56 protein-coding genes and 1 pseudogene (1 of these 57 running past the window's edge) are annotated in these 57005 nt (G+C 69.6%); 9 read left to right on the top strand and 48 right to left on the bottom strand.

What is annotated here, in order from left to right; translation table 11 throughout:
- Positions 1-190: 190 nt before the first annotated feature.
- From tal to pgl, 5 genes and pseudogenes are all read left to right on the top strand, one after another.
- A pseudogene (gene tal / locus O2L52_RS12665) lies at positions 191-1042 on the top strand (transaldolase); the annotation flags it as partial.
- Positions 1039-2655, top strand: a complete 1617-nt coding sequence (locus O2L52_RS12670; protein WP_270115848.1) for a glucose-6-phosphate isomerase — start codon at positions 1039-1041, stop codon at positions 2653-2655. The pseudogene tal and the gene O2L52_RS12670, both read left to right, overlap by 4 nt.
- Positions 2656-4194 (top strand): glucose-6-phosphate dehydrogenase, encoded by a 1539-nt coding sequence (gene zwf / locus O2L52_RS12675; RefSeq protein WP_270115849.1) that lies wholly within the window; start codon positions 2656-2658, stop codon positions 4192-4194.
- A gap of 15 nt (positions 4195-4209) precedes the next feature.
- On the top strand, positions 4210-5151 hold the full coding sequence (locus O2L52_RS12680; protein ID WP_270115850.1) for a glucose-6-phosphate dehydrogenase assembly protein OpcA: 942 nt from the start codon (positions 4210-4212) through the stop codon (positions 5149-5151).
- Complete coding sequence (pgl, locus tag O2L52_RS12685; RefSeq protein WP_270115851.1) at positions 5148-5915, top strand: 6-phosphogluconolactonase; 768 nt, start codon at positions 5148-5150, stop codon at positions 5913-5915. The genes O2L52_RS12680 and pgl overlap by 4 nt, the downstream gene beginning before the upstream one ends.
- Before the next feature lie 95 nt (positions 5916-6010).
- Here pgl and O2L52_RS12690 read toward each other — a convergent pair whose 3' ends face one another.
- The 34 genes from O2L52_RS12690 to O2L52_RS12855 form a co-directional block, all read right to left on the bottom strand.
- Positions 6011-6364, bottom strand: coding sequence for an RNA polymerase-binding protein RbpA (locus tag O2L52_RS12690; RefSeq protein ID WP_270115853.1), 354 nt, complete (start codon positions 6362-6364; stop codon positions 6011-6013).
- Between the two features lie 452 nt (positions 6365-6816).
- A complete protein-coding gene (gene secG / locus O2L52_RS12695) occupies positions 6817-7065 on the bottom strand; it encodes a preprotein translocase subunit SecG (protein ID WP_344472935.1) in 249 nt (82 codons plus the stop codon).
- Between the two features lie 265 nt (positions 7066-7330).
- A complete protein-coding gene (gene tpiA, locus O2L52_RS12700) occupies positions 7331-8116 on the bottom strand; it encodes a triose-phosphate isomerase (protein ID WP_270115856.1) in 786 nt (261 codons plus the stop codon).
- A 2-nt stretch (positions 8117-8118) separates the two neighbouring features.
- Positions 8119-9315, bottom strand: coding sequence for a phosphoglycerate kinase (locus O2L52_RS12705; RefSeq protein WP_270115857.1), 1197 nt, complete (start codon positions 9313-9315; stop codon positions 8119-8121).
- Between the two features lie 7 nt (positions 9316-9322).
- Positions 9323-10318, bottom strand: a complete 996-nt coding sequence (gene gap, locus O2L52_RS12710; RefSeq protein ID WP_270115859.1) for a type I glyceraldehyde-3-phosphate dehydrogenase — start codon at positions 10316-10318, stop codon at positions 9323-9325.
- A 283-nt stretch (positions 10319-10601) separates the two neighbouring features.
- Positions 10602-11588 carry a DNA-binding protein WhiA gene (gene whiA / locus O2L52_RS12715; RefSeq protein ID WP_270115861.1) on the bottom strand — a complete coding sequence of 329 codons (987 nt, stop codon included), beginning with the start codon at positions 11586-11588 and terminating at the stop codon, positions 10602-10604.
- Between the two features lie 3 nt (positions 11589-11591).
- A complete protein-coding gene (locus O2L52_RS12720; protein WP_270115862.1) occupies positions 11592-12509 on the bottom strand; it encodes a gluconeogenesis factor YvcK family protein in 918 nt (305 codons plus the stop codon).
- 112 nt (positions 12510-12621) lie between these two features.
- A complete protein-coding gene (rapZ, locus tag O2L52_RS12725) occupies positions 12622-13521 on the bottom strand; it encodes an RNase adapter RapZ (RefSeq protein WP_373897025.1) in 900 nt (299 codons plus the stop codon).
- Between the two features lie 93 nt (positions 13522-13614).
- On the bottom strand, positions 13615-15516 hold the full coding sequence (gene uvrC, locus O2L52_RS12730; RefSeq protein ID WP_270115865.1) for an excinuclease ABC subunit UvrC: 1902 nt from the start codon (positions 15514-15516) through the stop codon (positions 13615-13617).
- A 37-nt stretch (positions 15517-15553) separates the two neighbouring features.
- Positions 15554-16480, bottom strand: a complete 927-nt coding sequence (locus O2L52_RS12735) for a serine protein kinase RIO (protein WP_270115866.1) — start codon at positions 16478-16480, stop codon at positions 15554-15556.
- Between the two features lie 221 nt (positions 16481-16701).
- Positions 16702-17487, bottom strand: a complete 786-nt coding sequence (locus O2L52_RS12740) for an ABC transporter permease (protein WP_270115867.1) — start codon at positions 17485-17487, stop codon at positions 16702-16704.
- A gap of 1 nt (position 17488) precedes the next feature.
- Positions 17489-18307 (bottom strand): ABC transporter permease, encoded by an 819-nt coding sequence (locus O2L52_RS12745; protein ID WP_270115868.1) that lies wholly within the window; start codon positions 18305-18307, stop codon positions 17489-17491.
- Between the two features lie 129 nt (positions 18308-18436).
- Positions 18437-18847, bottom strand: coding sequence for a type II toxin-antitoxin system VapC family toxin (locus tag O2L52_RS12750; RefSeq protein ID WP_270115869.1), 411 nt, complete (start codon positions 18845-18847; stop codon positions 18437-18439).
- Positions 18844-19104: a hypothetical protein gene (locus O2L52_RS12755; protein WP_270115871.1), complete on the bottom strand. Its 261-nt coding sequence runs from the start codon at positions 19102-19104 to the stop codon at positions 18844-18846. Before O2L52_RS12755 ends, O2L52_RS12750 begins: the two co-directional genes overlap by 4 nt.
- Positions 19105-19140: 36 nt before the next feature.
- Positions 19141-19947 (bottom strand): ABC transporter permease, encoded by an 807-nt coding sequence (locus tag O2L52_RS12760; RefSeq protein WP_270115873.1) that lies wholly within the window; start codon positions 19945-19947, stop codon positions 19141-19143.
- Positions 19937-20725 (bottom strand): ABC transporter permease, encoded by a 789-nt coding sequence (locus tag O2L52_RS12765; RefSeq protein ID WP_270115875.1) that lies wholly within the window; start codon positions 20723-20725, stop codon positions 19937-19939. Before O2L52_RS12765 ends, O2L52_RS12760 begins: the two co-directional genes overlap by 11 nt.
- 1 nt (position 20726) lies before the next feature.
- On the bottom strand, positions 20727-21548 hold the full coding sequence (locus O2L52_RS12770) for an ABC transporter permease (RefSeq protein ID WP_270115876.1): 822 nt from the start codon (positions 21546-21548) through the stop codon (positions 20727-20729).
- A complete protein-coding gene (locus O2L52_RS12775; protein ID WP_270115877.1) occupies positions 21541-22338 on the bottom strand; it encodes an ABC transporter permease in 798 nt (265 codons plus the stop codon). Before O2L52_RS12775 ends, O2L52_RS12770 begins: the two co-directional genes overlap by 8 nt.
- Positions 22335-23333: an ABC transporter ATP-binding protein gene (locus O2L52_RS12780; protein ID WP_270115880.1), complete on the bottom strand. Its 999-nt coding sequence runs from the start codon at positions 23331-23333 to the stop codon at positions 22335-22337. Before O2L52_RS12780 ends, O2L52_RS12775 begins: the two co-directional genes overlap by 4 nt.
- A 51-nt stretch (positions 23334-23384) precedes the next feature.
- The gene (locus O2L52_RS12785; protein WP_270115881.1) at positions 23385-24338 is read right to left on the bottom strand and encodes a hypothetical protein; all 954 of its coding nucleotides are present in this window, start codon (positions 24336-24338) and stop codon (positions 23385-23387) included.
- Positions 24335-24796 (bottom strand): hypothetical protein, encoded by a 462-nt coding sequence (locus O2L52_RS12790; protein WP_270115882.1) that lies wholly within the window; start codon positions 24794-24796, stop codon positions 24335-24337. Before O2L52_RS12790 ends, O2L52_RS12785 begins: the two co-directional genes overlap by 4 nt.
- Before the next feature lie 43 nt (positions 24797-24839).
- Entirely contained in the window at positions 24840-25757 is a 918-nt protein-coding gene (locus O2L52_RS12795; protein ID WP_270115883.1) for a hypothetical protein, read from the bottom strand.
- Positions 25754-26218: a hypothetical protein gene (locus O2L52_RS12800; protein WP_270115885.1), complete on the bottom strand. Its 465-nt coding sequence runs from the start codon at positions 26216-26218 to the stop codon at positions 25754-25756. The genes O2L52_RS12795 and O2L52_RS12800 overlap by 4 nt, the downstream gene beginning before the upstream one ends.
- Positions 26219-26263: 45 nt before the next feature.
- The gene (locus O2L52_RS12805) at positions 26264-26653 is read right to left on the bottom strand and encodes a thiol-disulfide oxidoreductase DCC family protein (protein ID WP_270115886.1); all 390 of its coding nucleotides are present in this window, start codon (positions 26651-26653) and stop codon (positions 26264-26266) included.
- 38 nt (positions 26654-26691) lie between these two features.
- The gene (locus tag O2L52_RS12810) at positions 26692-27510 is read right to left on the bottom strand and encodes a shikimate dehydrogenase (RefSeq protein ID WP_270115888.1); all 819 of its coding nucleotides are present in this window, start codon (positions 27508-27510) and stop codon (positions 26692-26694) included.
- Complete coding sequence (locus O2L52_RS12815) at positions 27510-28811, bottom strand: endolytic transglycosylase MltG (RefSeq protein WP_270115890.1); 1302 nt, start codon at positions 28809-28811, stop codon at positions 27510-27512. Before O2L52_RS12815 ends, O2L52_RS12810 begins: the two co-directional genes overlap by 1 nt.
- Positions 28787-29266, bottom strand: coding sequence for a Holliday junction resolvase RuvX (ruvX, locus tag O2L52_RS12820; protein ID WP_270115892.1), 480 nt, complete (start codon positions 29264-29266; stop codon positions 28787-28789). Before ruvX ends, O2L52_RS12815 begins: the two co-directional genes overlap by 25 nt.
- On the bottom strand, positions 29267-31948 hold the full coding sequence (alaS, locus tag O2L52_RS12825; protein ID WP_270115893.1) for an alanine--tRNA ligase: 2682 nt from the start codon (positions 31946-31948) through the stop codon (positions 29267-29269).
- Positions 31949-31968: 20 nt separating this feature from the next.
- A complete protein-coding gene (locus O2L52_RS12830; protein ID WP_270115894.1) occupies positions 31969-32259 on the bottom strand; it encodes a hypothetical protein in 291 nt (96 codons plus the stop codon).
- A gap of 34 nt (positions 32260-32293) precedes the next feature.
- On the bottom strand, positions 32294-32785 hold the full coding sequence (locus O2L52_RS12835) for a DUF948 domain-containing protein (protein ID WP_270115895.1): 492 nt from the start codon (positions 32783-32785) through the stop codon (positions 32294-32296).
- Between the two features lie 247 nt (positions 32786-33032).
- Positions 33033-33587 carry a hypothetical protein gene (locus tag O2L52_RS12840; protein WP_270115896.1) on the bottom strand — a complete coding sequence of 185 codons (555 nt, stop codon included), beginning with the start codon at positions 33585-33587 and terminating at the stop codon, positions 33033-33035.
- Complete coding sequence (locus tag O2L52_RS12845; RefSeq protein ID WP_270115897.1) at positions 33577-34974, bottom strand: replication-associated recombination protein A; 1398 nt, start codon at positions 34972-34974, stop codon at positions 33577-33579. Before O2L52_RS12845 ends, O2L52_RS12840 begins: the two co-directional genes overlap by 11 nt.
- 143 nt (positions 34975-35117) lie before the next feature.
- Complete coding sequence (locus O2L52_RS12850) at positions 35118-36002, bottom strand: hypothetical protein (protein WP_270115898.1); 885 nt, start codon at positions 36000-36002, stop codon at positions 35118-35120.
- Positions 36003-36113: 111 nt separating this feature from the next.
- Complete coding sequence (locus O2L52_RS12855) at positions 36114-38303, bottom strand: immunoglobulin-like domain-containing protein (RefSeq protein ID WP_270115899.1); 2190 nt, start codon at positions 38301-38303, stop codon at positions 36114-36116.
- 257 nt (positions 38304-38560) lie between these two features.
- Between O2L52_RS12855 and O2L52_RS12860 the strand changes: the two genes are divergently transcribed.
- Positions 38561-39631 carry a PQQ-dependent sugar dehydrogenase gene (locus tag O2L52_RS12860; protein WP_270115901.1) on the top strand — a complete coding sequence of 357 codons (1071 nt, stop codon included), beginning with the start codon at positions 38561-38563 and terminating at the stop codon, positions 39629-39631.
- Between the two features lie 56 nt (positions 39632-39687).
- On the opposite strand, the gene O2L52_RS12865 is transcribed toward O2L52_RS12860, so the two are convergent.
- The 6 genes from O2L52_RS12865 to metF form a co-directional block, all read right to left on the bottom strand.
- The gene (locus O2L52_RS12865; RefSeq protein ID WP_309299874.1) at positions 39688-41061 is read right to left on the bottom strand and encodes a serine/threonine-protein kinase; all 1374 of its coding nucleotides are present in this window, start codon (positions 41059-41061) and stop codon (positions 39688-39690) included.
- Positions 41062-41245: 184 nt separating this feature from the next.
- On the bottom strand, positions 41246-43033 hold the full coding sequence (aspS, locus tag O2L52_RS12870; protein WP_270115903.1) for an aspartate--tRNA ligase: 1788 nt from the start codon (positions 43031-43033) through the stop codon (positions 41246-41248).
- A 406-nt stretch (positions 43034-43439) separates the two neighbouring features.
- Entirely contained in the window at positions 43440-43958 is a 519-nt protein-coding gene (locus O2L52_RS12875; protein WP_243901420.1) for an SAV_6107 family HEPN domain-containing protein, read from the bottom strand.
- A gap of 257 nt (positions 43959-44215) precedes the next feature.
- Positions 44216-44596 carry a tetratricopeptide repeat protein gene (locus O2L52_RS12880; RefSeq protein WP_270115905.1) on the bottom strand — a complete coding sequence of 127 codons (381 nt, stop codon included), beginning with the start codon at positions 44594-44596 and terminating at the stop codon, positions 44216-44218.
- Between the two features lie 241 nt (positions 44597-44837).
- Complete coding sequence (locus O2L52_RS12885) at positions 44838-45446, bottom strand: hypothetical protein (RefSeq protein ID WP_270115908.1); 609 nt, start codon at positions 45444-45446, stop codon at positions 44838-44840.
- A 121-nt stretch (positions 45447-45567) separates the two neighbouring features.
- On the bottom strand, positions 45568-46473 hold the full coding sequence (gene metF, locus O2L52_RS12890) for a methylenetetrahydrofolate reductase [NAD(P)H] (protein ID WP_270115909.1): 906 nt from the start codon (positions 46471-46473) through the stop codon (positions 45568-45570).
- Between the two features lie 66 nt (positions 46474-46539).
- Between metF and O2L52_RS12895 the strand changes: the two genes are divergently transcribed.
- Both O2L52_RS12895 and O2L52_RS12900 read left to right on the top strand, forming a co-directional pair.
- Positions 46540-47622: a polyprenyl synthetase family protein gene (locus O2L52_RS12895; RefSeq protein ID WP_344472960.1), complete on the top strand. Its 1083-nt coding sequence runs from the start codon at positions 46540-46542 to the stop codon at positions 47620-47622.
- Positions 47623-47769: 147 nt separating this feature from the next.
- Positions 47770-48459: a hypothetical protein gene (locus tag O2L52_RS12900; protein WP_270115912.1), complete on the top strand. Its 690-nt coding sequence runs from the start codon at positions 47770-47772 to the stop codon at positions 48457-48459.
- 23 nt (positions 48460-48482) lie between these two features.
- Here the strand turns inward: O2L52_RS12900 and O2L52_RS12905 are convergent, their stop codons facing one another.
- From O2L52_RS12905 to O2L52_RS12940, 8 genes are all read right to left on the bottom strand, one after another.
- Positions 48483-49685: a PrsW family intramembrane metalloprotease gene (locus tag O2L52_RS12905; RefSeq protein ID WP_270115914.1), complete on the bottom strand. Its 1203-nt coding sequence runs from the start codon at positions 49683-49685 to the stop codon at positions 48483-48485.
- Positions 49682-50275 (bottom strand): hypothetical protein, encoded by a 594-nt coding sequence (locus tag O2L52_RS12910; RefSeq protein WP_270115915.1) that lies wholly within the window; start codon positions 50273-50275, stop codon positions 49682-49684. Before O2L52_RS12910 ends, O2L52_RS12905 begins: the two co-directional genes overlap by 4 nt.
- A 118-nt stretch (positions 50276-50393) precedes the next feature.
- On the bottom strand, positions 50394-51491 hold the full coding sequence (locus tag O2L52_RS12915; RefSeq protein ID WP_270115916.1) for a branched-chain amino acid aminotransferase: 1098 nt from the start codon (positions 51489-51491) through the stop codon (positions 50394-50396).
- A gap of 180 nt (positions 51492-51671) precedes the next feature.
- A complete protein-coding gene (locus O2L52_RS12920) occupies positions 51672-52709 on the bottom strand; it encodes a 3-isopropylmalate dehydrogenase (RefSeq protein WP_270115918.1) in 1038 nt (345 codons plus the stop codon).
- Between the two features lie 218 nt (positions 52710-52927).
- Positions 52928-54526, bottom strand: coding sequence for a phosphoglycerate dehydrogenase (gene serA, locus O2L52_RS12925; protein WP_270115920.1), 1599 nt, complete (start codon positions 54524-54526; stop codon positions 52928-52930).
- Positions 54527-54912: 386 nt separating this feature from the next.
- On the bottom strand, positions 54913-55449 hold the full coding sequence (locus O2L52_RS12930) for a regulatory protein RecX (RefSeq protein ID WP_270115924.1): 537 nt from the start codon (positions 55447-55449) through the stop codon (positions 54913-54915).
- A complete protein-coding gene (recA, locus tag O2L52_RS12935; RefSeq protein WP_344473136.1) occupies positions 55424-56476 on the bottom strand; it encodes a recombinase RecA in 1053 nt (350 codons plus the stop codon). Before recA ends, O2L52_RS12930 begins: the two co-directional genes overlap by 26 nt.
- A gap of 164 nt (positions 56477-56640) precedes the next feature.
- On the bottom strand, positions 56641-56844 hold the full coding sequence (locus tag O2L52_RS12940; RefSeq protein WP_270115928.1) for a DUF3046 domain-containing protein: 204 nt from the start codon (positions 56842-56844) through the stop codon (positions 56641-56643).
- 112 nt (positions 56845-56956) lie between these two features.
- On the opposite strand from O2L52_RS12940, the gene O2L52_RS12945 reads away from it, so the two are divergent.
- Positions 56957-57005, top strand: the 5' end (the start) of a protein-coding gene (locus O2L52_RS12945) for a TetR/AcrR family transcriptional regulator (protein WP_270115931.1). Its footprint extends 524 nt past the window's final position; the window shows 49 of its 573 coding nt (coding positions 1-49); its start codon is at positions 56957-56959; its stop codon lies off the right edge, out of view.

A 57005-nucleotide genomic window follows, 5' to 3' on the forward strand; every position in this document is an offset into this window, starting at 1 on the left:
TACCGAGACGTCGTACCCGTCTGGGAGGGTGTCCTTTTCACTGGTAGTGGTGAAGGTGGGATCGGGAGGGTACCCGGGACCGCCCGTACGGCCTCGCGCCGCGCCGCGGCGCGGCGCCGGGGCGGGGCGGGGGGGGGGGCGCCGCCCCCCCCCCCCCCCCCCCCCCGGCGGGCGGGCCCCCGCCGGGCCCCCGGTCTCCCCCCCCCCGGGGGCCCCGCACGGCCGCGTGTCCATCGAGGTCGACCCGCGCCTCGCCCACGAGACGCAGGCGACCATCGCCGAGGCGAAGGCCCTGTGGTGGGCCGTCGACCGGCCGAACACCATGATCAAGATCCCCGCCACCCGGGAAGGGCTCCCCGCCATCACGGCCGCGATCGCGGCGGGCATCAGCGTCAACGTGACGCTGATCTTCTCGCTGCAGCGCTACCGCGAGGTCATGGACGCGTACATGGCGGGCCTGGAGTCCGCCAAGGCCGCCGGGCACGACCTGTCGCAGATCCGCTCCGTCGCCTCCTTCTTCGTGTCCCGCGTGGACTCGGAGATCGACAAGCGGCTCGACGGCATCGGCACCGACGCGGCCCTCGCCCTCAAGGGCAAGGCCGCGATCGCCAACGCGCGCCTGGCGTACCAGGAGTTCGAGAACGCCTTCGCGTCCGCGCGCTGGGAGTCGCTCGCCGCCGCCGGGGCCGTCCCGCAGCGCCCGCTGTGGGCGTCCACTTCGGTCAAGAGCCCGGACTACCGCGACGTCATGTACGTCGAGGACCTCATCGCCCCCGGCACCGTCAACACGATGCCCGAGGGCACCATGCAGGACTTCGCCGACCACGGCGAGGTCGAACAGGACACCATCCGCCCGTCCTATGCGGACGCGGCCACCGTCATGCTCGAGCTCGAGCGCGCCGGCGTCGAGTACGACGACGTCGTACAGGTGCTCGAGGACGAGGGCGTCGAGAAGTTCATCGTCAGCTGGAAGCAGCTCCTGGGGCAGATCGAATCGAAGCTCGGCGAGAGCACGGTTGTAGAAAGCGGAGCACAGAAGTGAGCGATGTGATGGGCAAGATGGAAGCCGCCGGAGGCCTGGCCGTAACGACCGGCGTCGACGTGAACGCGGCCGTCGAGCGGCTCCGGACCGAGGGCGTCCCCGCCAAGGTCGCCGCCAAGGACGCCACCCTGTGGGGCCCCGAGGCCGCTGAAGAGGCCGCGATCCGGCTCGGCTGGGTCGACACCTTCGTCAAGTCGAAAGAGCTCCTCGCGCCGCTCGCGAAGCTGCGCGCCGAACTGAACGAGCAGGGCATCGACCACATCGCCCTCGCGGGCATGGGCGGCTCCTCGCTCGCCCCCGAGGTCATCTCCCGCACCCTGGACCTGGGGATCAGCATCCTCGACACCACCGACCCCGGCCAGATCCTGGCCGAGCTCGGCGAGGCCTCGCTGCGGCGCACCGCCGTCGTCGTCTCCTCCAAGTCCGGGTCCACCGTGGAGACCGACTCCCAGCGCCGCGCCTTCGAGAAGGCCTTCGAGGCCATCGGGATCACCGACCACGCGGGCCGCTTCGTGTTCGTCACCGACCCCGGCTCCGCCCTCGAGGAGCTCGCGACGAAGCAGGGCTCGCACCTGTTCCTCGCCGACGCCACCGTGGGCGGGCGCTACTCGGCGCTCACCGCGTTCGGGCTCGTCCCGACCGCGCTCGCGGGCGCCGACGCCGCCGAGCTCATCGAGCAGGCCGAGACCTTCGCCGCCACCATCGGCAGCGAGGACGACGACCCGGCGGTCGTGCTCGGCGCGGTCATCGCGGCCAAGCCGACGATCACCATCGCCGACGACGGCACCGGCGTCGTGGGCCTGGGCGACTGGGCCGAGCAGCTCATCGCCGAGTCCCTCGGCAAGGACGGCAAGGGCACGCTCCCGGTCGTCCTCGAAGGACCCGCCGCGGCGGGCGCGCGCGGCTCCGACCGCGTGTACGCCACCGTCGGGGGCTCCTCGACGGGCCTGCCGTCCTCCGGTTCCTCGCTGGCGATGCCCGACGTGGTCGTCAACGGCCCCCTGGGCGCGCAGTTCCTCGCGTGGGAGCTCGCGACCGCCTACGCCGGCTACCTGATCGGCATCGACCCGTTCAACCAGCCGAACGTCACCGAGTCGAAGAACAACACCAACCGCATCCTCGCCGACGGCCTCCCGGACGAGCGTCCGCACGCCGTCGACGGCGCGGTGGAGATCTACGGCTCGCACTCGACCACGGTCGCGGGCGCGCTCGGCGAGCTCCTCACCGACGCCGACAGCGAGACCGCCTACATCGCCGTCCTGGCCTACCTGGACCGGATCGACGACGCCGACGTGGCGAAGCTCCGGGCCGAGCTGGCCGACCGCACCGGCGCGCCCGTCACGTGGGGCTGGGGACCGCGGTTCCTGCACTCCACGGGCCAGTTCCACAAGGGCGGCCGCCAGACCGGGGTGTTCCTGCAGCTCACCGGCGAGGTCGAGCAGGACCTCGAGATCCCGGGCCGCGACTACACGTTCGCCGGGCTCCAGGCCGCGCAGGCCGCCGGCGACCGCCAGGCCCTCGAGTCGCGCGAGCGCCCGCTCGTGCGCCTCCACCTGACCGACCGCAAGCGCGGCATCAACCAGATCCTTCACGCCGTGCGGGAGCTGAGCTAGATGGGCGAGACCCTGCACACCACCAACCCGCTCCGCGACCCGGCCGACCGGCGGCTCCCGCGGATCCCCGAGCCCTGCGCCCTGGTGATCTTCGGCGTCACCGGCGACCTCGCGAAGAAGAAGCTGATCCCCGCGGTCTACGACCTCGCCAACCGGGGCCTGCTCCCGGCGTCGTTCGTGATCGTCGGGTTCGCCCGCCGCGACTGGGGCGACGAGACGTTCGAGGAGATGGCCCGCGAGGCCGCCAAGTCGCACGCCCGCACCCCGTGGCGCGAAGAGGTCTGGGCCCGCCTGGCCGGCAGCTTCAAGTTCGTGCCCGGCACGTTCGACGACGACGAGGCCTTCGACCGCCTCGACGCCACCGTCGACGAGCTGCGCGAGACCCACGGCATCGTCGGCAACGCGGCGTTCTACTTCTCGATCCCGCCGCTGGCGTTCCCCACGGTGCTCAAGCAGCTCAAGCGCACCGGCATGTCGGACAACCGCCAGGACGGCGGCGGCTGGCGCCGCGTCGTGGTCGAGAAGCCGTTCGGCGAGGACCGCGCCTCCGCGGCCGAGCTGAACCACCTCGTCGACGAGGTGTTCACCGCGAACGACGTGTTCCGCATCGACCACTACCTCGGCAAGGAGACGGTGCAGAACATCTTCGCGCTGCGCTTCGCGAACGCCATGTTCGAGCCGATCTGGAACTCCAACTACGTCGACCACGTCCAGATCACCATGGCCGAGGACGTCGGCATCGGCTCCCGGGCCGGGTTCTACGACGACAACGGCGCCGCCCGCGACGTCCTCCAGAACCACGTGCTGCAGCTCCTGGCCATCGCGGCCATGGAGCAGCCCAACGGGTTCGAGGCCGAGGAGATCCGCACCGAGAAGCTGAAGGTCCTGCGGGCCATCAAGCTCCACGACGACCTCGAGGCCACCGCCATCCGCGGCCAGTACGCGGACGGCTGGGTCCAGGGCCGGCCCGTCAAGGGCTACCTCGCCGAGGACAACATCCCGCAGACCTCGACCACCGAGACGTACGCGGCGGTCCAGCTCGGCATCCAGAACCGGCGCTGGAACGGCGTCCCGTTCTACCTGCGCACGGGCAAGCGGCTCCCCAAGCGGGTCACCGAGATCGCGGTGGTCTTCAAGGAGGCCCCGCACATGCCCTTCGCCGACTACGACACCAAGACGCTCGGCAACAACCAGCTGGTCATCCGCGTCCAGCCGGACGAGGGCATCACGGTGAAGTTCGGCTCGAAGGTCCCCGGCACCGGCATGGAGCTGCGGGACATCTCGATGGGCTTCGGCTACGGCGAGACCTTCACCGAGTCCAGCCCCGAGGCGTACGAGCGCCTCATCCTGGACGTGCTCCTGGGCGACAAGACCCTGTTCCCCGACGCGCAGGAGGTCGACGCCTCCTGGGCCGTCGTCGACCCGCTCGAGGAGTACTGGGCGGGCACCAAGCCCGAACCGTACGAGTCCGGGACCTGGGGCCCCCAGGGCGCCGATCTCATGCTGCAATCGTCCGGCCGCCGCTGGCGCCGGGCCTAGAAGGGGAGTCTGGAAGTGCATCTGAAGGACACCACCACCGGCGACATCATGAAGTCGCTGGCGAAGCTGCTGCACGAGGTGGGCGGCGCCTCCGGCCTCGCCCTCAACCTGGTCGCGCTGACCACCGAGGACGAGCGCGAGGAGGTCGAGAAGGCCGCCTCGTTCGCCGCGCAGGAGCACCCGTACCGGCTCATCATGGCGATCCCGCGCGACCTCGAGGCCACCGAGGCGCGCATCGACGCCGAAGTGACCGTAGGGGAACGGCTCGGCTCCGCCGAGGCGATCATCCTGCGCCTCGACGGCCCCGCCGCCGCGCACCTCAGCTCGATCGTGCTGCCGATGCTGGCCTCGGACGTCCCCGTGGTCACCTGGTGGCTCCTCGACCCAGTCCGCTACGGACTGGAGCAGGAGCTGCGCAGCTTCGCCGACCGCCGCATCACGTACTCGGCCCGCGCGAACGACCCCGTGCAGTCCCTCCACCGGCGCGCCGAGACCTACGTCTCCGGCGACACCGACATCTGCTGGACCCGCATCAGCCTGTGGCGCTCGCTCATCGCCAGCGCCTTCGACGGGGTGACCCACGCGGTCGAGAAGATCACCATCAAGGCCGACGACGACGACCCGTCGGCGCAGCTCATGGCCGCGTGGCTGCACACGCGCCTGGGCGTCGCCCCGGAGATCGTCGACACCACGGTGGTGCGCAACTCCGAGCACCTGCCCGCGATCGCCTCCGTGGCGTTCACGATGGCCGGCGGCGAGACCATGGAGGTCGAGCGGAAGGCCGACGGCACCACGGTGCTGCGCCAGGCGGGGCTGCCGAAGCGCCGCCAGACGCTGCAGGGCCGCACGCTCGGCCAGCTGCTGGCCGAGGAGCTGCGGCACATCGACCCCGACACGGCGTACCGGAGGGTCCTCGAGACCATCCGCGAGAACGCCGGCGAGCGGGCGGGCGTATGAGCCGTACCGGTGCGGTGATCGTCCACAACGACGCCGACGTGCTCGCGGAGGCGGTGGCGTCGCGGCTGCTGAACCGGCTCGCGGACGCACAGTCGCGCAGCGGCTCAGGGGCGGAGTCGCGTCGCGGTGAGGCGTCGATCGTCCTGACGGGCGGGCGGATCGCGGCGAAGGTGTACCAGAACATCCTGGGCTCGCCGATCCGCACCGTGGTGGACTGGTCGAAGGTCGACTTCTGGTGGGGCGACGAGCGGTTCCTGCCGTCCGGTGACTCGGAGCGGAACGAGACACAGGCGCGCGAAGCGTTCCTGGACCACCTGCCGGTGGACCCGGAGCGCGTGCATCCGATGGCGGCCGCCGACGTGGTGGAGACGCCTGAGGACGCGGCGCACCTGTACCGCGAGGAGCTGGCGAAGGCCGCCGGCGGGGAGGGCGTTCCGGCGTTCGACCTGTTGCTCTTGGGCATCGGCGAGGACGGCCACGTGGCGTCCCTGTTCCCGGGGAACCCGGCGCTGGAGGCTTCGGGATCGGCAGTGGGGGTACGCAACTCCCCCAAGCCGCCGTCCGAGCGGGTCTCGCTGACGATGTCGACGATCAACGCCGCCACGGCGGCCTGGATCATCGCCTCGGGCGAGGGCAAGGCCGAAGCGGTCGACGAGGCCCTGTCGAAGGGCGAGCTGCCGGCGGGCCGCGTGAAGGCGGTGGGCCACACCAGGTGGCTCATCGACAAGGACGCGGCTTCGCACCTGAAGCACCTGGAGTTCTGAGCAAGCGCGAGGGCCCGGCTCCTCCCCGATTCGGGGAGGAGCCGGGCCCTTCGTCGTGGCGGCGGCGCGTCGCCCAACCGGGCGCCGCCGGGCGATCAGAAGAGGGAGCGCTCGCCGCGGGCGGCGGCCCGGGCGGCGAGGGCTTCGGCGAGGAGGTCCTCGGCCTCTTCGTCGCTGCGGCGCTCGCGCACGTAGGTCAGGTGGGACTTGTACGGCTTGGCGGTGCGGCGTTCCGGGGGGTTGTCCTGGTCGGGGCTGGCGGGCCAGCCGCAGCAGGTGCAGTCCCATTCCGTCGGGACCTCGACGTAGAGCGCGAATGACAGTGCGGTCTCGTGCCCGTTGCCGCACCAGTACGTGATGTGCTGCCTCGGCACCGGCTCGCCGCGTTCCGAGTGGAGGCCCGGGGTGGCGCCTATGCGAGTGCCTCGGATGGCCTGTCCGTTGGACATATGTGTGATCGCTCCTCACAGACGGGGGATCTTCTGTGGATATCGACCGGACACGGCTGAGCGAGGAGCCTGCGGGAAGGGACCGCGACTCCCCTTGCGCGTCGCCGTGGAGTCACCGGTCGGAGCGGCTGGGGCACCGCCCTCAGCAATTCTATGACGCAAAGCACACACTGTAAAGACTATGGCGAAATGGTTTCACATAAAGACAGGGATCGTGCACTCACGCACGGCCCCTTGCGGACTGGCGGCGAGGCCGCATTCCCCGACGTCCACCTGATACATCGTGAACCGGCCGCGCCGTGCGGCGCGGCTTCCTATCCAGGCGCAGTCGTGAAGATCCATTGGGCAGTTGCACCTATCGGGAGCGCGAAGCGGCCCGCCCGAGCAGTGCTCGGGCGGGCCGCTTCGAAGTATGGGGCCGTCTCAGACGGCGATGGTGCTAGCTGGCGGATCTAGACGACAGTGCGGAGCAGGAGGCCGAAGGCCACGATGCACGCGAACCAGATGACACCGACGCCGATCGTGATCCGGGTGAGGTTCTTCTCCGCCACCGAGGAACCGGAAGCGACCGAGGACATGCCGCCGCCGAACATGCTCGACAGGCCGCCGCCCTTGCCCTTGTGCAGCAGCACCATGAGGATCAGGACCGCGCTGGAGAGCAGCAGCAGGATCATCAGGGTGTAACTCAGAACCGTCATCATCGGTGATCGGGTGTCCTCTCAGCAATTCTGGCCCGTTATGGGGCGCGGGCCACGGATGAGTCTAGCCCAGCACGCACGCAGGCCTGTCTCGAGGTCGCGACTGCTTCAACGCCCAATAGTCGCACCCTTGCGACTTTGCTGGTACGCAAGGAGCCGCCGCACAACGCTGTGCGGCGGCCCTGTCTGCGGCCTGCAGCGCTCAGCTCGGGCGCTGCAGGCGATTTGGTACTACGCTCCGACGTGCTCGGGACTGAGCACACGTTCCCTACGCACTGACGTGCTCCGGGAAGCGCACGATCTTGGCGAACTCTTCGGCGTCGAGGCTCGCGCCGCCGACGAGGGCGCCGTCGATGTCGGGCTTGCCCATGATCTGGGCGACGTTCGAGGACTTCACCGAACCGCCGTAGAGGATCCGGACCCGCTCCGCGACCGCGCCGAACTTCTCGGCGAGCGCCTGGCGCAGGGCCCCGATGACCTCCTGGGCGTCTTCAGCGCTAGCCGTGCGGCCGGTGCCGATCGCCCAGACGGGCTCGTAGGCCACGACGACCTTGGCGAGCTCTTCCTCGTTGAGGCCGTCGACCGCCGCGATGAGCTGGCTGACGGAGTGCGCGATGTGGTTGCCCGCCTCGCGCACGTCAAGGGCCTCGCCGACGCAGAGGATCGGGCTGATGCCGTTATTGAGGGCCTGGCGGACCTTGGCGGCCACCAGTTCGTCGCCCTCTTCGTGGTACTGGCGGCGCTCGGAGTGGCCGACGGCCACGTAGGAGCAGCCCAGCTTCGCGAGCATCGAGCCTGCGATCTCGCCGGTGTAGGCACCGGACGGGTGCGCCGACAGGTCCTGCGCGCCGAAGCCGATGGTGAGCTTGTCGCCGTCGACCAGCGTCTGCACGCTGCGGATGTCGACGAACGGCGGGAGGACGACGGTCTCGACCGCTTCGAGCTGCTCGCGGGTGAGGCTGAAGGCCAGCTTCTGCACCAGTGCGATCGCTTCGAGGTGGTTGAGGTTCATCTTCCAGTTGCCGGCGATGAGCGGCTTGCGGGTCTCAGTCATCTTCAATTCTCCAGTGCGTCAAGGCCGGGCAGGGTCTTGCCCTCGAGGTACTCGAGGCTCGCCCCTCCGCCGGTCGAGATGTGGCCGAATCCGTCCTCGGGCAGGCCGAGGGTGCGGACCGCGGCTGCGGAGTCGCCGCCGCCGACCACCGAGAACGCCTCGGAGTCCACGAGCGCCTGCGCGACGGTCTTGGTGCCGGCGGCGTAGTCGGGGAACTCGAAGACGCCCATGGGGCCGTTCCAGAACACGGTCTTGGCGCCGGCGATCCGGTCCGCGAAGAGCTTCGCGGACTCGGGGCCGATGTCGAGGCCCATGCGGTCGGCGGGGATCGCGTCCACGCCCACCGTGAGCGGCTCGGCGTCGGCGGCGAACTCGGCCGCGGTGGTCGTGTCGACCGGCAGCAGCAGTTCGACGCCGAGTTCCTTCGCGCGCTCGAGGTAGTCCTTGCAGACCTTGATCTGGTCCTTCTCGAGCAGCGAGGAGCCGACCTCGTAGCCCTGGGCGGCGAGGAAGGTGAACATCATGCCGCCGCCGACGATGAGCGTGTCGACCTTGTCGAGCAGGTTGTCGATGACCGCGAGCTTGTCGGAGACCTTCGCGCCGCCGAGGATGACGACGTACGGCTGCTCGGGCTTGCCGGTGAGCTTCGAGAGGACCTCGACCTCTTTGGCGATGAGCCAGCCCGCGTAGTGCGGGAGCAGCTGCGCGACGTCGTACACGGAGGCGTGCTTGCGGTGCACGGCGCCGAAGGCGTCGTCCACGTACACGTCGCCGAACGCGGCCAGCTGGCCGGCGAACTCGGCCCGCTGGGTGTCGTCCTTGCTGGTCTCACCCTTGTTGAAACGCAGGTTCTCCAGCAGCAGGACGCCGCCGTCGCCCTGGGCGACGGCCTTGTTCTCGGCGTCCGTCCCGACGGTGTCGGTCGCGAAGGCGACCTCGCGGCCGAGGACCTCGCCGAGGCGCTGGGCCACGGGGGCCAGCGAGAAGGCGGGGTCGGGCTCGCCCTTCGGGCGGCCCAGGTGCGAGCACACCACGACGCGGGCGCCGGCTTCGGCCAGTGCCTTGACGGTGGGCGCGACGGCGCGGATGCGGCCGTCGTCGGTGATGTTCTTCCCGTCGAGAGGGACGTTGAGGTCGGCGCGTACGAGTACGCGCCGACCGTTGACGCCCTCCTGCAGGAGTTCGTCGAGCGTCTTCATCAGGCTGCTAGCCGACCAGCTTGACGAGGTCGACGAGGCGGTTCGAGAAGCCCCACTCGTTGTCGTACCAGCCGAAGACCTTGACCTGGTTGCCGATGACCTTGGTCAGGAGGCCGTCGATGATGCACGAGTGCGGGTCGCCCTCGATGTCCTTGGAGACGATCGGGTCCTCGGTGTAGTAGAGGATGCCCTTGAGCGGGCCCTCGGCGGCGGCCTTGAGCGCGGCGTTGACCTCTTCGGCCGTGACCTCGCGGGAGGCCTCGAAGGTGAGGTCGGTGATCGAACCGGTCGGGACCGGGACGCGCAGTGAGTAGCCGTCGAGCTTGCCGTTGAGCTCGGGCAGCACCACACCGACGGCCTTGGCGGCGCCGGTGGTGGTGGGCACGACGTTCAGGGCGGCGGCGCGGGCGCGACGCGGGTCGCTGTGCGGGCCGTCCTGGAGGTTCTGGTCCTGGGTGTAGGCGTGGATCGTGGTCATCAGACCCTTCTCGATGCCCACGGACTCGTTCAGGACCTTGGCCATCGGGGCCAGGCAGTTGGTGGTGCAGGACGCGTTCGAGATGATGTTGTGCTTCTCGGCGTCGTAGCTCTCGTGGTTGACGCCCATCACGATGGTGACGTCCTCGTTCTTCGCCGGAGCGGAGATGATGACCTTCTTGGCGCCGCCTTCGAGGTGGGCCGAGGCCTTCGTGCCGTCGGTGAAGAAGCCGGTGGACTCGATGACGACGTCCGCGCCGACCTCGCCCCAGGGGAGGTTCTTCGGGTCGCGCTCGCTGAACGCCTTGATGGTCTTGCCGTTGACGGTGAGCTCGCCGTCGCCGATCTTGACCTCGTACGGCAGGCGGCCGAGGATCGAGTCGTACTTGAGCAGGTTGGCGATCGTGTTGAGGTCGCCGAGGTCGTTGAAGGCGACGATTTCGACATCGGCACCAGAGGCGAGAACCGCCCGGAAGAAGTTGCGCCCAATTCGGCCGAAGCCGTTGACGCCCACACGGATGGTCACGTGGCCATCTCCTCGCTTGAACAGGATCGAATAACTGACTGAGACCGGGAGCGGTCTCGTACGCGATCCGTTCAGCCGAATAGCGACGGTGGAACAGATCGCTGTTCGGCCTCGTCGCCGAGCACTTCTTGACCCTACCGCTGCGGTTCCTGAACCTGTCGCGGCCGGTTCCCCCCGATCATGTCACACCCGGAACAGGGGTGTGACATCGCGGTTAAGCGTAGCCGTTGATCGGCTGCCGGGAAGGGTCGCCGCGCCAATCGGCGGGCAGGTCGCGCGCCGTTCAGGCCACGAGCATTTCGTCTTCGGCCACAACGTCGTCGGGGCCGGGAATGCCGTGCTCCTGGGCGCGCTTGGTGGCCATGTTGATGAGGCGGCGGATCCGCCCGGCGATGGCGTCCTTCGTCAGCGGCGGGTCCGCGAGGGCGCCGAGCTCCTCGAGGGAGGCCTGGCGGTGGTCGAGGCGCAGGCGCCCGGCCGAGGCGAGGTGCTCGGGGACGTCGTCGCCGAGGACCTCGAGGGCGCGGGTGACCTTCGCGGCGGCGGCGACGGCGGCGCGGGCGGAGCGGCGCAGGTTGGCGTCGTCGAAGTTGGCCAGGCGGTTCGCGGTGGCGCGCACTTCGCGGCGGACGCGGCGCTCCTCCCAGGTCAGGACCGAGGAGTGAGCGCCGAGGCGGGTGAGCAGCTCGCCGATGGCGTCGCCGTCGCGGATGACGACGCGGTCGACCCCGCGCACGTCGCGGGACTTCGCGGCGATGCCGAGGCGGCGGGCGGCGCCGACGAGCGCGAGCGCCGATTCGGGGCCGGGGCAGGTCACCTCGAGCGAGGAGGAGCGGCCGGGCTCGGTGAGCGAGCCGCGGGCGAGGAACGACCCGCGCCAGGCGGCCTCGGCGCAGCACGGGTAGGCGCCGACGACGTGGTTGGGCAGGCCGCGGACGGGGTAGCCGCGCTGGTCGGTGAGGCCGATCTGCTTGGAGAACGCCTGGCCGTCGGCCATGACGCGCAGCAGGTAGTGGTTGTTGCGGCGCAGCCCGGCGGCCACGAGCACGTGGATCTCGGACTCGTAGTGGTAGAGGTGGTCGATCATGCGCTTGGCGCGGCGGGCGACGTTGCCGGCGTCCACCTCGGCCTCGACGACCACGTTGCCCTGGCCCACGAGGTGGAGGCCTCCTGCGAAGCGGAACAGCGCGCCCAGTTCGGCGCGCTGGCAGCAGGACTTCGTCACCTCGATGCGACTGAGTTCGTCCTTGACCTCCGAGGTCATCGCCATTCGTTAACCACCATCTTCGACCAGCAGGTTTCCCAATACGGCAGCCAGCGCGGCGACGTCGTGCGTCACGCCGTCGGCGGCGAGGTCCGCCGCGACCAGCTGGGCCTCCAACGATTGTGCCGCACTGTTCAACGATCCGGGATCGGCGAAGGTTCGGGTGTCGCCTGAGACGACGTAGTGAAACCGGACACCTTCGGCGTATCGGCGCAGCGTGTCGACGTGACCGGCGAGTGTCAGACCGTCCGTCTCCTTCTCCTCCGAGAGGTTGAGCACCACGATCCGCCGGGCCTTCGCGGCGCCGATGGCCTCGCGGAGGTCGGGGAGGAGCAGGTGCGGGATGACGGAGGTGTACCAGGAGCCGGGGCCGAAGACGTGCCAGTCGGCGGCGGCGACGGCTTCGAGGGTCTCGGGGCAGGCGGTGGCGTCCGCGGGGAGGAGGCGCACGTCCTTGACGCTGCCGTCGGCGACGGCGATGTCGTGCTGGCCGACGATGGTGCGGGTGCCGTCGCCTTCGAAGAGGTCGGCCTCGATGTCGAGCGGGGTGCAGGACATGGGGAGGACGCGGGCGCGGGAGCCGAGGAGGCGGGCGGCGAAGTCGAGGGCGTCCACGGGGTTGGCGTGGAGTTCGAGGAGGCCGGTGAGGACGACGTTGCCGACGGGGTGGCCGGTGAGGAAGTCCTGGCCGCCGAAGCGGTGGGAGAAGAGGCGGGCGGTCTCGGACTTCGCCGGGTCGGCGGTGGCGATGAGGGCTTTGCGCAGGTCGCCGGGGGGCAGGACCGGTCTGGTGGCGCGGATGTCGCCGGTGGAGCCGCCGTCGTCGGCCACGGTGACCACGGCCGTGAGGTCGAGGTCGAGCCTGGAGAGGGCGCGGAGCGCGGCCGAGAGGCCCCGTCCGCCGCCGAACGCGACGACTCTGGTCATGCGGTCACCTTTGCGGTACGGCACTCGGGGGTGCGGCGCTCGGGGCGGGGCGGCGGGGCGTCCGGTGGAACCGCGTGGGCGGCGGCCCGGGCGGGTCCTCGGGGCGCGTCGGTCACTCGTTGCCCCGGTCGCGGTGGTGGGTGCCGGCGGGGAAGCCCGCGGCGTTGAGGCGCTTCGCGAGGGACTCGGCGATGGCCACGGAGCGGTGCTTGCCGCCGGTGCAGCCGATCGCGATCGTCATGTAGCGCTTGCCTTCCCGCTCGAACCCCTGGGTGGTGCCGAGCAGCAGGGAGGCGTAGGCGGCGACGAATTCCTCGGCGCCGTCCTGGCCGAGGACGTAGTCGGAGACGTCCTGGTCGGTCCCGGTGTGCTCGCGCAGGGTGGGAACCCAGTACGGGTTGGGAAGGAATCTTACGTCGGCCACGTAGTCCGCATCGCGCGGGATGCCGTACTTGAACCCGAAGGACATGCAGGTGAACTGGAGTCCGGGGGTGGAGGGCGCGAGGAAGGCCTCCTCGACGCGGGAGCGCAGCTGGTTCTCGTTGAGGTGCGTGGTGTCGAACAGGGTGTCGGCGGAGCCGCGGGCGGGTTCGAGGATGCGGCGCTCGGCGGCGATGCCGTCGGCGAGCATGCCGTCGCCCTGGAGCGGGTGGGCGCGGCGGACCTTCTCGAAGCGGCGGATGATGATGTCGTCGTCCGCGTCGACGAACACGAGGTGGGGTTTGAAGCCGCCCTTGCGGAGGTCCTCGATGACGCCCACGAGGTCGGTCATGAACGCGCGCGAGCGCACGTCGAGGACCATCGCGGTGCGCCGCACCTCTTCTCCCCCGGCCGCGGCCAGCTCGGCGGCCTGGCCGACGAGCGATTCGGGGAGGTTGTCGATGACGTAGTAGCCGACGTTCTCCAATGCGCGCGCCACGGTCGAGCGCCCGCCGCCGGAGATGCCGGTGACGATCACGAGGTCCAATTCGCTGCGGTCGGACTTGCCCGCCTGCACTGCTGCCACACCCATAAGTCAAGTATCCCCGAGTTCGTTCCTGCCGCCGCGGTGACACGGCTTCGACGTGATTGCCGAACTGACAAGCGTATTACTACCCGCCGCTTCTCAAGCCCCGTTGTCGCCGGGATTACGCAGATGTGTCTGCAAGGCCTCCGCCAGTTTCGGGCCGATGCCCGGCACGGCCTCCAGATCGGACAGTTCGGCCTCGCGGATGCGCTTGACCGAGCCGAACTGCTTGAGGAGGGCCTTCCGCTTGGAAGCGCCGAGGCCGGGCACGCCGTCGAGGGCGGAGGTGATGAGGCTCTTGCGCCTCCTGGTGCGGTGCAGGGAGATCGCGAAGCGGTGGGCCTCGTCGCGGACGCGCTGCATGAGGTACAGGGCCTCGGAGGTGCGCGAGAGGATCACCGGGTAGTCCTCGCCGGGGAGCCAGATCTCCTCGAGGCGCTTGGCGAGGCCGGCGAGGTTGATCGTGTCGATGCCGAGCTCGGCGAAGACGGCTTCGGCGGCGGCGACCTGCGGCTGGCCGCCGTCGACGACGAGCAGCTGCGGCGGGTAGTGGAAGCCGCGGCGGGGCTCCCCGGCCTCGGCGGGCTCCTCGCCCTCCTCGACGGGCGAGCCGGTCGGCTGCTCCGAGAGCTTGGAGAGGCGGCGGCGCAGGGTCTCCTGGAGGCTCGCGAGGTCGTCCTTGCGTTCGCCTTTGATGACGAAGCGGCGGTACTCGCTCTTGCGCGGCAGGCCGTCCTCGAAGACGACCATCGACGCGACGACGTCCTCGCCCTGGGACTGCGAGACGTCGTAGCATTCGATCCGCAGCGGGGCCTCGGGCAGGTCGAGGGCGTCCGCGAGCTCTTCGAGGGCCTTGGAGCGGGCGGTGAGGTCCCCGGCGCGCTTGAGCTTGTGGCGCTGGAGGTTCTCGATCGCGTTCTTCTCGACCGTCTCGGCCAGGGCGCGCTTGTCGCCGCGGCGGGGCACGCGCAGGTCGACCTTCGCGCCGCGGCGCTCGGAGAGGAGCTCGGCGAGCGCCGGTGCGTCGGCCGGGAGGGCCGGGACCAGCACTTCGCGGGGCACGACCTCGTTCTGCTCCCCGTAGAACTGGAGGCAGAAGCTCTCCACGATGCCGGGGAGGTCGATGGGCTCGGGCTTGTCGATGACCCAGCCGCGCTGGCCGCGGATGCGGCCGCCGCGCACGTGGAAGACCTGGACGGCGGACTGGAGCTCGTCGTCGGCGACGGCCATGACGTCGCAGTCGACGTCCTCGGCGAGCACCACGACCTGCTGCTCGAGGACCTTGTCGAGGGCCGCGAGGTCGTCGCGGAGGCGGGCGGCGCGCTCGAACTCCAGGGCTTCGGAGGCCTCCTGCATCTCCTTGAGGAGGCGGCGGCGGACGGGGGCGTGGTCGCCGGACATGAACGCGCAGAAGCCGTTCACGAGTTCGCGGTAGTCCTCGGCGGAGATGCGGCCGACGCACGGCGCGGAGCACTTGCCGATGTCGGCGAGGAGGTTGGGGCGACCGATCCGGTTGCAGCGCTTGTACTCCGAGTCGGAGCAGGTGCGGATCGGGAAGACGCGGGTGAGGAGGTCGAGCGTCTGGCGGATGGCCCACGCGGAGCCGAACGGCCCGAAGTAGCGCACGCCCTTGCGGCGGGCGCCGCGCATGACCTGGGCGCGCGGGAACTCCTCCCCCACGGTGACGGCGAGCCACGGGTAGGACTTGTCGTCCTTGAACATGACATTGAAGCGCGGGTCGTACTCCTTGATCCAGGTCCACTCCAGCTGGAGGGCCTCGACCTCGGTGGCGACCACGGTCCACTCGACGCTGCGGGCGGTGTTGACCATGCGGCGGGTGCGCTCGTGCAGCCGCGTCTCGTCGGCGAAGTACGAGTTCAGCCGGTTCCGGAGGTTCTTGGCCTTGCCCACGTAGATGACCCGCCGGTCGCGGTCCCGGAAGCGGTAGACGCCCGGGGCCGTCGGGATGGTGCCGGGAGCGGGACGGTAATCAACTGCCACACCACAAGGATATGACCCGCCCCCGACACGCCCGTGCCTACGGCATGGCCGCCAAGGCCTTCAGCTCCGCCTGGAGGTCGTCGACCTCGTCGCGGCCGATGCCGCGCGCGGTGAACCACGAGCCGAGGTTCTCCACGTCCCGCTCCAGGAAGCCCATCCCGAGCGGGTTCGCGTAGATGTCCACGACCTGCGGGAGGTCGAGGACGACGAGGCGCCCGTCGTGCACCACGGTGTTGTACGGCGAGAGGTCGCCGTGGGCGAAGCCGAGCTCGGTCATGCGCCGCAGCGACTCGGCGGCCTGCTCCCACAGGCTGTCGAGCTCGTCCGCGTCGGGTTTGGTCTCGGCGAGCCTCGGGGCGGCGGTGCGGCCGTCCCCGATGAACTCCATGATCACTTCGCGGCCGAGGACCTGGACCGGGTACGGGACCGCGACCCCGGCGTTGTAGAGGCGCTTGAGCGCGTCGAACTCGGCGGCGGCCCAGCGCCCCGCGGCCTGCTCGAGGCCGAACGTGGTGCGCTTGGCCATGGCGCGGGCGTCGCGCGAGCGCTTCGCGCCGCGACCGGCCATGTAGTCGCCCGCCCGGTTGAACTGGGTGTGCTCGGCGCTGCGGTACCGCTTCGACGCCAGGATCACGGCCCGGTCGGTGCCCGGGACGACGCGTTCGATGAGGAAGACGTCCGCTTCCTTGCCGGTCTTGAGGACGCCGAGCTCGTAGTCGACGGCTCCGTGGTCGGTGATGACCCACGCCGGATGGGGCTCGGGGCCGCGCTGGAGCGGCTCGGAGTCCCACCAGATCGACCAGCGGTCGCCGGCGGGCGGGCCGTCGTCCTGCGGCATGTCGTCGAACTCGGTGCGCATCTCCTCGAACCGGGCCTGGTCTTCCTCGGAGAAGATCCGGCTGTTCTTGGACTTGCGGCTTTTGATGGTTTGAAAGGATTCGGAAAAGTCAGACTTGCGTGCCAAGGTGGCGAGCTCCTGGAGGAAGGTCCGTCGCTCGCTGCGGAATCAGCGCGAGCCGACGGGAGGTGAACTGAGTTTCAAGGCATGAGCGCGGACAACGACAGCCATCAGTAACACCTCCAATCCTCAAGAGTCCCAAGGCGACACGCCTCGGGCAACAGTGAGGACCCTACCGGACGCCGCGCGATGCGCGCAACTGGTTTTTCACCGTGTCCCCTGCCACATCAGTGGCCTGCGGATTCGTAGCGGCGCAGGCCCGCCTTGGCCACCAGGACGGCGATCGCGAAGAGGACCGCGGCGACCACCGGAGGGACCGCCAGCCACCAGGCGGGGAGTGCGCCGGTGAGGATCTGGACGGGGATGAAGTTGACGAAGGCGAGCGGAACCGCCCACGTCAGCAGGGCGCGGACGGCCCTGGGGTAGATGGTCAGGGGGAACCGCGTGGCGGTCTCCTGGGTCTGGGCGGTCAGCCAGGCGAACACCGGGCTCGGGCCCTTGAGCCAGAAGTTGACGCAGTTCATGATCGTGATCACGGTCAACTGCACGGCGACCGCGCAGGCGAAGAGCAGGACCCCCGCGGGGATCATCGCGGGCGCGATGCCGGCGCCGCTCCAGCCGATCGCGATCATCGTCGCGCCGGTGGCCAGGTTCGCCGCCGACTGCATGCCGATGGCGCTGGCGCCGATCTGCATCATCACCGGGGCGGGGCGCACGACCGCGTAGTCGAGGCCGCCGTCGATGATCTTGCGGCCCACGGTCCACATGCCGTCCCAGCCGACCTCGGTCACCGAGTCGGTCAGGACCATGAAGCCGATGAGCAGGAGCATCTCCGGGAAGCCCCACCCGTCGATGGCGGTGACCTGCGCGAAGATGACCGCGATGAAGGCCAGCTGCGCGGCCTGCTGGATGAGCGCGACCGAGACCATCGTCCAGAAGTCGGCCGGGTACTCGGTGATGGAGCGGAACTGCGCGGCGATCAGGCGCGCGTACACGGATGCGGTGCGGCCCATCTCAACCTCCATGGATGGTGACGGCCCGGACCGCGCGGCTCCACAGCCAGCGCCCGAGGAACCAGAGCGCGAACACCCACGCAAGCTGGGCCGCGATGAGCCCGAGCGCGCCGAGGGCGTCGACCCGGCCGAGGTAGATCTGGGACGGGGTGGTCGTGAAGTGCACGAACGGCAGGCACCAGGCGACGACCTGCAGCGGCCCCGGCATGATCGCCAAGGGCACCATCGCACCCGAGAAGAACGCGACGACGGTCTGCCGGGCCCACATGATGCCGTGGTAGCTGCGGGTCCAGAAGCACAGCATCGTGGACAGGTAGACGACGCTGAACGCGATCGGCGCGATCAGCGCGATGCTGACGAGCGTGAGCAGCCCGGCGGCGAACGAGGCCGGCGGCAGCGGCGTGAAGAAGATCAGGGCGATGGTGAGCCCGACGATCATCGTGGGGAGCGACCCGGCGAGGCCGCCGTAGAACTCGGCGGCCCGCGCCCGCTGGAAGTCGAGGGGTTTGAGCAGGTCGATCGCGACGCTGCCGTCGAGGATGCGCTGGGCGGTGTCGGAGCCGCCGAAGATGAACGTGGCGGTGACGAACCCGATCACGTAGTAGGTGCGCATCGCGTCCCAGTCGTATCCGGCGACCGAGCCCTGCTCGGCGAGGATGGTCCCCCACAGGGTGAGCGAGACGAGCAGTTCGCCGCCGCCGAGCACGACGCCGAAGATCCAGTTCATGCGGTAGGCCAGGCGCCGCTTCAGCGCGACCACGGCCAGCGCGAGCTCGACGGAGAGCGCACCGGGGCGCGCGCGGACGGGTATCGCGGTCAAGGGCATCAGCGTCCAGGGTCGAGGGGAGGCGGGAGACCAGCTTGCCTTGCAACGGGTCCGGCGTCAAAGCCAATTTCACCGCGCGGTCTACTCCCCCTGCCCGCGCCTACCCCGCACGGGCGATCCGCTTCAGACCGAGCAGTCGATGTGGAGGCAGGCGATCTGGGCGCGAATCGCGGTGTCCGCCAAGCCCTTGTCGCCGGTCAGGAGTGTCGCGTCGAACTCTTTGGCAAGTGCCGCATAGCAGGCGTCGTATGCCGAGAGGTTGTGGAACCAGCGTACGGTCCCCTGCAGCAGCTGCGGGCTTTCCAGCGGTACTCGCCGGATCGGTGCGGCCGCGAGCCGGGCGGCCGCGGTTCGCAGGTCGCCCATGGTCAGGTGCTTGCCGAGCATCCGGCCGCGAAGGGCTGAGAGCACCTCCACGTCAAGGTGCGCGGGGGCGATCGCATCGACATCGCGGTTCATCTGCTCGGCGATGGCGCTCGTGGCCGCATGGCCGGTCAGGAGCGCTACGACGATGCTGGCGTCGACGACGATCACCCCGCGTCCCCCAGATTTCGCCGGATCTCCTCGTCGCGTTCAGCACGCGCCTCTCGGATCGACTCGGCCGCGTCGAACGGCCGTCCGATCGGATCGGCCTGCGCCTCCGCGAGCCAGGAGGCCATGCTCGGCCTGTTGACGTCGCGGCGAATCAGGTTTCTGACGTAGGTCGAGAGGTCGACCCCGAGCTCTGCGGCACGCTGCTTCGCGGCTTCACGGAGCTCTTCTTCCACGTTTCTGACCTGGATGAATACCATGAATCCAGGCTAGCATGCGCATCGCATGCTCGAGGGTCAGTGGCCGGCGGAGTCGTAGGCTCTCAGGCCCGCGCGGTAGGCGAGGACGGCGAGGAGGGCGGTGGCTGCCGCGGCGGCGGGCGGGGCCGCGAGCCACCACGGGTCGAGCTTGCCGGTGAGGATCTGGACCGGGATGAAGCTCGCGAACGCCAGGGGCAGGCCGAAGGTGAAGACGATGCGGACCGCCGCCGGGAAGATCGTGAGCGGGAACCGCATCGCCTCGTTCTGGAGCTCGGCGAGCATGAACGCGATGATCGGGGTGCGGCCCTTCATCCAGAAGTTCGCGGCGTTCGCGATCGTGAGCAGGGAGGCCTGGATGACCGCCGCGCACACCAGCAGGAAGAGCGCCAAGGGGATCGCGGCGGCGCTGATGCCCGCGCCGATCCAGCCGACGGCCATCATCACCAGCCCGAGGGTCACCTCCCCGAAGACCTGCATGCCGACGTGCTTCGACGCCACCTGGATCAGCACGGGCGCGGGCCGGGTGATCCGGTAGTCCATGTCCCCTTCGATGATGAGCTTCCCGGTGTCCCAGATGCCGTCCCAGAACAGCGCGGTCGAGCCCCAGGAGACGGCGAGGAACCCGGCGAGCAGGAGCATCTGGTGGTAGTCCCACCCGGCGATGGCCTTCACGTTGTCGAACAGGATGCTCAGGAACGCGAACAGCATGATCTGCCAGAACGTCCCGGAGAGCGCCATGACCCAGAAGTCGGCCGGGTACTCCGCGATGGAGCGGAGGTAGGCGCCGATCGAGCGGCGGTACACGCCCGCGGCGTGGAGGGTGCGATGCGCGTTAGCCGCCATGGACGGTCACCTTCTTGACGAGCTGGCGCCAGATGAGCCGGCCGAGCACCAGGAGCCCGACGGCCCAGGCCGCTTCGGCCGCGATGAGGCCGAGCGCGCCTGCGGTGTCGACGCGGCCGAGGTAGATCGAGGCGGGCGTGGTGGTGAAGTGGACGAACGGCATGGCCCAGGCGACGCCTTGGAGCCAGCCGGGCATGAGCGCGATCGGGATCATCATCCCCGAGAAGAACGCGACCATGCTGTCCTTGGCCCACTGGATGCCGAGGAACCGCTGGGTCACGAAGCAGCAGAGGATCGCCAGGTAGCTGATCCCGAACGCGAGCGGGAAGATGAACAGCAGGCTGAACACGGTCAGCGCGGCCGCGAGCGGCGACACCGGACCGGCGGGCCGGAAGACCAGGACCGCGATCACGGTGCCGAGGACCGCCGCCGGGACGGAGGCCATCATCCCGCCGATGTACTCGCCGGCCCTCGCCCGCTGGAAGTCCACCGGTTTGGTCAGGTCGATCGCGACGAGGCCGTCGAGGATGCGGTTGGCCATGTCCCACTCCGCGCCCGCCCACGCGAGCGTCGTGGTGAGGAAGCCGATGACCAGGTACGCCTTCATCGACTGCCAGTCGTAGCCGCCGATCTCGCCGTCGCCGATGAGGTGGTTCCACACGGCGAGCCCGGCCAGGAGCGCCCAGCCGCCGAAGAGGACCGAGAACAGCCAGGTGGTCTTGTACGCGATCTTGCGCTTGAACGCGATCGTCGCGAACGCCACGTCGATGCTCGCCACGTCAGTGCCCCGCCGAGTCGTAGGCGCGCAGGCCGAGCCGGTAGACGCCCGCGGCCAGCAGCACCGAACCGACCACGGCCGCGGGGATCCCGGCCAGCCACCACGCGGACATGTGCCCGGTCACGACCGCCACCGGCACGAAGTTGATGAACGCCACCGGCACGATGAACATCGCCACGAGCCGCACGGCGATCGGGAAGATCCCCAGCGGCATCTTCATCGCGTTGCCCTGCAGTTCGATCATCAGGAACGCGAAGATCGACGCCTGGCCCTTGATCCAGAAGTTCACCGCGCACAGCGCCGTCACGAGCGCCGACTGGATGACCGCGGCGCACGCGATCGCCAGGACGCCGATCGGTATCGCGGCGAACCCGATCCCGGCGCCGATCCAGCCGTAGACCATCATCGCGACCCCGAAGACCACCTCGCCGATGGACTGCATGCCGATGTGGGAGCTGCCGACCTGGATGATGACGGGCGCGGGCCGGGTGATCCGGTAGTCGATGTCGCCCTTGATGACCATCGCGCCGGTGCTCCACGCGCCGTCCCAGAACAGCGCGTTGCAGCCCCCCGCGACGCTGAGCAGCCCGGAGAGCAGCAGCATCTCGTGGTAGCCCCACCCGGCCACGTCGGGCACGTTGGCAAAGAGGACGGCCAGGAACGCGAACTGGAGGATGTTCCAGACCGCCCCGGCGGAGGCCATGACCCACAGGTCGGCCGGGTACTCCACGATGGAGCGGATCTGCGCGAACCAGGTGCGCCAGTAGATCGCGAACACGTGCCGCACGGGCACGGCGATAGCGGGAGTCTGCGTGTCAGCCACCGTGCACGGTCACTTTCTTCACTGCGGTCCGGAAGACCAGCCAGCCGAGCACCCACAGGCCGACGGCCCAGGCGGCCTCGGCCGCGAGCAGGCCCAGGGCGCCCGCGGTGTCGACGCGCCCCAGGTAGATCGCGGACGGCGTGGTGGTGAAGTGCGGGAAGGGCAGGGCCCAGGCGACGGCCTGGAGCCAGCCGGGCATGAACGCCAGCGGGATCATGAGCCCCGAGAAGAAGCTCAGCAGGGCCTCGCGCAGCCACATGATGCCGAGGTAGCGCTTCGTCCAGAAGCACACCAGGGTCGAGAGGTACGTCAGGCCGAACGCCAGCGGGAACATCAGGAGGAAGCTCACGACCGTGAGCAGCCCGGCGAGCGGCGTCGCCGGACCGGGCGGCTGGAAGAGGAGCCAGGCGGCGACGACGCCCATCACGGCGGTCGGGAACGTCGAGAGCATCGACCCGACGTACTCGGCGGCGCGGGCCCGCTGGAAGTCGACGGGCTTGGTCAGGTCGACCGCGATGTGGCCGTCGAGGATGCGGTCGGCCATGATCCAGTCGGCGGCGCCGAAGACCATGGTGGCGGCCACGAACCCGATGATCGTGTAGGCCCGCATCGAGTCCCAGTCGTACCCCGAGAGCGTGCCGCTGCCGATGAGGTTCTGCCACATGACCATCGCGATGAGCATGGAGCCGCCGCCGATGGCGAGGCCGAAGAACCAGTGGGACTTGTACGCGAGTCTTCGTTTGAACGAGATGACCACGAGCGCGCGGTCGACGGCGATGCTGTGGCTCACTTGGTGAGTTCCCCCGCGTACAGGCGGCGGATGACGTCCTCGATGCTCGGCTCGGAGAGCGAGAGGTCCCGCGGGGAGAGTTGCGCGGTGAGGGAGCCGAGGACCTCGGCGGTCGTGAAGCGGTTCGACTCGTAGGTCACGACGACCTCCGAGGGCGCCTCGCCGGCGGTCCACTCGTAGTCGGGGAACTTCTCGGCCAGCTCGGGCACGTTCGCGGCGCCCTCGAGGTAGAGGTTCACGGCCTTGGTGGTGATGTAGTGGGCCTTGAGCCGCTCGATCGAGCCGTCGTAGGCGACCGCGCCCTTGTCGATCACGACGATCCGCTCGCACACCTCTTCGATGTCGGCGAGGTCGTGGCTGGTGAGCAGCAGGGTGGTGCCGTCGTTGACGAGTTCGCGCAGGAACGCGCGGAGGCGGTCCTTCACGGAGATGTCGAGGCCGATCGTCGGCTCGTCGAGGTAGACCATCTTGGGGTCGTGGATGAGCGCGCACGCCAGGTCGGCCCGCATGCGCTGGCCGAGAGAGAGGGTGCGGGCGAGCGCGGGCATGAACTCGTTGAGGTCCAGCAGCTCGTCGAACCGCTCGATCCGGCGCTTGTAGTCGGCGTCGGAGACGCCGTACATGTGCTTGAGGAGTTTCAGGGACTCCTCCACGGGCAGGTCCCACCACAGCTGGGTGCGCTGGCCGAAGAGGACGCCGATGTCGTGGGCGTTGGCGATGCGTTCGACGTGCGGGTCGCGGCCCATCACCCGGACGGTGCCCTCAGAGGGGCGCAGGATGCCGGTGAGGAGCTTGACGGTGGTGGACTTGCCCGCGCCGTTGGGCCCGACGTAGGCCACCGATTCGCCCGCCTCGATCGAGAGGTCGATGCCGTCGACCGCGGTGTAGTTCTTGTACTTGCGCTGCATCAGGTGCCTCACGGCGCCCTTGAACCCCGAGTCCTTGTCGGGCCTGCGGAAGGTCTTGGTGAGGGCTTGGGCTTCGAGAATCGGCATGCTCCCACCGTATGGAGATTCGGTGGGAGCGGGCCACTCGTTTTCCGCGGGTCAGGACGCGGGCTCGGCCTCCGGGACCGCCTCGCCGGACCTTGTTTGCGCTGGTACCGCCTTGCGCGCCTTGAGCTTCCGGCGGATCCGGCCGGGCAGGCCCGGCGCATTGCGAATCAGCTCACGCGGATTGATGCGCTCCAGCGGGAGGAAGCAGGCCATGGCGACCATATGGGGCAGGAAGCTGATCTCCACCGCGAGGAACACGGTGAGGTGGAAGAGGTAGAAGAACGCGACGATGCCGTACCGGAATCGCTTGGCGGCCACGAACATGACCACGGGACTGAGCAGTTCGAACGCGACCATCCCCCATTGGGAGAGCCGCAGCATCCACGGGTAGTCGAGGAGCCAGGTCGAGTACTCCGTGCCGCGGCGGATGATCGCCCAGGTCATGGTCGCGGAGTTGACCCACTCCCAGCCGCCGTAGCGGACCTTGGCCCAGGCCGCGAAGAAGTAGGTGCAGACCACGCCGATCTGGACGAGGTTGAAGCCCCAGCCGACGTGCTCGGAGAGGTTCCGGCGGTCGCCCCAGCGGGCCTTGGGCATGGTGGGCAGGAGGAACAGCAGGATGAGGAAGCCGAACTTGCCGTGGTCGACCTTCCCGTAGGACATCGCGATGATCATCCACTCGAAGTAGGCGGCCGCGACGATCCATCCGAACAGGCGCGGGGCCTTGTTGAACATCATGGGGATCGAGGCGGCGAGGAGCACGACGAGGGTGCCGACGACGAGCCAGTAGCTCGGCGTGGGGAAGACCGGGAGCACGCGGGCGATGAACAGCGGCTGGTACAGCTCGCCGGGGACGTGGCGGTGGCCGACGATCCACGGCATGTACCACCACCAGTCGACCCAGATGAACGCTCCGGCGAGGAAGCGCATCGCGGCGACGCGGCCGAGCGCGACGGGCTGGAAGAACCAGCCGGCCGACTTCTGCGCGAGCGGCAGCGGCGTCATGCGTCGGCTCCTTCACGGGTGTAGGCGGCCTCGACGACCTCGGTGACCTCGCCGGTCTGGTGGCCGTCCTCGAGCCGGTAGCGGCGTTCGATGATCTCGACGGTGACGATCTCGGGCTTGTCGGGGTTGGTGTTCTCGTACGCCTGGGCCACGAATTCGAGGAGCTCGGGGTTCTCGATGAACCGGCTCTTCTGGCCCTCGAGCTCGGCGCGGCGGAAGCCGGTGGCGTCCTCGGTGAGCTTGAAGCGCTCGCCCTCCGCGTTGACCGCCTCCACGCGGGTCGATCCGGCCCAGCCGTCGAGCTCCATGGAGGACGAGTACATCTTGAAGGGCGCGAACGGGAAGAAGTCGTCGCCGCCCCAGAAGGTGGTGGCGGTGACGAGGGCGAGCACGACCAGGGTGATCGAGACTCGCACGGCCCGCCCGAGGGGCCGGACCGTCGCGTACTGGGTATCCACGGCAAGAGTATGGCACGGGTGTGCCACAGGGGACCCGGCCGAGTCAGCCGGTGGCGGTGAGCTCCGGGTCGGATTCGCCCCGGTCGCGATGCTCTCGAGCGTCTTTGCGGCCCTTGCGCTTCGCGCGGACGCGGCGCATGAGGCCCTGCGGGTCGACGCGTTCGAGCGGCAGGAAGCAGGCCATCGCGAACAGGTGCGGGAGGAAGCTGATGGTGAGCGCGGCGAAGATCGCCACGTGGAAGACGTAGAAGAACGCGATGATCGAGTACTGGATCCGCTTCCACGGGTAGACGAAGAGCACCAGCGGGGTGAGCAGCTCGAACGCGACCATGCCCCACTGGGCGGCGGTGAGCAGCTGCGGGAAGTCGAGCATCCAGTCCGAGAACACCGTGCCGCGGCGGATGATCGCCCAGGTGAAGACCCCGGAATTGGCCCAGTCGAAGCCGCCGTAGCGGAACTTGGACCAGGTGGAGAGGAAGTACGTGCACACCACGGCGATCTGCACCAGGTTGAAGCCCCAGCCCACGCGCTCGGAGCGGTGCGTGCGGTCGCCCCAGCGGGCCTCGGGCATCATGCAGAGCACGAGCAGGAGCACCATGAAGCCGAAGCTCGCGTGGTCCACTTTTCCGTACGAGTTGTAGATGAGCATCCACTCGAAGTACGCGATGAAGAGGATCCACCCGAACAGGCGCGGGCGGTACCCGAACATCACCGGCACCGCGGCGGCCAGGCACACCGTGAGCGTGCCGGTGACGATCCAGTAGTTCGGGGCGGGGATCGGCAGGATGCGGCCGATGAGCAGCGGCTGGTAGAGGTCCTCGGGCAGGTAGCGGTGCTGGATGATGAACGGCTTGTAGGCCCACCACTCGATGCAGACGAAGAGCCCGGCGAGGAAGCGCATCGCGGCGACCCGGCCGAGGGCCACGGGCGTGAAGAAGAAGCCGTTCACATAGCGGGTCACGCGTCCGCCCCCTCGGTCCAGGCGGCGGCGACCTCGACGGTCTCGGCGCCGGTGCGTTCGCCGTCCTTGAGCTCGTAGCTGGTGATGACCACTTCGGCGGCCGTGATCTCGGGGCTGTCGGGGTGGGCCCGCTCGTAGGCCTCGGCGACGAGCGCGAGGAGCTCGGGGTCCTCGCGGAAGCGGCTCAGCTGGCCTTCGAGCTCGGCGCGGCGGAACCCGGTGTCGTTGTCGCCGATCGGGAAGCTCCGCCCGGTGGCGTCGGTGAGGACGAGGCTGGTGCTGTTGGCCCAGCCGTCCGGGTCGTGCGCGTGCGAGTACATCTTGAACGGCGCGAACGGGAAGAAGTCGTCGGTGCCCCACAGCGAGGTCGCCATGAGCGCGAAGGTCATCGCGAGGGTCGCCGCGATGCGCACGAGTTTCCCTCGGCGGGTCAGTGGTCGCTCGGCGGCTGGGTTCGGCACCGGGCGAGTATGTCACATTCGCCCGAATCCGCCTGCGACGGAAGGTCAGGGGCCGGCGAGGCGGTCCCGTTCGGCCTGCGGCAGCGAGCACGCGGCCGTGCCGCCGGGGAGCTTGTGGCGGTTGCGGGAGATGAGCCGGTAGACCGGCCAGGCGAGCCACGAGACGGGCTTGAGCGAGAGGACCCCGCCGATCGGCTTCCAGTACCACTGGGCGCGGCGCAGCAGCACGGCGATCGCGTCCGGCCCGGCCCGGGTGAGGCCCGGCTCGATCCAGATCACGGCCGCCTCCGCCTCGTCCTGGGTGACGCCGAGCGCGTCGAGGTCGGCCCACTGCCACGGCGTGACCTTGGCGGTGGTGCGGACGTGCTTCTCCAGGAACTGGGCGGACTGGGTGCAGAACGCGCAGTCCCCGTCGTAGAGGAAGGTGTGGTCCATGCCGGTCTCGATTCAGCGTTCGGAGCGGGAAGGGCGGGTCATGCCGTCTGCCTCGACGGTACCGCTCCGTAGAGGGCCGCGCGCATCGCCGTGACCGGGGCCTCGTCGAGGCCGGTGAACTGGGTCCACTGCCGCACCGCCTGCGCGAGCAGGAGCGCGAGCCCGTCGAGGACCTGCACGCCCTGGCGCTCGGCCTCGGCGGCGAGCGGGGTCGGCCACGGGTCGTAGAGGATGTCGAACAGGACCGCGCCGGGCTTCCACTGCAAGCGCAGGTCGTCGGTGACGCCCTTGGGGACGGTGGCGATCACGAGGTCCGCGTCGCCCACGCGCACCGCCTCCTCCCAACTGCGGGCGTCCAGCCGGAGGCCGAGCGCCGCGGCGACCGGCTCGAGCTCGATGATCGCTTCGCGGCGGCGGGCGTAGACCTGGACGGCGCTCGCGCCGAGGGTCTGGGCCGCGGCCAGGGCGGCGCGGGCCGAACCGCCCGCGCCGAGGACGGCGACCTCATCGGCCTTGCGCAGCCCGACCTCGGCCAGCGCGTCCACGATCCCGGGCGCGTCGGTGTTGTCGGCGACGCGCCGTCCGCCGCGCAGGACGAGCGTGTTGGCCGCGCCGATCGCCGCGGCCACGGGCGTGGCCTCGTCGGCCACGGTGAGGGCGATCTCCTTAAGCGGCATGGTGAGCGAGAGTCCGGCCCAGGTCTCGTCGAGCGAGTCGACGAAGCGGGCGAGCGCGGGCTCGTCGCACTCGTGACGCGTGTACGTCCAGTCGGCGAGCCCGGCGGCCGTGTAGCCGGCGTTGTGGATGACCGGCGAGAGCGAGTGCTCGATGGGCTTCCCGAGGACGGCGGCGCGCATCACTGGATGCCGTTTTCTTCGGCGACATCGATGTTCTCCTGGTGCTCGGCGTACGTCTCGGCGAACAGGGCCGAGCCGTCATCGAAGGCGGTCACGAAGAACAGGTAGTCGTTCGCCTCGGGGCTGACGGCGGATTCGAGCGCGGCGGCACCGGGGTTGGAGATGGCGCTCGGCAGGTAGCCGGCGTGCTCGACGGCGCTGGGCGACCACGGGTTGTCGGGGTCGCGCATGACCGCGCCCCAGTCGATGTTCTCGCCGGAGGTGATGGCGTCTTCCCCGTTGAGGAGGCGCCCGTAGTTCCAGATCGCCTCGGACTCGAAGCAGTTGCAGTTGGTCTGCTCGTGCGAGTACGGGTTGATGTACATCTTGTTGTACATGACCTGGGCGATCTTGGGGTCGTCGCTGGCGATGCCGGATTCGGACTGGACGATCGAGGCGATCTGGAGCGCCATCCACGGCTGGATCTTGAACTCGCCGTTGGTGGGCGGGTAGAAGGTCTGGTTCTCGTTGGCGCTCGGGTCGTAGTCGGGGTCGGGGTCCTCGATTTGGGCGAGCTTGTCGAGGAAGCCGATCTCAGTGATGGTCGCGTTGAAGCGCTTGACCATCTCGGTGAGCATCTGCTCAGCGGTCATGGTCTCGTCGAACTCGTAGGCGGAGGGGAAGAGGAAGCCCTCCACGGATTTGACCTGCCGGTCGGAGAAGCCCTCGAACCAGATCGGGTCGACGCCGAGCGCCTCCGGATCCTGCGCGGCGGCCTCGAAGTCCTCGATCGGGACCCCGGTGTACCCGGAGAGGATCTCGTAGATCTCGAACGAGCGCTTGCCTTCGGGGACCACGACGTGGTCGAGCGTCAGGTTTGCAGGGTCGGTCATGAACTCGAGCGCGGCGGCGGCGGACATCTCCTCCTCCATCGCGTAGGAGCCCGGCTGGATGGACTGTCCTGCGTTGTTCGCGTCCTCGGAGGCGTTGAGGAAGGCCTTCGCGGAGGCCACCACTCCTTGTGCTTCGAGTTCGTCGGCGATGTCGGAGACGAGCCAGCCTTCTTCGATGGTGATGACCACCTGGTTGCCGTTGCCCTCGCCGCTGAAGTCCTCGGCGACGAAGTAGTCCTTGATGACGTTGTTGTACGCCCACCAGCCGCCGACGCCGATGACGCCGAACAGGGCCACGACCAGGGTCATGGCGATCAGGGACTTGCCGGAGTCCTTGCGGCGGTGGCTCCGGGGAGCGTCCGCCCGCTCGTCCTCGGTCCTAAAATCGCCGAGCATCCTGTTCTCTACCTCCGCCGCTGGTCCAACCATTGCTGGAGGATCTCCACCGCCGCCGCCTGGTCGACGATGGAGCGCTTCCGACTGCCGCGCACGCCGCCTTCATTGAGTCTGCGTGTCGCGACGGCGGTGGTCATGCGCTCATCGGTCAGGGTCACCGGAACGGGTGAGACGTGGTCGGCGAATCGCGCCACCCAGGCTCGGGTGTGCACGGCTGCCGGCCCCTCCTCACCCGAAAGAGTAACGGGTAGGCCGACGACGATTTCGACAACCTCGTACTCCCGGGCCGTTTCGGCGATTTCCCGGATATCGCTCGGAATGTCCTCACCAGCGGTTTTGAGGTCGCGACGAACCGTCGCGACTGGAGTGGCGAGGATGCCGTCCGGATCGCACACGGCGACGCCGATGCGCGCTTTGCCCAAGTCGACGCCGAGACGGCGGCCCCGCGTCCAAGTCGTGGACGCGGGGCCGTTCGCTGCATCGCTCATTTAGGCGCTGATCGCGCCGGTGACGGCGGCGAGCAGCTGCGCGGCCTGGTCGGCCGGGACGCCGCCGCCCTGGGCGACCTCATCGTTGCCGCCGCCCTTGCCGGACAGCGCGGCCTTGACGAGCGCCTGCGCCGAGACGTGCTGCGCCTGCGCGGCCTTGTTCGCCGCGACGACGATGCTGGCCTTGCCGCCGGCGGTCGCGACGACCGCCGCGACGCCGGGCTGGTCCTCGGGCAGGTGCCCGCGGATCTGCATGGCGAGGTTGCGGACGTCGCCGCCCTTGGTGCCCTCGGGCGCCTGCACGGCCGCGACCTTGACGGCCCCGACCTGCTTCGCGGCCGCGGCGAACTCCGCGGCGCGGCCGGAGACGGCCTTCGCCTGGAGGTTCGCCAGCTCGCGCTCGGCGTCCTTGGTGCGCTGCAGGATCGCGCGCACCCGCTCGAGGACGTCGCCGCGCTGGGCGCCGATCTCCTCGGCGATCTGCGTGACGAGGTCCCGCTCGCGGGCGAGGTACTTGTACGCCTCCATGCCCGTGGCGGCCTCGACGCGGCGCTGGCCCGAGCCGACCGAGGACTCGGCCGTCAGGACGAGCGGGCCGATCTGGGCCGAGCGGGACACGTGCGTGCCACCGCAGAGCTCGCGCGACCAGGGGCCGCCGATCTCGACGACGCGCACGGTCTCGTCGTAGGTCTCGCCGAACAGCGCGACCGCGCCGAAGTCCTTGGCCTCCGGGAGCGTCATGTACTGCACGGCGACCGGCAGGTCGTCGCGGACGGCGCGGTTGGAGACCTCTTCGATCTCGCTGCGCGTCTCGTCCGAGAGCTTCGAGCGCCACGAGAAGTCCAGGCGCAGGTAGCCGGGGCGGTTGAACGAACCGGACTGGAGCGCGGTCGGGCCGAGCACCTCGCGCAAGGCCGCGTGGACCACGTGCGTGCCCGAGTGCGCCTGGCGCGCACCGAGACGCCACTCCGGGTCGACCGAGGCCTCGACTTTGTCGTCGAGAACGAGCTCGCCTTCGAGGACGCGGACCTTGTGGACCACGAGCTTCTTGACCGGGCGCTGCACGTCGAGGACCTCGGCGAACAGGCTCGGGCCGACGAGCTTGCCGGCGTCGGCGTGCTGGCCGCCGGACTCGGCGTAGAACGGGGTCCGGTCGAGCACGACCTCGACGATTTCCCCGGCCTTGGCGAGCGGGACCGACTGGCCGTCCTTGAGGACGCCGATCACGCGCGACTCGGTCTCGAGGGTCTCGTAGGCCTTCCACTCGGTGGGGCCCTGCTCCTGGAGGAGCTGCCAGTACGCGGACAGGTCCGCGTGGCCGGTCTTGCGGGCCGCCGCGTCCGCCTTCGCGCGCTGCCGCTGCTCGGTCATGAGCGTGCGGAAGCCCTCCTGGTCGACCGAGAGGCCCTGCTCCTCGGCCATCTCCAGGGTCAGGTCGATCGGGAAGCCGTACGTGTCGTGCAGCTCGAACGCCTTGGAGCCCGAGAGGGTCTTGCCGCCCTCGGACTTGGTCTCGGACACGGCCGTGTCAAGGATCGTCGTGCCGTGCTTGAGGGTCTTGAGGAACGCCTCTTCTTCGCCGTAGGCGTAGGAGGAGATCCGCTCGAAGTCGGTCTTGAGCTCCGGGTACGCGGTGGACATGCGCTCCATGGCGACCGGCAGCAGCTCGGGCATCGCCGGCTTGTCGTAGCCGAGGAGGCGCACGGCGCGGATCGCGCGGCGCATGAGGCGGCGCAACACGTAGCCGCGGCCCTCGTTGGAGGGCACGACGCCGTCGCCGATGAGCATCAGCGAGGAGCGCACGTGGTCGCCGATGACCCGGAAGCGGATGTCGTCCGGGTGGGACTCGGAGGCGGTGTGCGAGGTCGAGACGCCGTAGCGCTTGCCCGTCAGCTCCGAGGCCTTGTCGATGATCGGCCGGACCTGGTCGGTCTCGTACATGTTGTCGACGCCCTGCAGGAGCGCCGCCATGCGCTCCATGCCCATGCCGGTGTCGATGTTCTTCTTCGGCAGGTCGCCGGTGACCTCGTAGCCCTCCTTGGCGGGGCCGCCACCGCGGATGTTCTGCATGAACACGAGGTTCCAGAACTCGAGGTAGCGGTCCTCGTCGACCTCCGGGCCGCCCTCGGGCCCGTAGTCGGGGCCGCGGTCGTAGTACAGCTCGGAGCACGGGCCGCACGGGCCGGGGATGCCCATCGACCACATGTTGTCGGCCTGGCCGCGGCGCACGATGCGGTCGAGCGGGAGCCCGATCTGCTTGTGCCAGATGTCGATCGCCTCGTCGTCGTCGAGGTAGACCGTGGCCCAGATCTTGTCGCCGTCGAGGCCGAGGCCGCCGGACTCGAGCGAGCCGGTGGTGAGGTCCCAGGCGAAGCGGATCGCCTGCTCCTTGAAGTAGTCCCCGAAGGAGAAGTTGCCGTTCATCTGGAAGAACGTGCCGTGGCGGGAGGTCTTGCCGACCTCGTCGATGTCGGGCGTGCGGATGCACTTCTGCACCGACGTGGCGCGGTTCCAGTCCGGGGTCGCCTGGCCCAGGAAGTAGGGCACGAACGGGACCATGCCCGCGGGCACGAACAGCAGGTTCGGGTCCTCGAAGGCGGGCAGCGGTGCGCTGGGGACCACCGTATGGCCGTTGGACTCGAAGAACTTCAGAAACCGGCGTTGGATTTCAGCGGTCTCCATGGGGCACCTCCTTCAAGGGTCTAGTACAGCCGGCCGTGGACGGCCGGGTCGTGCTCGTCGTCTTCGTTCAGCAGCGGCTGGATGTCCTCGCCGCGCTCGATCGCGTCGAACAGCTCGGCCTCTTTGGCCTGCTTCGCCTCCGACACGTCCGCCCAGAAGGCTTTGAACGATGCTTTCATTTCAGCACCGGCGCCGCCCACACGCTCGGCGACCCCGCCGGGAGTGACCGACTCCGCCGCCTTCGTGATCTTGCGGACCGCGATCACGCCGACCGCGATGCCGATGCCTACCCAGATCATCCGTTTCAACACGGGTACTCCTCAACCTGATTTACCGCGGACGGGACTACTCGCCGGCCTTCTGGCGGGCCTTCGCGGCCCGCTTCGCCTGGCGCTTGCTCTGACGCGAGGCCTCGACCATGCGGCGCACCTGCTGCTCGTCGACGTCCTGGTTGCGCTTCTTCACGGCGGTGCGGAGGCCGAACCCGAACGCGGCCGCCTTCACCAGCGGCGAGCCGACGGCCGAGACGACCAGGCTCATGATGTTGGCGACGTTCGACGAGATGTGCGCGGCGTTCCCGGTGATCGTGCCGACCTTCTCCAGCTCGCCCTCGACCTGTGTGAGGGAGCTGTTGACGTTGTCGAGGGTCGTGTTCACGTTCCGCAGGATCGGCCCGATCTCGTGGTCGACCTTGTCGAGCGTCTTGTTCACACGGTTGAGGGTCGCGGTTGCCTTGTTGATGAGGCGGAAGGCGAGCATCACGCACAGGAGGAAGAACCCGAGCCCCGCGAGCAGGACCCCCAGTTCCCAAACGCTCCCGGTCCATCCTGCTGCCACGGTCTCCTCAGGCACGGTCTCCCCCTGTCGCCATCCGGTGGGCCCCACCGGCATTGCTGTGTGGTTGCGTGGTCCTCTCGGACCTGAACGCGCCAGCCGCGCGGTGCCTTCGGCCAGGCCGGGCTCTCGCGCAAGAGCGGCGCGCTGTCGACCTTACCTTGCGGTACCGGACATCCGGCGCAATGGGGCGGTCAGTCCACTCTCCAGTTACCGGCCGCGCCCCGCGCGGACCAGGGCCCGCGGGCGCTCACGCCGCGAGCCGCTCCTCCGCCAGGCGCGGCAGCGCCGCCTGCGCCGCGACCACGGCCGTGACCTCGGCGCCCACGCACAGCTCGTACCGGTCCCCGCAGTCGACCGGGACCACCCACAACTCCAGGTACAGCTCGTCGCGCACGTAGCAGCCCTCCTCGCCGAGACCGCCCACGCACTGCTCAGGATCGGCCGGAATCCAGCCCGCGTTGAGGACCGCCTGCCAGTACTCGTTCGCCGTGTCGTCCACTGTGCCTTCGGAAGTCCAGGTGCGCATGCGGACCCGGCACTCCCCCAGGCACCAGCGGCTGCCGTAGGTCTCGTCGTGCACGGTCACCGCCGCCCACCCGGGCACCGTCAACTCGTCGGCGGCCCGGCGCGTCGGATCCACCGTGAACGCCCGGCCCAGCCACAGCACCGCCGCGACCAGCAGCACGGCGAGGACCGCGATCACCGCCACGGTCATGCGCAGCCGCTCGATGCGCTCGCCCGACTGCTCCAGGTCGGCCGCGATGCGGCTCGACGCGCGCCCGGCCCGGCGGTCAGTCGCCATCGGGCGCCCTGCGCACGATCCGGCGCAGCTTCTCGAGCCGCTCGCCGATCTCGGCCTCGCGCCCGTGGCGGGTCGGCCGGTAGTAGTCGCGCCCGGCCACCACATCCGGCGCGTACCGCTGCGGGACCACGCCGCGCGGGTCCTTGTGCGGCAGGCGGTAGGCCTTGCCGTGGCCGAGCTCCCCGGCGCCCTTGTAGTGGGCGTCGCGCAGATCGGGCGGGACGGGCCCGATCTTGCCCTTGCGCACATCGGAGATGGCCTCGTCGATCGCGGTGATGACCGCGTTCGACTTCGGCGCCGTCGCCAGGTGCGCGACGGCCTGGGCCAGGTTGATCCGGGCCTCGGGCATGCCGATCCGCTCCACGGCGGTCGCGGCGGCGGTGGCCGTCAGCAACGCCGTCGGGTCGGCCATGCCCACGTCCTCGGACGCGAAGATGACCAGGCGGCGGGCGATGAACCGCGGGTCCTCCCCCGCCACGACCATCCGCGCGAGGTAGTGCATCGCCGCATCGACGTCGGAGCCGCGCAGGCTCTTGATGAACGCGCTGGCCACGTCGTAGTGGCCGTCGCCGTCCCGGTCGTACCGGACCGCGGCGGTGTCGATGGCGGCCTCGACGATCGCAACGGTGATCTCGGGTTCGTTCTCCGCGCTCGCGGTGAGGGCGGCGGCCTCCAACGCGGTCAAGGCCTTCCGCGCGTCCCCGGCGGCCGTGCGCACGAGGTGATCGCGGGCCTCCTTCGCCAAGGTGGCCTCGCCGTTGAGACCGCGCTCGTCCTCGACGGCGCGGTCGACGAGCTCCCCGATGTCGGTCGTGTCCAGCTCCCGGAGGGTGAGGAGCACGCAGCGGCTCACCAAAGGCGCGACCACCGAGAAGTAGGGGTTCTCGGTGGTGGCGGCCAAGAGCGTGATGGTGCGGTCCTCGACCGCGCCGAGCAGGGAGTCCTGCTGGGTCTTCGTGAAGCGGTGCACCTCGTCGATGAACAGGATCGTCTGCGGGCCGCCGGTGCGGCGGATGCGGCGGGCCTCGTCGATCGCGGCGCGCACGTCCTTCACCCCGGAATTCAAGGCGGACATCGCACGGAAGCGCCGGTCCCCGGACTGGGCGACCAGGTGCGCGATCGTGGTCTTGCCGGAACCGGGCGGGCCCCACAGGATCACCGACAGCGGCTGGCGGCCCTCGACCACCTGGCGCAGCGGCGAACCGGCGCCGAGGAGGTGGTCCTGGCCCACGAGCTCGTCGAGCGCGCGCGGGCGCATCCGCACCGCCAGCGGCTCGTCGCCGGAGGCCCAACCGGTCCCCAGAATGCCGCTGCTGTTGGCGGGAGGGCCCTGCGGATCAGGCGGCCCCGTCGAACCGGGGGCGTCGAACAAACCTGGAGCGTCCATAACGCCAACAGCGTAAGGCATGAGCATGAGCGCTCCGCAGATCAGCGGCCGAACCGGGAGGTTCATCGCGTTCCGCCCACCCGGCGGCGCGAAAAAGGGCCGCCGCACCGAAACCGGCGCGGCGGCCCTTGTCGTTGCGGGAGTTACATGCCGCTGAGGCCGCCGCTGAGCTCCTCGAAGTCGTGCAGGTTGGTCGACTCGGGGGCCTTGATGTCGTAGGTCCCGCCGATCTCGACGATCTCGCTGGTCATCTCCATGGTCATGCCCTCGATCTCGGGCATCGTCATGCTCATGGTCTTGAGCAGGCCGTTGTCGTCCAGGGTCACGGTGACCTCGGTGCCGTCGATCGCGGCGGCCGCGTCCGCACCCGTGGAGCCGGACAGGGCCGACATGGCCTCGGAGTCGGCGCTGAGCGTGCCGGTGAAGGTGTTGGGGCCGGTCTCCTCGACGTTCTCCAGCTCCGAGAGCATGAGCTCGGTCTGCTGGCCGAGGTCCATGCCGCCGTACTGGGCGTAGGCCTGCGCCATCTCCTCGTCCGAGGTGAGGTCCATGGTGAACCAGGCGTCCTCGCCGAAGCTCTCGGCCATGGCGTCGAACATGCCGCCGCTCATCTGCATGTACATGACCTTGTCGACGACGACGGTCTCGGTGTGCATGTCGCCGAGCAGGCCGCCCATCATGGCCTCCTCCTCGGCGGTCATCGTCTCGCCCGAGGCCTCCATCATGGCGCCCATGAAGATGTCGGCGCTGGCCTGGGAGTTCTCGCCCTCGTACATGCCGGTCATGGCCATGAAGTCGACGCCGTCGACGGTCATGGCCGACTCCATCTTGTACGAGGAGGCGCTCAGGTTCTCGACGGAGGCGAGAACGGCCTCGCCGGGGCTGAGCGCGGCGGCCGCGCCCTCATCGGCAGAGGTCGCGCCTTCGGAGGAGGCGGGCTCTTCGTCGGCGCCGCAGGCGGAGAGGCCGAGGGCGAGCGCGGGCACGGCGAACGCGCCGAGCAGACGGGTGGCGGTACGGGAAGACATGGGTGCTCCTGGTGGTTCGGGGAGGTCGAGGTTCGGTGGTCGAGTTCCGATGCCGAGCATAAGGGACGGCCCCCACACGCAGGGTGCGGAGGCCGCCTCATGATCGGATCGTTACCAGGCCTTTTGCAGCCGTTCGTACTCGGCGGCAGTGATCGGCAGCACGGTGCCGTGGCGGGGACTCGACGGCAGGTCGTACTCGGCGACCGGGGTCCACTCGCCCGAGGCGAGGTCGGTGGTCTCGAACGGCACGTAGCCGCGGCCGCCGAACTCGTCGATGAAGAGGTACCACTTGTCCGCGGTGTTCGACTTGAAGACCAGCGGGCCCTCGCCCGCGCCGATGGCGCCCGAGCCGATGCAGTCCGCGAGGAACTGCCATTCGGCATCGGGGGCAAGGGAAGTGGCGGTCTCGGCGAGGATGAACTTGCCGCACGGGGTCGAGGCGGAGTTCGAGCGCTCGTCCTTGGTGAAGCGGTAGTACACGCCGTCAGACGCGATCATGGTCGAGTCGATCGTCGAGTAGCCCTGGTCGACCCAGACCCGCGCCTCGGAGAAGTTGACGAAGTCGCGGGTCGTCGCGTACATCATCCGGTGGTAGAAGCCCTCGGAGTGGTCGTCGGTGGCGAACAGCGGCGAGGCCCAGTAGACGACGTAGGCCTGCTGCTCGGGGTCCCAGTAGGCCTCGGGTGCCCAAGTGGCGCCGGCGTTCTCGGGCGAGACCTCGACGAGGCGGCCCTCGGACCAGTTCACCAGGTCGTCGCTCTCCCACACCATGATCGAGAGGCTGCCGTGGCGCTGGGCCCGGTTCCAGTCGCCGTTGCCGTTGATCTTGAGGTCGGTGGCGATGAGGAAGAACCGGTCGCCTTCGGGCGAGCGGATGAGGAACGGGTCGCGCACGCCCTGCTCGCCCTGGTCGGAGGTGAGGATCGGCTGGGCCTCGTTCAGTTCCGTGAAGCTCAGGGGGTCGTCGCCGTTGCTCAGCGCGCCGTAGACCTGCTCGCCGGTGGGCGTGCCCTCGCCGGTGAAGTACGTGAAGAAGTAGCCGGCGTAGTCGGCCTCGGCCGGGAGCGGCGGCACGGTGGCGGTGAAGTGCAGCTTCTCCTTCTCGCCGCCGCGCTGGACGGTGGCGGTGAGCCTGACCTTGCGGGTCTTGCCGCCGGGCTCGTCGCGATTGACGGTGCCGTCAGTGGCGATCACGTTCGGGTGGTTGGACTTCCAGGTGATCTGGGAGCCGTTGGCACCGTTGGTGGGCAGGTTGACCGCCGAGCGCACGTCGTCGAGGTTCGGGATCACGATGGCGGCGGCGTCGAGGGCGACCGCCTCTTCATCGTCGAACTCGGCGAGCACGGTCGCGGTGAAGGCGAGTTGTTCTTGCACGGTGCCGAGGTTAACGGTTGCAGTGAGGGTGACCGTCGCGTCGTCGGCGTCCATGGCCGGGCGGGTGACCGTGCCGTCGGTGGCGATGACATCGGGTCGGCTTGAGGCCCAAGTGATCTGGGAGCCGTTCGCGCCCTGGACGGGGAGGTCGAGGTCGCCGGTGACGGCACCCGTGTCGCCGAGGTCGATCGCGGCGGCGTCCTCGGCGGCCTTCTCAGCGCTGATGAGGGCGGCCTGCTCGCCGATCTCGGCCGGGGCGAGGGCCCCGTCGTAGATCCGGAAGTCCGCGAACCGGCCGTGGAAGTACCGGTCGCCGCTGTAGAGCGAGCGGCCCAGGTAGTTGGCGGCGGTCGAGCCGGCGCCGATGTCACCGGGCTTGATGGTGACGGCCTCGTTGCGGTCCACTTCCTGGCCGTTCAGGTAGAGGACGGCGGTGCCGCCTTCGAGGGTGTAGGCGAGGTGGTTCCAGGTGCCGCGCGCGAGGTTCTGGCCGGTCGAGGTGTTCTGCTCGCAGGTCCAGTGGCAGGTGGAGATGGAGGTCTTGTAGCCGTTGCCGGTGGTGAACAGGTAGCCGTCGCCCCAGGACCCGCTGGAGTTGCCGAGGCCGTAGATGAAGTACGCGCCGGACTGGCTCGGCTCGATGTAGACCTCGGCGGTCACGGTGATCGCGTCGAGTCCGGCGAGGAGGTCGTCGGGCAGGTCGACGTAGTCGTCGACGCCGTCGAGCGCCAGGCCGTCCCCCCAGGTCCCACCGACGAGGGTGCCGTCGTGCCCGTTGCCGGAGGCGTCGGCGACGACGGTGCCGCCCGCCTCGTCGAACTGGTACCACAGCAGGGGGCCGTCGGCCGGGGCGGCGACCGCCGCGGCGGCTGGAACTGTCACCGCCGCAATGGCGACGACGGCTCCGATGAATCGCTTAGACGTCACTGTCCAACCTTCTTCACTCAATCGATCAAGCAGGCCGGAGGCCGAGTGATCGGTAACCAGCAGGGGCTGGGGCCAGCTTATTCCAACCATCGACATAAGTGAACATGCGAATGTCACGATTCTCGATCGATTCCGGTGGGTCGCTCCGCCTGGACATCCGCGCCGAAGCGCGCTTACGATGGCAATTCAATCGATATTCGTCTATATCATGATTTCTTCGCTTTCTGACCCGGCATCAGAAGAGACAAGGAGCAGCCATGCGACGCAAGCTGACCGCCGTCGGCGCCATGATCATCGGCACGGCCCTGGCCCTCGGCACCGCCACCGCATCCGCAGAGGAAGGGCCCGGCGCCGAACCCGCGCAGACCCCGGAGTTCGACTTCCGCACCGGCGACACGGTCGCCACCGGCCTCACCATCCCGTGGGGGCTCGGGTTCCTCCCGGACGACTCCGCAATCGTGGCCGAGCGCAACTCGGGCGACGTGCTGCGGATCGGCATCGACGCCGACCCGGTCGTCCTGGGGAGTCTGGAGGTCGTCGGCGGCGAGGGCCAGTTCGACGAGCGCGGGCTCCTGGGCCTCGCGATCTCCCCCTCGTTCGCGACCGACGGGTGGGTGTACGCGTACGTGTCGACCGAGGAGGACAACCGGGTCGTGCGGTTCCACCTCCACTCCTTCGACCCCGAGCCGGTGCTCACCGGGATCCCCTCGGCGCTCAACCACAACGGCGGTCGCCTGGCGTTCGGGCCGGACGGCAAGCTGTACATCACCACCGGCGACGCGAACGACACCGCGAACGCGCAGGACCTCGAGAGCCTCGGCGGGAAGATCCTGCGCGTCAACGCGGACGGGACCGTTCCCGAGGACAACCCGATCGCGGGCTCGCCGGTCTACACCTACGGGCACCGGAACGTGCAGGGCCTCTCGTGGGGTCCTGACGGCGCGATGTACGCGACCGAGTTCGGCCAGAACACCTGGGACGAGCTCAACCGCATCGAACCCGGGGCGAACTACGGCTGGCCCGAGGCCGAGGGGACGGGCGGCGCGCCGGAGTTCGTCGACCCGCTCGTCACCTGGAGCACGGCCGAGGCCTCGCCCTCGGGCGGGGAGGTCGCGGGCGACACCATGTACATCGGAGCGCTGCGCGGCCAGCGCTTGTGGACGGTGCCCGTCGCGGGCGGCGAAGCGGGCGAACCGGTCGCGGTCCTGGACGGCACGCTCGGCCGTATTCGAACTGTGGAGCTGGGCCCGGACGGCTGGCTGTGGGTGACCACTTCGAACGGCGGCGGCCAGGACAAGGTGGTGCGGTACCGGCCGATCGGCGGCTAACCGAACCAACTCCGGCGCAAGCCGGGGTTGGTTCTGAAGGTAAGCAAAGCCGCACTTCAGAGGTTTTGTGATGCCTCAGTGGTCGGAGATTCCGTCTCGTCCGACGGCGTGGTTTCGCCGTCCGGTTCCGAAGTCTCCGTGGCCGGCGACGACGTTTCCGAGTCCGGTGAAGAGGTCTCCGTGTCAGGACTGCTGGCCGTCTCGCTGGGCGTCTCCGAGGTCTCTTCGTCGGTGGACGGGTCCCAGTTGGAGTCGTCGTCATCGTCGGTCGTCGTCTGGTCCTCAGTGGGCGAAGGTTCGGCCGAGGTCTCGACCGAGGACGAAGTCGGCTCGGGGGTCTCGATCTGGCCGTTCGGGTCATCGTTCAGGCCGTTGAGCCAGATGAGCAGTCCGATGATGGCCAGCGCCGCGATCACGGCCGCGGTGATGATCCACGGGGTGACACTGCTCTTCTCCTCTTCATGCGCCATCGCGCCGGTGGGCTGCTCGGCGGTGTTGCCGCCGCCGACGCCAGCGCCGAGGAGGGCGGTCTGGTCGGTGCCGAAGTACTGGGTCTGCTGGCCGTCGGACGGGGTCGCGGGTGAGACGGGGATGCCGCCGGTGACGACGCGGCCTTCGCGGGCGGAGCGGGCCATCTCGGCGGCCGAGGTGTAGCGGGCGCGCGGGTCCTTCTGGAGGGACTGGAGCACGACTTGGGCGACCCCGGCGGGGATGTCGCGGGAGAGCGGCGGCGGGGCCTGGGTCATGTGGCCGTTCATGACCGCGACGGGTGTGTCGGAGACGAAGGGCGGGCGGCCCATCAGGGCCTCGTAGGCGACGATGCCGAGCGAGTAGAGGTCGCTGGCGCCGGTCAGCTCGGCGCCGTTGAGCTGCTCGGGCGAGGCGTAGGCGAGGGTGCCCATGACGGTGCCGGTCTCGGTGAGGCCGGAGGCGCCGCGGGCGGCGGAGATGCCGAAGTCGACGATCTTGGTCGACCCGGTCGCTTCGTCCACGAGGAGGTTCGCGGGTTTGATGTCGCGGTGGATGATGTCGTTGCGGTGGGCGGTTTCCAAAGCGTCGGCGGCGGTCGCGACGATCTTCATGACCTCGTCGGGAGGCAGGGTGCCGCGGTCGCGCAGGATCTCGGCGAGCGAGCGCCCGCGCACGAGCTCCATGATCAGATAGGACACCAGGCCGTCGTCGTCGGTGGTCTCCTCGCCGTAGTCGTACAGTCCGACGATGCCGGGCGACTGGAGGGCCGCCACGGACCTGGCCTCAAGTTGGAAGCGCGTGCGGAACTTGTCGTTGCCCGACAGTCCTGCATGGAGTATCTTGATGGCGACTTCCCGTTGCAGGCGGGTGTCGGTGCCTTTCCAGACTTCCCCCATGCCGCCAGCGGCGATCCGCTCGTCCAATCGATAGCGACCCGCCACCAAGGTCCCGCTCTGCACGTCGAACCCGCTCCTCTTACTCCTGCATCGGCCGGATGTTACATATAGCAGCCGTCAGCGGACCGCGGCCGCCGCCTTCACGGACTCCTGCCAGTCGGAATTGGCTGAGGGGCAACCGGGCACGCATCGAACGAAGACGGCGGCCCGGGCCGAGGCCCGGGCCGCCCACTACGACATCGTAGGGCTAACCGGCAACCGCTTCGGTACCCGCTTCCGCTTCCGGTACGAAGTCGATGCCGGCCTCGGCGCGCTGCTCGGGCGTGATGGTGGTGGGTGCCGAGGTCAGCGGGTCCATGCCGCCGCCCGACTTGGGGAACGCGATGACGTCGCGGATCGAGTCGGACTTGGCGAGGATGCCGCAGACGCGGTCCCAGCCGAGCGCTATGCCGCCGTGCGGCGGGGCGCCGTACTTGAGGCCTTCGAGGAGGAAGCCGAACTGCTCCTTGGCCTCCTCGTGGGAGAGGCCGAGCACGTCGAAGACGCGGCTCTGGACCTTGGCGTCGTGGATACGGATCGAGCCGCCGCCGAGCTCGTTGCCGTTGCAGACGATGTCGTAGGCGTAGGTGAGCGCGTTCGCCGGGTCGGACTCGAACTTGTCGATCCACTCCGGGTTGGGCGAGGTGAACGGGTGGTGGATCGCGGTCCAGCCGCCGTTGTCGGTGGGTTCGAACATGGGGGCGTCGACGACCCAGCAGAACGCCCAGGCGTCGGCGTCGATGAGGCCCACGCGCTTGCCGACCTCGAGGCGGGCCGCGCCGAGCAGCTCCTGGGCCTCGCGGCGGTCGGTGGCGGCGGCGAAGAAGACGGCGTCGCCGGCCTTGGCGCCGACGGCGTCGGCGAGCCCGGCCAGGTGCTCCTCGGAGAGGTTCTTGGCGACGGGGCCCTTCGGCTCGCCGGTCTCGGCGTTGAAGGTGATGTAGGCGAGGCCCTTGGCGCCGCGCGCCTTGGCCCAGTCCTGCCAGCCGTCGAGCTCCTTGCGGGTCTGCGAGGCGCCGCCGGGCATGACGACCGCGCCGACGTAGCCGCCGGCGTCGATGGCGCCCGCGAAGACGCGGAACTCGGTGCCGCGCAGGTAGTCGGTGAGTTCGACGAGCTCCTGGCCGAAACGCAGGTCGGGCTTGTCGGAGCCGTAACGGTCCATGGCGTCGTGCCAGGTCATGCGCGGAATCGGCAGCTGGATCTGGTGGTCGGCGAGCTCGGACCAGAGGGCCTGGACGACGCGCTCGCCCAGGTCGATGATGTCGTCCTGGTCGACGAAGGAGGCCTCGATGTCGAGCTGGGTGAACTCGGGCTGGCGGTCGGCGCGGAAGTCCTCGTCGCGGTAGCAGCGGGCGATCTGGAAGTACTTCTCGAAGCCGCCGACCATGAGGAGCTGCTTGAACAGCTGCGGGGACTGCGGGAGGGCGTACCAGGTGCCGGGCTGGAGGCGCACGGGGACGAGGAAGTCGCGGGCGCCCTCGGGGGTGGAGCGGGTCAGCGTCGGGGTCTCGATCTCGACGTAGCCGTCCTCGACCAGAAGGTTGCGGGCGATGTGGTTCGCCTTGGAGCGCAGGCGGATCGCGTTGTTGGGGCCGGTGCGGCGCAGGTCGAGGTAGCGGTGGCGCAGCCGGATGTCCTCGGAGACGTCCACGTGGTCGTCGATCTGGAACGGCAGCGGCGCGGCCTCGGAGAGGACCGTGAGGTCGTTCGCGGTGATCTCGATCTGGCCGGTGGGCAGGTCGGGGTTCTCGTTGCCTTCGGGGCGGCGCGCGACGGTGCCGGTGACGGAGACGCAGTACTCGTTGCGCAGCTTCTGGGCGGCCTCGGCGGCCTCCGAGTCGCGGAAGACGACCTGGACGACGCCCGAGGCGTCCCGCAGGTCCACGAACTCCACCCCGCCGTGATCGCGGCGACGCGCCACCCATCCGGCGAGGGTGACTTGCTGGTCGACGTCAGCGGCACTCAGCGTGCCGGCGAGGTGTGTCCGATACACGGGTTCAAAACTCCTCGAAGGAAACGGTTGGTCGATTGACCGGCGGAGCCGGTTCGCGGCCCGCAGGTCTCGCCCGGAATGCCGCGCCGAGGCCCGCTTCGCGGGCCGGGGCCAATGGCATTCTCTCGAGAACCCGGTGCCGGCAGCAATCGTATAACCGCCCGTGCCGCAGCGAGTCGGCCGTGCCGTCCGCCACGGCGGACGTCACGCAGGTCACCCGCAGCGCTTAGGGTCGCACTGCGGGGCGCAGGGCTGCGCGGGGCGCTGATGCGCCCTTCCTTCTGCGCGCGCACCGTTGCGCTTCCTATTCAGCGCGCGAGCGCACTACTGCGCTTCCCCATCAGCGCGCGAGCGCGCTACTGCGTTAACTACTTCAGCGCGCGAGCGCGCTACTGCGTTAACTACTTCAGCGCGCAAGCGCGCTGAAGCCGAGGAGCCTCACCACCACGTCGAGGAACCGGCGGGCGTCGGCGACGATCGCGTCGGCCTCTTCCGGGGTGACGATGTCGGGGATGCCGGCCTGCGCGAGGACCCGTTTGCGGGCGGTGCGGGCGAAATGCGAGGCCCACTCCTCCAGCTCCGGCGCAACGCCCCGCAGCAGCTCCCAGGTGCTCGAGGGGCGGCCGGGCCGCCGCCTGCCCGTGGCGTCGCCCGCCCGCACTGCGAGCACGGCCACGGCCACCCGGAGGGCGGCCAGGTGCGCCTCGGCGTAGCGCTCGCCGGGGCGGGTGCGCTCCGCCGCGTCGTCGAGGTCGACGCGGGCGGTGGCGAGGAGCTGGAGCGGGGAGCGGTTGGGGAGCTGGTCTGCCGGGATTCGCAGGCGTGAGTTCTGCACGGTGCCCGCTTGCACCAGTCGGGGGCCGCTCGCGCCGCGGGTTCCCACGGGCGAGGCGGATCGAGTTACGGCGGGTCGAGAAGCTGCCATGACGTGGGCCTCCTTAACCTTGTTCGAACTTGCGTTCGAGAAATATGGAACCACACGGGTCCGACATTTCCAACCCCCATCGTCGCGCGAAATCAGCGAATGGCTACGGAGTGTCGCTCATCCGACAGCACTGTCATTGCACGGCAACAGAAAAGGGGCCGCGAACCGTTCGGTTCACGACCCCTGACGTACACCTGAGGCACACCGGGTGTTCGAAGAACGCGGGCGCCTGCGCTTCGCGGCCCGCGCTCGACGGGCTACTCGGCGATCTCGTTGACCATGCGGAGGTGGCCGCGGGCCTCTTCGGCGCGGCCCATCCGCTGGAGGGTGCGGCCGAGGAGCAGGCGGGCGTAGAAGTCCGCCGGGTTGGCCTCGACCATCTTCTCAGTCAGCTCGAGCGCCCTGTTCAGCTGCGCCGACTTGAAGTAGGCGCGCGCGGCGACGAGCATGACGTCCGGGTGGTCCGGGTGGTCGCGCAGCAGCGGCGCGAGGAACTGCAGGGCCCCGAGCGGGTCCTTGAGGGCGAGCATCTCCTCGGCGTCGCGCAGCCGCCGAGTCTCCTCGGGGATCTGGCGCGGCCTGGCGTCGGAGTCGATGAAGGCGGCGATCTGGTCGTCGGTGATGTTCTCGTAGCGCATTTCGTGGACAACGCAAGTCCGGCTCGGATCATTCCCGGCCCGAGCAAGCCCCCGCATTCCCGGCGCCGCCCTTCAAAACGGGCATCGGAGGACCCCCGATATCAAGGGTGACACTGGGGTACGACACTCCGGTGACTCGGCGACGACTTCGCAGGCACCGAGTCCGGTCATGGCGGCTGCGCCACCCCGTTCGTTGCGGAGCGCCGCCGGCCCGATCTGCGCGTGGTGCGCCCGGCGCGCCTCAGTCGTTGCGCAGGGCCGTCGACACGACGATGACCAGCTGCAGCAGGCCCAGCGCCGCCAGCAGCATCCAGGCGGTCACCGCGATCGTGATGGCGCCGCCCATCCACTGCTCATACTGCCCTCCACCGGCGACGGCGATGACGCCCGCCGCGCCGAAGCCGAGGGCGACCACGAGTTCGCGGACCGACCGCTCCCCCATCGTGGTCATGCCGAGGTCGCGCAGGCCCACCTGCCGCGACCGGTTGCGGGTGAGCACGTACATCCAGCACAGCGCGCCGGTGATCGTGACGGCCCACCCGGGCGCGCCGAGGAGCCACAGTGCGATGAGCCAGGCGCCCTCGGAGAGGCGCGCAGCGAGCGGTTCGAACACCAGGACCCGCCGCGAGAGGCTCGTCGAACGGGCCGCGAGGAGCGCGTACGAGGAGTCGGCCAGCGCGGTGATCGCGATGAGCGGCAGGGAGACCAGGATGACCGGTCCGCCGAGGAGGACGCAGAAGGGGATGAGGAGGCTGGCGACGAGTCCGACGCCGACGACGGCGCCGGGCTTGAACCGGGTGGAGAGGATGACCCGGCCGACTAGGGAGTCAGCGGGCACACGCGTACGCATGGTTGTTGTTGTAGCAGACGGCACCAACCGCGCATTCGCAGCATCGAACATAGAAGAGGACTCTACGTGTCCGTGCCGTGACTGCAATCCCTCGATCGGGTAGCCGACACTCGCCGCGCCCTTACGGCCGGAGGTTCTGCCAGACGCGGCGGGTGGAGCGGGAGTGGTTCAGGGTGGTGAAGTGCAGTCCCGGGGCGCCTTCGGCGAGGAGCCGGGAGCCCATGTCGGTGGCGACTTCGACGCCGATGTCGCGGATGGCGTCGCGGTCGTCCTCGACGGCGCGCAGGCGTGCGGCGAGGGCTTCGGGGAAGACCATGCCGGTGAGGACTGCGAACCGCTCGATCTGGCGGATGTTGGTGACGGGCATGATGCCCGGGACGATCGGGATGTCGCAGCCGGCGGCGGCGACGGCGTCGCGCAGGCGCAGGTAGTCGTCGACGTCGTAGAAGATCTGGGTGATCGCGAAGTCGGCGCCGGCGCGGCACTTCTCGACGAAGTGGCGCACGCCGGTGTCCCAGTCGACGTCGCGCGGGTGGCCTTCGGGGAAGGCGGCGACGCCCACGCTGAAGTCGCCGGACTCCTTGATGAGTTCGACGAGTTCGCGGGCGTGGCGGACGCCGTCGGGGTGCTCGACCCACTCGGCGCGGGGGTCGCCCGGCGGGTCGCCGCGCACGGCGAGGATGTTGCGCACGCCCACGTTGGCGAAGTGGCCGATGAGGTTGCGCAGCTCGGCGATGGAGTGGTTCACGGCCGTGCAGTGGGCCATGGTGAGGAGGGTGGTCTCGGAGTTGATCCGCTCGGTGGTCTCGACGGTCTTCTGCCGGGTCGAGCCGCCCGCGCCGTAGGTGACGGAGACGTAGTCGGCGTTCTGGCCTTCGAGGGCGCGGATGGTGCGCCAGAGGACGGTGTCGGCCGCCTCGTCTCGGGGCGGGAACATCTCGAACGAGAACTTCGGGAGCCCTGAGCGCAGCAGATCACCGATCTTGGCGGTCTTCTGCGGCATCACGCTGGGCACTCCGAGAGTCATGCCTGCAAATGTAACGGCATGGGCACACGTGTGCTGACCTGCACTGGCGACCACCCAATAGTTGGGATGGAACGGTATGAGCCTAGGGTTCGACCCGTGGAGCTCAACGACCGCATCGACGCCGCCCTGACCGTCTTCCTGGACAGGCAGGCCGCCGTGATCTGCGGGATCGACGAAAGCCTCGCGGCGTATGCGGACGCGGTGCGCGACTTCGTGCTGCGCGGCGGGAAGCGCCTGCGGCCGGCGTTCGCGTACTGGGGCGCGCGGGGCGCGGGCCTGGAGGACTCGGACGAGCTGGTGGCGTGCGTGGCGTCGCTGGAGCTGCTGCAGGCGTCGGCGCTGATGCACGACGACCTCATCGACGGTTCGGACACGCGCCGCGGGATGCCCTCGATCCACCGGCGGTTCGCGGCGCTGCACGAGAGCGAGGGCTGGTCGGGCCGGCCCGGCGGGTTCGGGGCGGCGGCGGCGATCCTGCTCGGGGACCTGTGCCTGGCGTGGTCGGACGAGCTGTTCTGCTCGGCGGGGCTGCCGTTCGCGATGGTCGCCGCGGCGCGCAGCGACTTCGACCTGATGCGCACCGAGGTGAGCGCCGGGCAGTACCTCGACGTCCTGTCGGAGGTGCGCCGGGACGTCTCGGAGGCGACGGCGGCGAAGGTGGCGCGGTACAAGTCCGCGAAGTACACGATCGAGCGGCCGATGCTGATCGGCGCGTCGCTGGCGGGGGCGCCGGAGCGGGTGCGGGAGCACTACTCGGCGATCGGGCTGCCGCTGGGCGAGGCGTTCCAGCTGCGCGACGACGTGCTCGGGGTGTTCGGCGACCCGGCGCAGACGGGCAAGCCGGCCGGGGACGACCTGCGGGAGGGCAAGCACACGTTCCTCATCGCGCGGGCCTCGGCGGCGGCGGACGCGGCGCAGCGGGCGGCCCTGGACGCGGGGCTCGGCGACCCGGAGCTCGACGCGGCCGGGGTGCAGCGGCTGCGGGCGGTCCTCATGGACACGGGGGCTCTGGCCGACACGGAGGAGCGCATCGCGTCGCTCGCGGCGGAAGCTGAAGCGGCGCTGGAGGATTCGCGTGCCGATGTCGACCCGGCGGCGTTGCAGGTCTTCGCCGGCCTGCTGGTCAAGGCCGTGAAGCGGGACTTCTGAGCACCTTCCACGTTGGAATTCGGGTTTTCGGTCGGCCCGGGTCATCCGAATGGGCCGATTGACACCCGCACGGGTGACGCAACGGTTACCACCCGTCCCCTCGCTCGTTGATACGAGTGAAGGACATGAAACGGACGGTGGGACACAGTGGGACTCTTCGGCGCCATCGGGCGCGAGACCAGGGGCGCGATCCGTTCCCTCGGTTACGATCTGCGCCGGTCGCGGCGCTTCCGGCGGGCCGGTGCGATCGCGGTGGTGGCGGTCGCGGGCGGCATGATCGCGACCGGGGCGCTGCTCCGCGAGCCCGTGCCGGGCCTCCAGGACCTGGCCGACGAGGGCTCGGACATCACCGAGGGCTGGTTCGGCCTGGGTGCGGACACGACCGGGCAGGACGCGGAGTCCTCCTCGGAGGAGGCGTCGCAGTCGCCTTCCGCCGCAGGTGAGGCCGCCGATCCCGAAGCGTCCGAACTCGCGTCGTCGAGTGAGTCGCGGGGCCGCAGCGCCGCGGAGGCGCCCGGGCTGGTGCCGGTCGGCGGGGAGACCGCCGACCCGGTCGAGGAGGGCGGCGAGTCCGCCACGCCCACGCTGGAGCCGACGGAGGAACCGACCGAGGAGCCGACCACGGACGCGCCGACGGAGACGCCCACCGAGGAGCCCACCACGGACGCGCCGACGACGGTGGAGCCGACGCCGAGCGCTTCGGTGCCGACGACCGACATGCCGACGGCGTCGCCGGCCACCGACCCGACGGATCCGTCCGCACCGGTCGCCGAGAGCGCCGACCAGGCGCCGCGCGGTTCGAGCGCGCCGATCCCCCGCAAGAACCGCATCGGCTGAGGGAGCCGGTGTTGCTGCGGCCCTTAGCCTTCGGTGCTGAGCACCGGCGTTCGGGCCACGCCTTTCACTTCGGCCAGTTCGGCCCTGATGGCGGCGATGTTGCGCTTCACGGCGGCCACGTCGGGCCCGTCCTCGACCGCTTCGCCGCGCCGCTGGTCGCGGGCGACGAGCGTCGCCAGGTTCACCAGCTCCCGGTGGAGCTGCCCGAGCAGGTGCGAGGACTCCTTGCCCCACTGCCGGTGCGCGTGCTTGCGGGCCTTGCGCCTGCTGCGCAGCGACCGCATCTCGGTGAGGTCGTCGGCGGTGATGATGCCTTCGTCCTGATCGGACATCGTGGTCACGAACCAGTGCCATTCCGCGCGCGCCGCGAAATGGTAGAGCACGAAGAACAGCGCAAGGATGATCAGGCCTTTGCCGTAGCTCAGCGGAATCCCCAGCGCCGGCGGCATGCTCGAGGGCAGCGGCATGTTCCACAGGCCGTGCATCCCCAGGGCCAGCGCGTACAGGCCGATCGCGACGCCGAGGCGGGTGCTGAGGCGGCGCCGGGTCTGGGTCACGAAGAACGCGATGCCGAGCCCGGCCGCGCCGGTGTACAGCGGGTGGGACCACGGCCCGGCGACCAGGACGCGCGTGAACGTCACGGTGAGCGCGCCGGTGAGGTCGGAGTTCGGGTTGAGACCCGCGTATTTGATGGCGTACGTGAGGTTCTCGACGACCTGGAAGCCCAGGCCCACGAGCGCGCCGTAGATGAGGCCGTCGATGGAGCGGTCGAAGTGCTCGCGCACGATGAGGACGAGCATGACCACGCCCATGGCCTTGAGCCACTCCTCGTTGAGCGGCCCCACGATGGGCGGGCCCCAGGTGCGGGCCCACTGGGCGTCGGTGAGCTCGGCGAGGACCACGAGCGCGGCGTCGTTGGCGAACATGGCGAACGCGACGGCGGCGAGGCCGCCCCAGCACATGGCGGCGGCCCGCACCGTGGGCGGTTCGCGCTCGAAGAGGTCGAGGCGGGCGAGGATGTCGAGGAAGAAGAACGCGAGCACCGCGTTCACGGCGATGGAGGCCCACAGGGCGGTCGCGATGTCGCCGTAGTCTGGCGAGAGGACGCGGCCGAGCTCGATCAGGCCGTAGACGAGGCAGGCGACGAAGAGCCAGTAGGCGGGGCGCCGGATGCGGACGAAGGCGCCCTGGCTCTCGACGACGACGCGTTCGGTGCGGACGTTCACTCGCCCTCCAGTCGGAACGCGTCGATGAACGGGCCGGGGTCGACGGTGGCGCTGCCGGGGTCGTCGCCGGGGGCGATGAGGATGAGGATCGCGGCCGCGCCGCCGTCCTCGCCGACGACGGTGATCGACCCGGCGGTGTCGAGGCCGACGATGTCGGCGCGGTAGCCCGAGAGCCCCGAGGCGGCGTTCGTGTAGGGCTGCTCGTTGTTGTAGGCGTAGCCGCGTTCGGAGATGATCGGGTCGGCGCGGCGCACGAGGAGCTTCTCGAGGCTCTCCACATGGGTGTCGACCTCGACGGTGGCGGTGAGGGCGCCGTGGCGGAAGTTCTGGCGCTGGTCGGCCATGTGGATGCCCGGGGAGGTCCAGCCCTCGCCGGGGAGGGTGAACTCGAGGCTGGCGCCGGTGACGGGGTAGGACTGGAGGTAGAGGGTCTCGCCGGACTCGATCTCCAGCACGGAGTCGCCGAGGGCGCGTTCGATGCCGATCCAGAACACCAGCGGCAGGGCGATGGCCAGTGCCGCGACCACGGCCTGCCACATGCGGCCGCGTTCGACCCCGAACCGGTTCAGATCGATGGTGACGTCGCCCAAAGTCCCCTCCCCGAGCCTTGACACGCGTGGATATCAAGGTACGGGAAGGGGACTGGGAATGCTCCCGGTTTCCGGCGACCGGGCCGTGAACGCCCCTGCCGCGGAAGGAGGGTGCCTCCTAGGCGACCTTGACGGTCCAGCCGTGGGTGTCCTCGGCGCGGCCGTGCTGAAGGTCGAGGATGGTCTGGCGCAGCTGCATGGTGAACTTGCCGGCCTCGCCGCCGTTGACCTTGAACTCGCCGTTGCGGCCCTTGACGGTGCCGACCGGGGTGATCACGGCGGCGGTGCCGCACGCGAAGGCCTCGGAGAGGGCGCCGCTCTCGGCGTCGTCGCGCCAGCGGGCGAGCGAGTAGTCGGTCTCGCGGACCTCCCAGCCGGCCTCGGTGGCGAGCGTGAAGATCGCGTCGCGGGTGATGCCGGGGAGGATCGTGCCGAGCTTCGGCGTGTACAGGACCCGCTCGTTCTCGTAGGCGAAGAACAGGTTCATGCCGCCGAGTTCGTCCACGTTCTCGTACTTCACCGCGTCGAGGAAGACCACCTGGTCGCAGCCGTGCTCGATGGCCTCGGCCTGCGGGAGGAGGCTCGCGGCATAGTTGCCGCCGCACTTCGCCGCGCCGGTGCCGCCGGGCCCGGCCCGGTTGAACTCCTCGGAGACCCACAGGTTGAGCGGCTTGGGGCCGTTCTTGAAGTAGGCGGCCGCCGGGGAGGCGATGACCAGGTACGTGAACTCCTTGGCGGGGCGCACGCCGAGGAACGCCTCGGACGCGAACATGTACGGGCGCAGGTAGAGGCTGGCCTCCTCCTGGCTCGGCACCCAGTCGCCGTCGACGGCGAGGAGCTCGCGGATCGAGGCGAGGAACCACTCCTCGGGCAGGTGCGGCATGGCCATGCGCTGCGCCGAGAGGTTGAGGCGGCGGGCGTTGGCCTCGGCGCGGAACAGGCCGATGCCCCCGTCGGGGTAGCGGTAGGCCTTCAGGCCCTCGAAGATCTCCTGGGCGTAGTGCAGGACCGCCGCGGCCGGGGAGAGCGTGAGCGGGCCGTACGGCTTGACGGTGGCGCTGTGCCAGCCGCGTCCCTCGGTCCAGGTCATCTGGAACATGTGGTCGGTGAACACGGTGCCGAACACGGGGTCGGCGACGAGCGCTCTGCGCTGGTCCGCCGGGGTCGGGTTCGGGTGCGGCTCGTGCCGCAGGTCGGGAAGACCGTCGCTGGTCATTGATCTGTCCTTCAGTGCAAGTGGCTCGGGTGTGGTGCTGTATTTGGTCCTGATGCCTAACTTACCGCTCGTTCAGGTGGTCGGGCGGCGCGCGGCCCGGTCGTCGCCGACACGGAAAAACGCCCGGCGAGTCGCTCTTGTCAGAGCGCTGGCCCGCCGGGCGTCGAAGCTGCTTGGGTGCTAGCTGAGCTGTCCGGCGACGTCGGCGGCTACTCGGTCGCCTACCTCGCCGGTGCGGATCTTGGTGCCGGACTCGCGTCCGGCCAGTTCGCGCTCGACCGCGGCGTTCACCGCGGCTGCGGCGTCGGGGCGGCTCAAGTGCTCGAGCAGGAGCGCGGTGGAGGAGATCGCGGCGACCGGGTCGGCGATGCCCTGACCGGCGATGTCGGGCGCCGAGCCGTGCACGGGCTCGAACGTCGACGGGTGCGTGTGGTCGGGGTTGATCGAACCGGTGGCGGCCAGGCCGATGCCGCCGGTCACCGCGGCCGCGATGTCGGTGAGGATGTCGCCGAACAGGTTGTCGGTGACGATCACGTCGAACGTGTGCGGCCGGTTCACCAGGAACATGGCGGCGGCGTCGACGTGCTGGTACTCGGTGGTGATGTCCGGGTACTCGGCCGCGACCTCGTCGAAGGTGCGCTTCCAGAGCCCGCCGGCGTGCACGAGCACGTTGGTCTTGTGGACCAGCGTAAGGTGGCCGCGGCGGCGCTTGGCGCGCTCGAAGGCGTCGCGGATGACCCGCTCGGTGCCGTAGCGCGTGTTCAGGGACTCCTCGGTGGCGATCTCCGCCGCCGATCCGGTGTGGAGGTTGCCGCCGGCGCCGGTGTACAGGCCCTCGGTGCCCTCACGCACGACCACGAAGTCGATGTCGCCGGGCTTGACGTCGGCCAGCGGCGTGGGCGCGCCCGGGTACAGGCGGCTGGGCCGCAGGTTCACGTACTGGTCGAACTCGAAGCGCAGCTTCAGGAGCAGACCGCGCTCGAGGACCCCCGGCGGGACCGACGGGTCGCCGATGGCGCCCAGGAGGATCGCGTCGTGCTCGTCCAGTTCGGACAGGACGCTCTCGGGGAGGACCTCACCGGTGCGGTTGTACAGGCGGGCGCCCAGGTCGTACTCGGTCGACTCGTAGCCGGGAAGGGCCACGGCGAGCACCTTCTGCGCCTCGGCGATGACCTCTTGCCCGATCCCGTCGCCCGGGATGACCGCGATCCTGCTCATGCTGCCTCTCTGATTTCGTCCTCAGTCGCTGAAGCGAACTGGTGCCCCGCTTCCGGTCTGGGACCGGCCGGTTCCCCATCGGTCAGTACTTCCCGGGGAAACGCGGAATGCGGGCGAGTGCGTTCACCTTAACGCACCCGTCCCGCATTCCGACGAACGACTCTCAGCAGGTGGAACCGGTCCGGTGGACGCCGCGAAAGCGGCGCACCGGACGAGCGCTAGTCCTGCAGGGTCACCGACTTGACGCCGCTCGCGCCGACCGACTCCTTGATGCGGCCGAGCAGCTCGGACGGCACCGGGGCGTCGAGGGCCATCGCCATGACGGCCTCGCCGCCGGCGGCCTTGCGGGCCACCTGCATCGCGGCGATGTTGATGCCCAGGTCGCCGAGCGCGCCGCCGATGAGGCCGACGACGCCGGGACGGTCGGTGTAGCGCAGGAACAGCAGCGAGCCGTCCAGGTCGATGTCGAGCTCGAAGCCGTCGATCTCGGTCAGGCGCAGGCCGCCGTGCGGGCCGGGGCTGATCGTGCCCGAGACCGTGAGGCTCCGGCCGTCGACCAGCGCGCCGCGCAGCGTCAGGAGCGTCTGGTACTCCGGCGACTCCTTCGAGGCGAACAGGCCGACCTCGACACCGCGCTGGTCGGCCACGAGCGGCGCGTTCACGTACGTGACCGAGTCGGCCACGTCCACGAACAGGCCCTTGGTGGCCGCGAGCTGGAGGACCGTCACGTCGTGGTCGACGACGTCGCCGCGGACCTCGACGGTGAGCGACTGGACCGGGGCGCCCGTGAGCGCGTTGAACGTGCGGCCCAGGCGCTCGGCGAGCGGCAGCAGCGGGCGCACGTCCTCGTGGACGACACCCCCGGCCTGCACGTTCGCCGCGTCCGGCACGAACTCGCCGGAGAGGGCGAGGCGCACGCTCTTGGCGACCGCGAGGCCGGCGTTGTCCTGCGCCTCGCGCGTGGACGCGCCCAGGTGCGGGGCGGCGACCACGTTGTCGAGCGCGAACAGCGGCGAGTCGGTGCACGGCTCCTTGACGAACACGTCGAGGCCGGCGGCGGCCACGCGTCCGTCCTGCAGCGCGGCGGCGAGCGCCTCTTCGTCGATGAGGCCGCCGCGCGCGGCGTTAACGATCCGCACGCCCGGCTTGACCTTGTTGAACGCGTCCTCGCCGAGGATGCCCACGGTCTCGGGCGTCTTCGGCAGGTGGATCGTGATGAAGTCCGCGGCGGCCAGCAGCGTGTCGAGGTCGACGAGCTTCACCCCGAGCTTCGCGGCGATCGCGGGCTGGGCGTACGGGTCGTACGCGACCACGTCCATGTCGAACGCCTGCATGCGGGTGGTGACGAGCTGCCCGATCTTGCCGAAGCCGATGACGCCGAGGGTCTTGCCCTGGATCTCGACACCGGTGAACTTCTTGCGGTCCCAGCGCCCGGCGCGCAGCGAGGCGTCGGCACGGGCGATGTGGCGGGCGCTGGCGAGCAGCAGCGTGATGGCCTGCTCGGCGGCGGAGACGATGTTGGAGGTCGGCGCGTTGACGACCATGACGCCGCGCTCGGTGGCGGCGGGCAGGTCGACGTTGTCGAGTCCGACGCCGGCGCGCGCGATGACCTTGAGCTTCGGCGCGTGCTCGAGCGCCGCCGCGTTGATGGTGGTGGCGGAGCGGACGATCACGGCGTCGGCCTCGACCAGCGCGGCGTGGAGGGACTCCACGTTCGTACCGTCGATCTCCCGGACGTCGAAGTCCCCGGAGAGGACATCGACCGCGGCGGGCGCTAGCGGGTCGGCAATGACCACGACGGGTTTCGGTTCGGTCATGGGTACCTCGCAAAGGTAAGGGAGACGGAGGACCGGGCGCGGCGCTGCGTCGTCGCGGCCAATGGTATGTCCAACGCGTTAACGGCTCCTTACCGACCTGCCGCATTCCGAATCCTGGAACACCCCTCGCATGTCAGGCCCCACAGGTCACGGCCGGGGCGGCGCGCACCTCACGAGTCGCGTTCCGCTTCGTGAGACGCGGGCGGGCCCGTCGGCCCGCCGCACCCCCCGGCCGGTCGCGGTCGCGGTCGCGACGCTTGTTCGGCTTCGCAGCCGCCCCCGTTTCGATGATGCCCTGTGGGGCCGACATGTCATACCTGTGCGCCGTACTGGAATCGGGGGCGATGCGCATGCCCGTTTTGCAGGCTAGCGCCGGATTTGCACCGCTATTCGAAGTGGGCGTCCTCGTCCAGGAGCTCCGCCGCGTCGCTCTCGGCCTCGGCGAGCACCTGCTTGACGACCGGGATCGCCACGCCGGAGCCGTAGCCTTTGCGGGCGAGCATTCCCACGAGCTTGCGGAGGACGGCGTCGTCGGTCTGGCCCGCTAGCGACCGGTAGCGGCGCCGCGCCAGCTCGAGCGCGGCCGCCCGCTCGTCGTCGTCGCTGACCTGCTCCACGGCGGCGTCGACGAAGTCGGGGTCGACGCCTTTGCGGCGCAGCTCCCCCGCGAGGCTCCGCTTCGACAGGCCGCGGCTGCGGTGGCGGGACTCGACCCAGGCGCGCGCGAACACCGCGTCGTCGATGAGGCCGACCTCGGCGTAGCGCTCCAGGATGTCGGTGACGATCTCCTCTTCGAAGCCCTTGCGGCGCATCGAGTCACCGAGTTCGGAGCGCGTGCGGGGCCGGCCCGACAGCAGCTGGAGACAGTACTGCCGGGCCGCCTCGGGGTCGTCCGGCTTAGAAGTCGACCGGGGGTTCTTCAATCTCGACCTCGATCGGGGCGTCGGCCGCGGCGGCGTCGACGCCGAGCTTCTCCTTGATCTTCTTCTCGATCTCCAGGGCCAGGTCCGGGTTCTCCTTGAGGTTGGTCCGGGACTTCTCCTTGCCCTGGCCGAGCTGGTCGCCCTCGTACGTGTACCAGGCGCCCGACTTCTTCACGATGCCGTGCTCGACGCCCATGTCGATGATCGAGCCCTCCTTGGACACGCCGTGCCCGTAGAGGATGTCGAACTCGGCCTGGCGGAACGGCGAGCCGACCTTGTTCTTGACGACCTTGACGCGGGTGCGGTTGCCGACGGCCTCGCCGCCGTCCTTGAGCGTCTCGATCCGGCGGATGTCCAGGCGCACCGAGGCGTAGAACTTGAGCGCCTTGCCGCCGGCGGTGGTCTCGGGCGAGCCGAACATGACGCCGATCTTCTCGCGCAGCTGGTTGATGAAGATCATCGTGGTGCCCGTGTTGTTCAGGCCGCCGGTGATCTTGCGCAGGGCCTGGCTCATGAGCCGGGCCTGCAGGCCCACGTGCGAGTCGCCCATCTCGCCCTCGATCTCGGCGCGCGGCACGAGCGCGGCCACCGAGTCGATGACGATGAGGTCGACGGCGCCGGAGCGGACCAGCATGTCCGCGATCTCCAGGGCCTGCTCGCCGTTGTCCGGCTGGCTGACGAGGAGGTCGTCGACGTTGACGCCGAGCTTCTCGGCGTAGATCGGGTCGAGCGCGTGCTCGGCGTCGATCATCGCCGCGACACCGCCCTCGGCCTGGACGTTCGCCATGGCGTGCAAGGCGATCGTGGTCTTACCGCTGGACTCGGGACCGTAGATCTCGATGATGCGGCCCTGCGGCAGGCCGCCGACGCCGAGCGCCACGTCGAGCGCGATCGAGCCGGTGGAGATGGTCTTGATGTTCTGCTTCGGCTTCTCGCCCAGTCGCATGACCGAGCCCTTGCCGAACTGCTTGTCAATCTGGGCCAAGGCGAGATCGAGCGCCTTGGACTTGTCCTGAGCGGAGTTCATCCCGCCTCCCCTGGTTCCTGTCTGCTTAGCCATGGTGAACACGGTAGTCGCACCCACCGACAACCTAGGTCAACGGCATGTTCGAACAGGGCGCATCTCGCAGAGACGACAGAAGCTCGAGTCGACAGAGACGAGGAGACCGCGGATCTCGGCGAACAGCGTCGTCAGCGCACCAGGCGGGAGGGGATCCGCTCCGGCCAGGCGCGGCAGACGGCCATCCACACGGCCTTGGCGTTCTCGCCCTCGGCGAGGGCCTGGTCGATCGTGCGGCCGCCGAGCTGACCGAGGGTGTGGTCGGCGGCGACCGACCGGGCGTACGCGGTCCCGAAGGTCTCGTTCATCCGGTCCCAGAAATCGCTCTGCTTCATGCGCCGCTCCCCTGCCTCCCGCACCCTCAGGTGCGCCGTTCCCGCCGTTCCGCTGCGACAACGGTAGGCGACTCCGTGGGCCGGGGCCAACCACGGGTGGCAAGATTGCCGGGTGCCTCGCGTCAGCCAAGAACACCTCGACTCCCGCCGTCAGCAGATCC

It is taken from the genome of Glycomyces algeriensis (assembly GCF_027622855.1).
Lineage (GTDB): Bacteria > Actinomycetota > Actinomycetes > Mycobacteriales > Micromonosporaceae > Glycomyces > Glycomyces algeriensis.

Excerpts from the sequence above, each read along its gene's own strand:
- zwf (WP_270115849.1), top strand. The coding sequence starts at position 2,656 with ATGGGCGAGACCCTGCACACCACCAACCCGCTCCGCGACCCGGCCGAC.
- pgl (WP_270115851.1), top strand. The coding sequence starts at position 5,148 with ATGAGCCGTACCGGTGCGGTGATCGTCCACAACGACGCCGACGTGCTC.
- O2L52_RS12690 (WP_270115853.1), bottom strand. The coding sequence starts at position 6,364 with ATGTCCAACGGACAGGCCATCCGAGGCACTCGCATAGGCGCCACCCCG.
- secG (WP_344472935.1), bottom strand. The coding sequence starts at position 7,065 with ATGATGACGGTTCTGAGTTACACCCTGATGATCCTGCTGCTGCTCTCC.
- tpiA (WP_270115856.1), bottom strand. The coding sequence starts at position 8,116 with ATGACTGAGACCCGCAAGCCGCTCATCGCCGGCAACTGGAAGATGAAC.
- O2L52_RS12705 (WP_270115857.1), bottom strand. The coding sequence starts at position 9,315 with ATGAAGACGCTCGACGAACTCCTGCAGGAGGGCGTCAACGGTCGGCGC.
- whiA (WP_270115861.1), bottom strand. The coding sequence starts at position 11,588 with ATGGCGATGACCTCGGAGGTCAAGGACGAACTCAGTCGCATCGAGGTG.
- O2L52_RS12720 (WP_270115862.1), bottom strand. The coding sequence starts at position 12,509 with ATGACCAGAGTCGTCGCGTTCGGCGGCGGACGGGGCCTCTCGGCCGCG.
- rapZ (WP_373897025.1), bottom strand. The coding sequence starts at position 13,521 with ATGGGTGTGGCAGCAGTGCAGGCGGGCAAGTCCGACCGCAGCGAATTG.
- O2L52_RS12740 (WP_270115867.1), bottom strand. The coding sequence starts at position 17,487 with ATGGGCCGCACCGCATCCGTGTACGCGCGCCTGATCGCCGCGCAGTTC.
- O2L52_RS12755 (WP_270115871.1), bottom strand. The coding sequence starts at position 19,104 with ATGGTATTCATCCAGGTCAGAAACGTGGAAGAAGAGCTCCGTGAAGCC.
- O2L52_RS12760 (WP_270115873.1), bottom strand. The coding sequence starts at position 19,947 with ATGGCGGCTAACGCGCATCGCACCCTCCACGCCGCGGGCGTGTACCGC.
- O2L52_RS12780 (WP_270115880.1), bottom strand. The coding sequence starts at position 23,333 with ATGCCGATTCTCGAAGCCCAAGCCCTCACCAAGACCTTCCGCAGGCCC.
- O2L52_RS12785 (WP_270115881.1), bottom strand. The coding sequence starts at position 24,338 with ATGACGCCGCTGCCGCTCGCGCAGAAGTCGGCCGGCTGGTTCTTCCAG.
- O2L52_RS12805 (WP_270115886.1), bottom strand. The coding sequence starts at position 26,653 with ATGGACCACACCTTCCTCTACGACGGGGACTGCGCGTTCTGCACCCAG.
- O2L52_RS12810 (WP_270115888.1), bottom strand. The coding sequence starts at position 27,510 with ATGCGCGCCGCCGTCCTCGGGAAGCCCATCGAGCACTCGCTCTCGCCG.
- O2L52_RS12815 (WP_270115890.1), bottom strand. The coding sequence starts at position 28,811 with ATGGTTGGACCAGCGGCGGAGGTAGAGAACAGGATGCTCGGCGATTTT.
- ruvX (WP_270115892.1), bottom strand. The coding sequence starts at position 29,266 with ATGAGCGATGCAGCGAACGGCCCCGCGTCCACGACTTGGACGCGGGGC.
- alaS (WP_270115893.1), bottom strand. The coding sequence starts at position 31,948 with ATGGAGACCGCTGAAATCCAACGCCGGTTTCTGAAGTTCTTCGAGTCC.
- O2L52_RS12840 (WP_270115896.1), bottom strand. The coding sequence starts at position 33,587 with ATGGCGACTGACCGCCGGGCCGGGCGCGCGTCGAGCCGCATCGCGGCC.
- O2L52_RS12845 (WP_270115897.1), bottom strand. The coding sequence starts at position 34,974 with ATGGACGCTCCAGGTTTGTTCGACGCCCCCGGTTCGACGGGGCCGCCT.
- O2L52_RS12850 (WP_270115898.1), bottom strand. The coding sequence starts at position 36,002 with ATGTCTTCCCGTACCGCCACCCGTCTGCTCGGCGCGTTCGCCGTGCCC.
- O2L52_RS12860 (WP_270115901.1), top strand. The coding sequence starts at position 38,561 with ATGCGACGCAAGCTGACCGCCGTCGGCGCCATGATCATCGGCACGGCC.
- O2L52_RS12875 (WP_243901420.1), bottom strand. The coding sequence starts at position 43,958 with ATGGCAGCTTCTCGACCCGCCGTAACTCGATCCGCCTCGCCCGTGGGA.
- O2L52_RS12880 (WP_270115905.1), bottom strand. The coding sequence starts at position 44,596 with ATGCGCTACGAGAACATCACCGACGACCAGATCGCCGCCTTCATCGAC.
- O2L52_RS12885 (WP_270115908.1), bottom strand. The coding sequence starts at position 45,446 with ATGCGTACGCGTGTGCCCGCTGACTCCCTAGTCGGCCGGGTCATCCTC.
- metF (WP_270115909.1), bottom strand. The coding sequence starts at position 46,473 with ATGACTCTCGGAGTGCCCAGCGTGATGCCGCAGAAGACCGCCAAGATC.
- O2L52_RS12895 (WP_344472960.1), top strand. The coding sequence starts at position 46,540 with ATGGAACGGTATGAGCCTAGGGTTCGACCCGTGGAGCTCAACGACCGC.
- O2L52_RS12915 (WP_270115916.1), bottom strand. The coding sequence starts at position 51,491 with ATGACCAGCGACGGTCTTCCCGACCTGCGGCACGAGCCGCACCCGAAC.
- O2L52_RS12920 (WP_270115918.1), bottom strand. The coding sequence starts at position 52,709 with ATGAGCAGGATCGCGGTCATCCCGGGCGACGGGATCGGGCAAGAGGTC.
- serA (WP_270115920.1), bottom strand. The coding sequence starts at position 54,526 with ATGACCGAACCGAAACCCGTCGTGGTCATTGCCGACCCGCTAGCGCCC.
- recA (WP_344473136.1), bottom strand. The coding sequence starts at position 56,476 with ATGAACTCCGCTCAGGACAAGTCCAAGGCGCTCGATCTCGCCTTGGCC.
- O2L52_RS12940 (WP_270115928.1), bottom strand. The coding sequence starts at position 56,844 with ATGAAGCAGAGCGATTTCTGGGACCGGATGAACGAGACCTTCGGGACC.